This window comes from Kitasatospora sp. NPDC001309, from assembly GCF_042896295.1.
Lineage (GTDB): Bacteria > Actinomycetota > Actinomycetes > Streptomycetales > Streptomycetaceae > Kitasatospora.
Window position 1 is genome coordinate 1 of record NZ_JBIAXC010000024.1, and the last position, 56,280, is coordinate 56,280.

General features: G+C 73.7%; 49 protein-coding genes and 2 pseudogenes (1 of these 51 only partly in view). 30 read left to right on the forward strand and 21 right to left on the reverse strand.

Going from position 1 to position 56,280, the window contains the following annotated elements:
• Both ACFY2K_RS23185 and ACFY2K_RS23190 read right to left on the reverse strand, forming a co-directional pair.
• Positions 1–1,481 (reverse strand): annotated as a pseudogene (locus ACFY2K_RS23185) (hypothetical protein); the annotation flags it as partial.
• Positions 1,478–4,807, reverse strand: coding sequence for an FtsX-like permease family protein (locus ACFY2K_RS23190; protein ID WP_387713635.1), 3,330 nt, complete (start codon positions 4,805–4,807; stop codon positions 1,478–1,480). The pseudogene ACFY2K_RS23185 and the gene ACFY2K_RS23190, both read right to left, overlap by 4 nt.
• A gap of 406 nt (positions 4,808–5,213) precedes the next feature.
• Here ACFY2K_RS23190 and ACFY2K_RS23195 point away from each other — a divergent pair, with 406 nt between their 5' ends.
• The gene (locus ACFY2K_RS23195) at positions 5,214–5,948 is read left to right on the forward strand and encodes an ABC transporter ATP-binding protein (RefSeq protein ID WP_380527608.1); all 735 of its coding nucleotides are present in this window, start codon (positions 5,214–5,216) and stop codon (positions 5,946–5,948) included.
• A 408-nt stretch (positions 5,949–6,356) separates the two neighbouring features.
• Here the strand turns inward: ACFY2K_RS23195 and ACFY2K_RS23200 are convergent, their stop codons facing one another.
• Positions 6,357–7,979, reverse strand: coding sequence for an alpha/beta hydrolase (locus ACFY2K_RS23200; protein WP_380527605.1), 1,623 nt, complete (start codon positions 7,977–7,979; stop codon positions 6,357–6,359).
• A 552-nt stretch (positions 7,980–8,531) separates the two neighbouring features.
• Here ACFY2K_RS23200 and ACFY2K_RS23205 point away from each other — a divergent pair.
• Positions 8,532–10,040 carry a purine-cytosine permease family protein gene (locus ACFY2K_RS23205; protein ID WP_387713638.1) on the forward strand — a complete coding sequence of 503 codons (1,509 nt, stop codon included), beginning with the start codon at positions 8,532–8,534 and terminating at the stop codon, positions 10,038–10,040.
• Positions 10,041–10,181: 141 nt separating this feature from the next.
• Here ACFY2K_RS23205 and ACFY2K_RS23210 read toward each other — a convergent pair whose 3' ends face one another.
• From ACFY2K_RS23210 to ACFY2K_RS23240, 7 genes are all read right to left on the reverse strand, one after another.
• Positions 10,182–10,559, reverse strand: a complete 378-nt coding sequence (locus ACFY2K_RS23210; RefSeq protein WP_380527601.1) for a bleomycin resistance protein — start codon at positions 10,557–10,559, stop codon at positions 10,182–10,184.
• Between the two features lie 44 nt (positions 10,560–10,603).
• On the reverse strand, positions 10,604–11,170 hold the full coding sequence (locus ACFY2K_RS23215; RefSeq protein WP_387713641.1) for a dihydrofolate reductase family protein: 567 nt from the start codon (positions 11,168–11,170) through the stop codon (positions 10,604–10,606).
• A gap of 88 nt (positions 11,171–11,258) precedes the next feature.
• Positions 11,259–12,584 (reverse strand): MFS transporter, encoded by a 1,326-nt coding sequence (locus ACFY2K_RS23220; protein WP_387713643.1) that lies wholly within the window; start codon positions 12,582–12,584, stop codon positions 11,259–11,261.
• Positions 12,581–13,246, reverse strand: coding sequence for an ArsR/SmtB family transcription factor (locus ACFY2K_RS23225; protein ID WP_380587615.1), 666 nt, complete (start codon positions 13,244–13,246; stop codon positions 12,581–12,583). The genes ACFY2K_RS23220 and ACFY2K_RS23225 overlap by 4 nt, the downstream gene beginning before the upstream one ends.
• A 130-nt stretch (positions 13,247–13,376) precedes the next feature.
• Complete coding sequence (locus ACFY2K_RS23230) at positions 13,377–13,505, reverse strand: hypothetical protein (protein ID WP_380399460.1); 129 nt, start codon at positions 13,503–13,505, stop codon at positions 13,377–13,379.
• 65 nt (positions 13,506–13,570) lie between these two features.
• The gene (locus tag ACFY2K_RS23235) at positions 13,571–14,302 is read right to left on the reverse strand and encodes a DUF4232 domain-containing protein (RefSeq protein WP_387713647.1); all 732 of its coding nucleotides are present in this window, start codon (positions 14,300–14,302) and stop codon (positions 13,571–13,573) included.
• Positions 14,303–14,506: 204 nt separating this feature from the next.
• Positions 14,507–15,313: a pyrroline-5-carboxylate reductase family protein gene (locus tag ACFY2K_RS23240; RefSeq protein ID WP_380527587.1), complete on the reverse strand. Its 807-nt coding sequence runs from the start codon at positions 15,311–15,313 to the stop codon at positions 14,507–14,509.
• Between the two features lie 287 nt (positions 15,314–15,600).
• Between ACFY2K_RS23240 and ACFY2K_RS23245 the strand changes: the two genes are divergently transcribed.
• On the forward strand, positions 15,601–16,821 hold the full coding sequence (locus ACFY2K_RS23245) for a response regulator (protein ID WP_387713651.1): 1,221 nt from the start codon (positions 15,601–15,603) through the stop codon (positions 16,819–16,821).
• A gap of 67 nt (positions 16,822–16,888) precedes the next feature.
• Here the strand turns inward: ACFY2K_RS23245 and ACFY2K_RS23250 are convergent, their stop codons facing one another.
• Positions 16,889–17,884 carry a hypothetical protein gene (locus ACFY2K_RS23250; RefSeq protein WP_387713654.1) on the reverse strand — a complete coding sequence of 332 codons (996 nt, stop codon included), beginning with the start codon at positions 17,882–17,884 and terminating at the stop codon, positions 16,889–16,891.
• A gap of 124 nt (positions 17,885–18,008) precedes the next feature.
• Positions 18,009–18,263, reverse strand: a pseudogene (locus tag ACFY2K_RS23255) (alpha/beta hydrolase); the annotation flags it as partial.
• Positions 18,264–18,417: 154 nt separating this feature from the next.
• On the opposite strand from ACFY2K_RS23255, the gene ACFY2K_RS23260 reads away from it, so the two are divergent.
• The 10 genes from ACFY2K_RS23260 to ACFY2K_RS23305 all read left to right on the forward strand — a co-directional run bounded on the left by ACFY2K_RS23260 (position 18,418) and on the right by ACFY2K_RS23305 (position 31,740).
• Positions 18,418–18,909, forward strand: coding sequence for a YcxB family protein (locus tag ACFY2K_RS23260; protein WP_380527579.1), 492 nt, complete (start codon positions 18,418–18,420; stop codon positions 18,907–18,909).
• A 345-nt stretch (positions 18,910–19,254) separates the two neighbouring features.
• The gene (locus ACFY2K_RS23265; protein WP_387713657.1) at positions 19,255–20,244 is read left to right on the forward strand and encodes a nucleotidyl transferase AbiEii/AbiGii toxin family protein; all 990 of its coding nucleotides are present in this window, start codon (positions 19,255–19,257) and stop codon (positions 20,242–20,244) included.
• Positions 20,245–20,356: 112 nt separating this feature from the next.
• Positions 20,357–20,878, forward strand: coding sequence for a MarR family winged helix-turn-helix transcriptional regulator (locus ACFY2K_RS23270; protein WP_380527575.1), 522 nt, complete (start codon positions 20,357–20,359; stop codon positions 20,876–20,878).
• Between the two features lie 120 nt (positions 20,879–20,998).
• Complete coding sequence (locus ACFY2K_RS23275; protein ID WP_387713660.1) at positions 20,999–21,514, forward strand: hypothetical protein; 516 nt, start codon at positions 20,999–21,001, stop codon at positions 21,512–21,514.
• Positions 21,511–22,377, forward strand: coding sequence for an NmrA family NAD(P)-binding protein (locus ACFY2K_RS23280; RefSeq protein ID WP_380525521.1), 867 nt, complete (start codon positions 21,511–21,513; stop codon positions 22,375–22,377). The genes ACFY2K_RS23275 and ACFY2K_RS23280 overlap by 4 nt, the downstream gene beginning before the upstream one ends.
• Positions 22,378–22,745: 368 nt before the next feature.
• Positions 22,746–26,732: a Pls/PosA family non-ribosomal peptide synthetase gene (locus tag ACFY2K_RS23285; protein WP_380587640.1), complete on the forward strand. Its 3,987-nt coding sequence runs from the start codon at positions 22,746–22,748 to the stop codon at positions 26,730–26,732.
• A 98-nt stretch (positions 26,733–26,830) separates the two neighbouring features.
• Positions 26,831–28,156: a M1 family metallopeptidase gene (locus ACFY2K_RS23290; RefSeq protein ID WP_387713665.1), complete on the forward strand. Its 1,326-nt coding sequence runs from the start codon at positions 26,831–26,833 to the stop codon at positions 28,154–28,156.
• A gap of 123 nt (positions 28,157–28,279) precedes the next feature.
• Entirely contained in the window at positions 28,280–29,674 is a 1,395-nt protein-coding gene (locus tag ACFY2K_RS23295; RefSeq protein ID WP_387713668.1) for a serine hydrolase domain-containing protein, read from the forward strand.
• A 327-nt stretch (positions 29,675–30,001) separates the two neighbouring features.
• Positions 30,002–30,838 carry a GNAT family N-acetyltransferase gene (locus ACFY2K_RS23300; RefSeq protein WP_380525525.1) on the forward strand — a complete coding sequence of 279 codons (837 nt, stop codon included), beginning with the start codon at positions 30,002–30,004 and terminating at the stop codon, positions 30,836–30,838.
• Entirely contained in the window at positions 30,835–31,740 is a 906-nt protein-coding gene (locus ACFY2K_RS23305; protein ID WP_387713671.1) for a lysophospholipid acyltransferase family protein, read from the forward strand. Before ACFY2K_RS23300 ends, ACFY2K_RS23305 begins: the two co-directional genes overlap by 4 nt.
• A gap of 97 nt (positions 31,741–31,837) precedes the next feature.
• Here the strand turns inward: ACFY2K_RS23305 and ACFY2K_RS23310 are convergent, their stop codons facing one another.
• Entirely contained in the window at positions 31,838–33,400 is a 1,563-nt protein-coding gene (locus tag ACFY2K_RS23310; protein ID WP_387713674.1) for an MFS transporter, read from the reverse strand.
• Between the two features lie 125 nt (positions 33,401–33,525).
• Between ACFY2K_RS23310 and ACFY2K_RS23315 the strand changes: the two genes are divergently transcribed.
• From ACFY2K_RS23315 to ACFY2K_RS23330, 4 genes are all read left to right on the forward strand, one after another.
• Positions 33,526–34,224 carry a TetR/AcrR family transcriptional regulator gene (locus tag ACFY2K_RS23315; RefSeq protein WP_387713676.1) on the forward strand — a complete coding sequence of 233 codons (699 nt, stop codon included), beginning with the start codon at positions 33,526–33,528 and terminating at the stop codon, positions 34,222–34,224.
• A gap of 71 nt (positions 34,225–34,295) precedes the next feature.
• Positions 34,296–34,745: a hypothetical protein gene (locus tag ACFY2K_RS23320; protein ID WP_380639712.1), complete on the forward strand. Its 450-nt coding sequence runs from the start codon at positions 34,296–34,298 to the stop codon at positions 34,743–34,745.
• 160 nt (positions 34,746–34,905) lie between these two features.
• Positions 34,906–35,868, forward strand: a complete 963-nt coding sequence (gene pip, locus ACFY2K_RS23325; RefSeq protein ID WP_380639710.1) for a prolyl aminopeptidase — start codon at positions 34,906–34,908, stop codon at positions 35,866–35,868.
• Positions 35,869–35,903: 35 nt separating this feature from the next.
• A complete protein-coding gene (locus tag ACFY2K_RS23330; RefSeq protein WP_380587651.1) occupies positions 35,904–36,902 on the forward strand; it encodes a YdcF family protein in 999 nt (332 codons plus the stop codon).
• A gap of 20 nt (positions 36,903–36,922) precedes the next feature.
• Here ACFY2K_RS23330 and mca read toward each other — a convergent pair whose 3' ends face one another.
• Complete coding sequence (mca, locus tag ACFY2K_RS23335; protein WP_387713680.1) at positions 36,923–37,873, reverse strand: mycothiol conjugate amidase Mca; 951 nt, start codon at positions 37,871–37,873, stop codon at positions 36,923–36,925.
• A gap of 50 nt (positions 37,874–37,923) precedes the next feature.
• A complete protein-coding gene (locus ACFY2K_RS23340) occupies positions 37,924–39,372 on the reverse strand; it encodes an MDR family MFS transporter (protein WP_387713682.1) in 1,449 nt (482 codons plus the stop codon).
• 128 nt (positions 39,373–39,500) lie between these two features.
• Here ACFY2K_RS23340 and ACFY2K_RS23345 point away from each other — a divergent pair, with 128 nt between their 5' ends.
• The 3 genes from ACFY2K_RS23345 (at position 39,501) to ACFY2K_RS23355 (ending at position 41,910) form a co-directional block, all read left to right on the forward strand.
• Positions 39,501–40,190, forward strand: coding sequence for a TetR/AcrR family transcriptional regulator (locus ACFY2K_RS23345; protein WP_387713684.1), 690 nt, complete (start codon positions 39,501–39,503; stop codon positions 40,188–40,190).
• A gap of 119 nt (positions 40,191–40,309) precedes the next feature.
• Entirely contained in the window at positions 40,310–41,377 is a 1,068-nt protein-coding gene (locus ACFY2K_RS23350) for a hypothetical protein (RefSeq protein WP_387713687.1), read from the forward strand.
• 86 nt (positions 41,378–41,463) lie between these two features.
• On the forward strand, positions 41,464–41,910 hold the full coding sequence (locus ACFY2K_RS23355; protein WP_387713690.1) for a nitroreductase family deazaflavin-dependent oxidoreductase: 447 nt from the start codon (positions 41,464–41,466) through the stop codon (positions 41,908–41,910).
• A 15-nt stretch (positions 41,911–41,925) separates the two neighbouring features.
• Here ACFY2K_RS23355 and ACFY2K_RS23360 read toward each other — a convergent pair whose 3' ends face one another.
• Positions 41,926–42,696 (reverse strand): alpha/beta fold hydrolase, encoded by a 771-nt coding sequence (locus ACFY2K_RS23360; protein ID WP_387713693.1) that lies wholly within the window; start codon positions 42,694–42,696, stop codon positions 41,926–41,928.
• Between the two features lie 108 nt (positions 42,697–42,804).
• Here ACFY2K_RS23360 and ACFY2K_RS23365 point away from each other — a divergent pair, with 108 nt between their 5' ends.
• Positions 42,805–43,671: an AraC family transcriptional regulator gene (locus ACFY2K_RS23365; protein ID WP_387713695.1), complete on the forward strand. Its 867-nt coding sequence runs from the start codon at positions 42,805–42,807 to the stop codon at positions 43,669–43,671.
• A 247-nt stretch (positions 43,672–43,918) separates the two neighbouring features.
• Here ACFY2K_RS23365 and ACFY2K_RS23370 read toward each other — a convergent pair whose 3' ends face one another.
• Entirely contained in the window at positions 43,919–44,368 is a 450-nt protein-coding gene (locus ACFY2K_RS23370; RefSeq protein WP_380525575.1) for a hypothetical protein, read from the reverse strand.
• Positions 44,369–44,802: 434 nt separating this feature from the next.
• Between ACFY2K_RS23370 and ACFY2K_RS23375 the strand changes: the two genes are divergently transcribed.
• The 7 genes from ACFY2K_RS23375 (at position 44,803) to murQ (ending at position 52,013) form a co-directional block, all read left to right on the forward strand.
• A complete protein-coding gene (locus ACFY2K_RS23375) occupies positions 44,803–46,350 on the forward strand; it encodes a DUF2079 domain-containing protein (RefSeq protein ID WP_387713698.1) in 1,548 nt (515 codons plus the stop codon).
• 142 nt (positions 46,351–46,492) lie between these two features.
• Entirely contained in the window at positions 46,493–47,488 is a 996-nt protein-coding gene (locus ACFY2K_RS23380; RefSeq protein ID WP_387713701.1) for a phosphotransferase family protein, read from the forward strand.
• A gap of 116 nt (positions 47,489–47,604) precedes the next feature.
• Positions 47,605–48,012, forward strand: coding sequence for a GntR family transcriptional regulator (locus ACFY2K_RS23385; RefSeq protein WP_380587675.1), 408 nt, complete (start codon positions 47,605–47,607; stop codon positions 48,010–48,012).
• Between the two features lie 173 nt (positions 48,013–48,185).
• Positions 48,186–49,130 (forward strand): ABC transporter ATP-binding protein, encoded by a 945-nt coding sequence (locus ACFY2K_RS23390; protein ID WP_387713704.1) that lies wholly within the window; start codon positions 48,186–48,188, stop codon positions 49,128–49,130.
• Positions 49,127–50,137 carry a hypothetical protein gene (locus tag ACFY2K_RS23395; protein WP_387713707.1) on the forward strand — a complete coding sequence of 337 codons (1,011 nt, stop codon included), beginning with the start codon at positions 49,127–49,129 and terminating at the stop codon, positions 50,135–50,137. The genes ACFY2K_RS23390 and ACFY2K_RS23395 overlap by 4 nt, the downstream gene beginning before the upstream one ends.
• Before the next feature lie 138 nt (positions 50,138–50,275).
• On the forward strand, positions 50,276–50,956 hold the full coding sequence (locus ACFY2K_RS23400) for a DUF6445 family protein (protein WP_380587683.1): 681 nt from the start codon (positions 50,276–50,278) through the stop codon (positions 50,954–50,956).
• Positions 50,957–51,062: 106 nt separating this feature from the next.
• Positions 51,063–52,013 carry an N-acetylmuramic acid 6-phosphate etherase gene (murQ, locus tag ACFY2K_RS23405; RefSeq protein WP_387713710.1) on the forward strand — a complete coding sequence of 317 codons (951 nt, stop codon included), beginning with the start codon at positions 51,063–51,065 and terminating at the stop codon, positions 52,011–52,013.
• A 19-nt stretch (positions 52,014–52,032) separates the two neighbouring features.
• Here the strand turns inward: murQ and ACFY2K_RS23410 are convergent, their stop codons facing one another.
• The 3 genes from ACFY2K_RS23410 to ACFY2K_RS23420 all read right to left on the reverse strand — a co-directional run bounded on the left by ACFY2K_RS23410 (position 52,033) and on the right by ACFY2K_RS23420 (position 53,665).
• Positions 52,033–52,371: a hypothetical protein gene (locus ACFY2K_RS23410; RefSeq protein ID WP_387713712.1), complete on the reverse strand. Its 339-nt coding sequence runs from the start codon at positions 52,369–52,371 to the stop codon at positions 52,033–52,035.
• 113 nt (positions 52,372–52,484) lie between these two features.
• The gene (locus ACFY2K_RS23415) at positions 52,485–52,997 is read right to left on the reverse strand and encodes an isochorismatase family protein (protein ID WP_380525545.1); all 513 of its coding nucleotides are present in this window, start codon (positions 52,995–52,997) and stop codon (positions 52,485–52,487) included.
• A 5-nt stretch (positions 52,998–53,002) separates the two neighbouring features.
• A complete protein-coding gene (locus ACFY2K_RS23420) occupies positions 53,003–53,665 on the reverse strand; it encodes a TetR/AcrR family transcriptional regulator C-terminal domain-containing protein (RefSeq protein WP_380587685.1) in 663 nt (220 codons plus the stop codon).
• 174 nt (positions 53,666–53,839) lie between these two features.
• On the opposite strand from ACFY2K_RS23420, the gene ACFY2K_RS23425 reads away from it, so the two are divergent.
• A complete protein-coding gene (locus ACFY2K_RS23425; RefSeq protein ID WP_387713716.1) occupies positions 53,840–55,117 on the forward strand; it encodes an MFS transporter in 1,278 nt (425 codons plus the stop codon).
• Positions 55,118–55,308: 191 nt separating this feature from the next.
• On the forward strand, positions 55,309–55,884 hold the full coding sequence (locus tag ACFY2K_RS23430; protein ID WP_387713719.1) for a hypothetical protein: 576 nt from the start codon (positions 55,309–55,311) through the stop codon (positions 55,882–55,884).
• A 30-nt stretch (positions 55,885–55,914) separates the two neighbouring features.
• Here ACFY2K_RS23430 and ACFY2K_RS23435 read toward each other — a convergent pair whose 3' ends face one another.
• Positions 55,915–56,280, reverse strand: the 3' end of a protein-coding gene (locus ACFY2K_RS23435) for a glutamate synthase subunit beta (RefSeq protein ID WP_387713722.1). 1,182 nt of this gene lie beyond the right edge of the window; the window shows 366 of its 1,548 coding nt (coding positions 1,183–1,548); its start codon lies off the right edge, out of view — the gene reads right to left on this strand; the stop codon is at positions 55,915–55,917.

A 56,280-nucleotide genomic window follows, 5' to 3' on the forward strand; every position in this document is an offset into this window, starting at 1 on the left:
AGCACCAGCCCACCCGTCACCGCCAGCAGCAACGGCGCGGCCACCAGCAGCGGATCCAACCCGCCACCCGTCCCCACACCCCGACGCCGGACCTCGGCCACCGCCGCCACCGTGACCGCCAGCACCGCCAGCTCACCCACCAGCCGACGCCGTCCACCCGCGGCCCGCCCGCGCGACCACAACAGCGCCGCCCGCGCGGGGAAGGCCAGCAGCGCGATCGACGCCGCCACCACGGCGGCCAGCACCGCGCCCTCCCACCGCGGCGTCGGCAGCAGCACCACCGCGAGCGCCGCACCGGCCACCGCGGCCGGCAGCACCGTCACCGCGCCCTCACCGACCAAGCGCCCCAGCACCCCGGTCCGCGAACCGCCACGGGCCCGCAGCAACCGGATCTCCGCGGCCCGCCGGTCGGTGGTCAGCGCCGCGGCCAGGAACAGCACCACGACCGCGACACCCGCGACACCGGCCGGGCCGATCGTGCTGAGCGGCAACGACGCCCGGTAACGGTCGTCCGCCCGGCTCAGGATGTCCGTCAGGCTGGAGCCGGTCCGCAGGTCGCCGCGCAGGGTGACGCCGGACAGGTTCGTGGCGCCCGGCCCGGTCTGGAGGGAGCTGACCACGGTCCGGGTCCGGGCGAGCTGGTCGGCGCGCAGCGCGCCGGGGTCGACGGGCAGCCGCCAGAAGTTCTCGGCGCCCGAACCCCAGCGCGCCAGCGCGGCCAGGCCGGCGCCGTCGACGAACCCGCTGGTCGCCCAGTGCTCGTGCTCGGGGACCGGCTTGAGGCAGGCCCGGGCCGGGCAGCCGAGGTTGTCCCAGAACGGGTCGTGGGGGTCGTTGATCCGGTAGAAGCCGACCACCACGGTGGTCCGCTTGGCGCCCACGCCGTCCACGCCGTTGTCGATGACGTCACCGAGCTTGATGTGGATGGTGTCGGCGGCCGTCCTGCTCAGCACGATCGGCAGCGGACCGTCGCCGGTGCCGGGGGTCGGCCAGGTGCCGTCGGTGAGGGTGGCCCGGTCGGCCAGGTCCTGGAGGTAGAACAGGCCGATCTCGGGGTCGGTGCTGTCCGAGATCCGGACGTACTCCGGGTTGCGCATCGTGCGCCCGCTCAGGGCGCGGGCGCCGTGGGCCTGGCCCGCCTGGGCCAGCGTCAGCTGCCGGCCGACCGTCTCGGTCAGCTGCCGCTGCACCTGGTCGAGCACGACGGCGTTGTCGTCGAGCTGCGTCCGGGAGGTGACCTGGAGGCTGGTCGCGTTGAGGCCCTTCTGGCCGACGAAGTCGCGCAGCGCCGCGTCCGCGCCCCGGTCCGCGATCCGCGGGAAGGCCGCCGCCAGGAAGACGGTGACGAACGCGAGCACCGCCATCAGCAGCGCGGCGAGCGGGTTCGCCCGCAGCCGGGTGGGGACCCAGCGCGCGGGCCGGTGGGCCGGACGGTGGGCGGTGTCGGGGGCGGGCACGGGGGTGCCGGCCTGGGTGGTCACATCTCCTCCACGTGGCGCAGCCGGTTGGCCACGTCTCGACGGCGGCGTCCGATCAGGAAGGCCGACAGCAGCGGGGCGACGGCGATCGCGGCCGCGAACAGCAGGGCCTGGCCGACGGGCAGGTCGATCAGGGCCTCGGGCAGGGGGCGGTGGGCGGCGGGTGTCAGGACCACGAACGGGACGATCAGGTGGACCAGCAGGGCGCCGAGGGCGAGCCCGACCGTCCCGCCGAGCCCGACCAGCAGCGCCTGTTCGGCCGCGACGGTGCGGGTGACCTGCTTGCGCGGCGCGCCCAGGGCGAGCAGCAGCGCGGAGTCCCGGGCGCGCTCGTGGGCGGAGCCGGCCACGGCGGCGACGAAGCCGATCGCGGCGAGCAGAGCGGTGACGAGCGCGATGGCCATCAGCGCGTTCTGCGGGGCGGCGCCCACCGGGTCGCTGAGCATCCCCTCGGTGACCTCGTCGGAGAGCTGGACGTCCTGGGTGCCCGGGGCGGCCCGCACGGCGGCGGCCAGTTCGGCCGGAGCGCGGTCGCCGGGCCCGGTGGCCGGCAGCCACCACTCGGCGTGGCTGGGCAGCACCCGGCCCTGCGCGGCCAGCAGCCGCGCCACGGTGTCGAGGTCGACGACCAGCGCGCTGCGGCCGCCGACCGGCACGGCCTCGACCGCCTTGGTGATCTTGACCGGGACGACGCCCCCGGCGAACGGCACCCGGACGACGTCGCCGGCGGAGCCGCCGATGAGCTTGAGGTAGTCCTTGGTGGCGACGCCTGACACGGTCGTCGGAACGTCCGTCCCGGCGGTGCCGAGGACGGCCCGCAGGGAGAGGCCGGTGCCCCTCGCGAAGCGGTAGTCGACGGTGAACAGCCGCCCGGCGTCGGCGGGTTCGGGCGCGACGGCGACCAGCGGGGCCTCCCCGCTCTTGAGCGCCGGACCGTCGACCACGTCCCCCTTCCAAGAGAGGCCGGCCGGCACCGGGACCTCGGTCGCGGGGCCGTCGGCGCTGTCCGAGACGGCCAGCCGGCCGACGGTCACCTCGCCCTCGGCCCGGTCGCTGTAGGAGACGGTCGCCCCGACCAGGGTCAGCGGCGCGGCGACGGCGCCCATCGGCGCGTCGACCAGCGTGGTCAGCGGGGCCGAGGCGTGCTGCTGACCGCTGACCGGGAGGCCGACGAACGGGGCCTTGTGGACGTAGCCGTTGCGGTCCCGCAGCAGCAGGGTCACCTCCGGCGGGGAGGGGGCCATCGGGTGCATCCCGGTGAACAGGCCGGTGTTGTCGACCGTCTGTCGGATGGACAGGTCCGCGTCGATCCGTAGCGGGCGGCCGGGGAGCGGGACCCCGCCCTTGGCGCCGGTCGGGGCCGGCTGGGCGAGCGGGCCGAACACCGCCGCCCGGTCGGCCCCGTCGAGCAGGTCGGCGCGGATCGGGACGCGGTCGGCGACGGCGGCCGTGTCCAGGGCGAGCAGTTGGCCCGTGCCGGCCGGGAGCGGCTGCTGCTCGTGGTAGACCGGGATCAGCCGGTCGCCGCCGGGCAGCGCGCCGTAGCGGCCGCCCTGGCCCATCAGCGCGGTGTGCGCGGCGGATATCCGCAGGCCGCCGGCCGTGTCGAAGGCGGCCTGGTCGCGCTGGGAGTCGGTCCAGGTGGCGTGCTGGCCGAGCGCGAGCACGCCGGTGGCCACGGCCATCACCAGCAGCAGCACCGGCCCGTTGGCCCGGGCGGGCTGACGCGACAGCTGCCAGCCGACCATGGCCGGGCCGAGGCCGCTGCCCCGGGCGGCGACCCGGGCGCCCAGCCGGGCGACCAGGGGCAGCAGCCGCAGCACCACCAGGGTTCCCGCGCACAGCGCCAGGGTGGGGGTGGCGACCAGCAGCGGGTCGACGCCGAGCTGTCCGGAGGAGTCGGCGGACAGTCCGCCGCCGTACTGGTCGAGTTGCTGGTAGGCGAGCACGGCCAGGGCGAGCACCGCGAGGTCCCCGCCGTTGCGCGCGATGCCGGAGACCACCGCCTGGCGTCGGCCGGCCTTGCGGCGCAGCGCGGCGCCGGCGCCGCGCAGCAGGCCGGGCGCGCTGGCCAGCGCGATGCACAGCAGGGTGCAGAGCACGGCCACCGGCCAGAGCGTCCAGCTCAACCGGGTGTCCAGGGCGATCTGGTGGGCGCGGCCGAGGCCGGCCAGGACGCGGACCACGAACGGTGTGAGCAGCGGTGCGAACACCGCGGCCGGGAGGGCGAGCAGCACCGACTCCAGGGCGGTGAATCCGCCGAGCCGGGCACCGGAGGCACCGCGGGCGGCGAGCAGTTCGTTCTCCCGCTCCTGGCGGGTCGAGATCAGCCGGACCACCAGCAGCAGGGCCGCGGCGGCCAGCACGGCGAGTTGCAGCGCGCCGATCAGCAGGGTGGACCGGGCGACCATCAGACTGGCCGACAACTCGCGCACCAGGACGGGGAGTTCGGTGGTGGCAGTGAGACTGGAGGTCTTCCGCAGGTCGTCGGCCAGGGGCTGGGCCCGCCCGCCGATGGCCTCGGCCGTGTCCTGGTCGACGCCCGCGAAGTCGGCGTCGAGCAGCCAGCCGCGGCTGCTCTGCGGCAGGGCCCCGGCCGCGAAGGCGCTCGGGTCGACCATCATCGGGCCGTAGGTGGTGAATCCGCCGGTCTCGACCTCGTGGCCGCCGATCGGGTCGATGCGCCAGTACGCGGCGAACGGATCGGCGGCCCGGTAGACGCCGGTGACCCGGACGGTCAGCGCCGTGCCGTCGAGCCGGTCGGTGAGCGGGACGTCCACGGGCAGCGCCCGGGCGGTCAGGCCGAGCCGGGCCAGCATGGTCTGCGGCACGGCGACCTGCGGGGCCGCGGAGCGGACCGGCCCGGTGACGGCGCCCGGCCAGGCACCGGCGACCAGGCTCACCCGGGAGCGGTCGAGGTCCGCGAGGACCGTCAGGTCGACCTTGTCCGTGCCGGACTGACCACCCGCCGGGGCGCCCGGCGCCGTGCCGCTCCCGGCCGCCGGGGCGTCACCGCCCGACAGGCCGAAGGATCGGCTGCGCAGCAGGCTGTCGGTGTGGACCGGTAGGTCGCCGAAGAGCTTCTGCCGGTAGGAGGCGAGCGCCTCCTCGTCCTTCTGCCGCTGGTCGGAGCCGTGTTCCGCGGTCACCACCACAGCGGTGCGGGCATGGCCCGGTCCCTGGAGCGCCTGCCGCAGGCCGGCCTGGCCGACGCTGCTGTTGAAGGTCACCAGAGCGGTCAGTACCGCCGTGGTGATCAGTACCGTCAGCAGGACGGCAGCAGCCAGCGGCAGTCGCCCGCGCACCCTGCGCACGACGAAGCCGAGCATCAAGTTCCTCCCCCGGTCTCAGACCCGGTCGCAATCCAGCCCCCACCCGTCGATCCGTTCCGGACCCTCATCGGTCACGGACGGGCACCCCACGGGCGTACCGGCGCAGTGATCACCGGCATTCGATCGCCGGATAGCGGACGATGCTGTCAGATTCGATCCAGGAACGGAAGGGACTTGCGCGAATCAAGTAAGCAATGAGCAAATTCCTTGTATTGGCGACATCCCCGGTGGGGAGAAGCCACTGAAATGCCATGCACACTTCATGACTTCGGGTTCGCCGACCGCCTCCTGACCAGGGAACTTCTCCTTTCGAATTTCTCTGCCCGGGAGGTTGAACCCACGAAAGCACTCCATCCGTTGACCCGAACAGAACCGGGTCGTCACCACCCCAGGGGGACGCCGCATGACGCAAGACCAGGCCGCCGACACCACCCTGACGGCCACCGGCCCGATGGTGGCCGTGTCCGATCTGCGGCGCAGCTTCGGCAGCGGGGAACGGACCGTCCACGCCCTGCGCGGCATCGACTTCTCGATCGAGCGCGGTGAACTCACCGCGCTCAAGGGCCGCTCCGGCTCCGGCAAGACCACGCTGCTCAACCTGGTCGGCGGTCTGGACGCGCCGACCAGCGGCAGCATCGTCCTGGACGGCATCGATCTCGGCGGCCTGGACGAGGACGGCCGGCTCGCCCTGCGGCGGGAGCGGATCGGATTCGTCTTCCAGTCCTTCGGACTGATCCCGATGCTCACCGCCGCCGAGAACGTCGGCGTGCCGATGCGGCTGCGCAAGGTCCCGCCGGCCGAGCGCGAGGAGCGCGCGCACACCCTGCTCGCCCTGGTCGGCCTCGCCGACCACGCCAACCAGCGGCCCGGCGAACTCTCCGGCGGCCAGCAGCAGCGCGTCGCGATCGCCCGCGCACTCGCCAACGACCCCGGCCTGATCATCGCCGACGAGCCCACCGGCCAGCTGGACTCGGAGACCGGCCGCTCGATCATGGAGCTGCTGCGCGCTGTGGTCCGGAGCGAGGGCGTCACCGTCCTGGTCGCCACCCACGACCCGACGCTGATGACCCTCGCCGACCGGGTCATCGAACTCCACGACGGACGGATCCTCGACCAAGAGGCTGAGCAGGCCGCCTAGCAGCGGCGGGCCGGGGCTACGGGCCGGGGTGCGGTGGGCGGCAGGCCCACCGCACCCCACGGAGACCTGCCTCTCGAGTTTGAGCGAGCAGGGCGAGCAGGGCGAGCAGGGCGAGCAGGGCTAACAGCACACCCACGGCCGTATTCGGCTTTGTGGATTCCTTGACGAATCACTATGATTGCACGTCATTTTCGCTTCTCTACCGGCGAGCTGTCACACCGTCGAATCGGATCCCGATTTCCCGTGGCACCGATGACGGCCCCTCGCAAGCTGCCGGAATTCGCTCCACCGGGAAGTTCGACGGCGATCTCCTGCCGCATTCTCCACCGCACACGACTGTGGTGGCCGACGGGATCGTCGGCCACCACGGCCCCGGCCTCAACGGCCGGTCGTTCGAGGGGAGATCCTTCAGACCGCCGGGAAGATCTCAGCGTCCGGCTTGAGCAGCTGGCCCGGCTTCGGCGCGGTGCCGTCCACCAGGTAGCGGGTGACCAGCGCGTTCAGCGCCTTGCTGCGGCCGACGGCGCAGTGCTCGATGGAGTCGACGCTGACCAGCACGGCGTTGCCCAGCTCCTGCTGCATCCGCTGGGCGAACTTGTACTGGGTGGCCGGGTCGTAGAGGTTGCCGATCACCATCACGGTGTTGGAGGTCTTCTTGTTCCAGGGGCCGGTGAAGCGCTCGGCGTCCCGGGCCGGGGCGGGCCAGCTCGCGCACGCCGGGGCGTCGAAGGCCTGGTAGCGGCCGAAGGTCGGCGACTCCTTCTCCCACGCACGGGCGACGTTGGCGAACACCCGGTCGTTCGACGGGTACGGCTTGTCCTGGCAGTTGACGCCCATGTAGGAGTCGTCACCGGCGTACTCGGAGTCGGCCGGGGCCTCGCGCAGCGCCCGCGGGACGTTCACCGTGAGCTGGTTGGCCGCCTCGTCGGAGACGTCCGCCTTCGGCGCCAGCAGGGCGGCCGCGGCCGGCTTCTGCATCACCTGGTAGGTGGCCTGCAGCGACTTCGCCAGCGGAGCCAGCTTGGCCTGCGAGTACAGCGCGCTCGCCACCTCGCTGGTGAAGCTGCTCAGCGTCACCTTGGAGCCGTTCGACAGCGTGATCGGGCTGGTCCGCAGGTGGTCGCGGAGCTCGTCGAACTTGGCGCGGGTGTCGCCGTCACCGAAGGCGCAGCGCGGGGCGCCGGCGGTCTGGCAGCGCTTGAGGAACTCGTCCAGGGCGATCTCGAAGCCGCCCGCCCGCTGGCGGTCGTACTCCAGGCCGTTGTGCAGGCGCAGGTCGGGGTCGACGTTGCCGTCGACGATGACCGCGCGCACCTTGTTCGGGTACATGGCGGCGTAGGTGGACCCGATCAGCGTGCCGTAGGAGAACCCGGCGAAGGTCAGCTGGGAGTCGCCGACGGCGCGGCGCATCCGGTCGAGGTCACGGACCACGTTGATGGTCGACATGTGCTCGATCAGCGGGCCGGCGTTCTTGCTGCAGGCGTCGGTGTAGTCCTGGTCGGCGTCCAGGGTCTCGTCGACCTCGGCCTTGGTGACGGGGACGCCCACCATGCGGTTGTTGACCGCGTCGGCCTCTTCCTGGGTCTTGAAGCACTTGAGCGGGTTGCTCCGGGCCACCCCGCGCGGGTCGAAGCCGACCAGGTCGAACTTGGCCTGCACCTCGGCGCCGAAGCGGGTGGTGGTCGCCCACATGTAACCGCTGCCGCCGGGGCCGCCCGGGTTCATGAACAGCGAACCGATCCGCTTGGCCGGGTCACTGGCACGGTGCCGCATCATGGCGATGCCGACCTTCTGGCCCGACGGGTCGTCGTAGTCCAGCGGCACGGGGTAGACGGCGCAGTCGAAGCCGCCCGGGTCCGGCTTGGTCGGGTCGGGGTTACAAGGCTTCCAGTCGACGGGGTCGACCTTCGCTTCGGCGGCCGCCGCACCCGGGGCCTGGTCGATCGGCGCGGCCGACGCGGCCACAGCGGTTCCGGTGACAAGGGCGAGCGCGCAAGTGACCGCTCCGGCCAACGTGGATATGCGGGACAAGGAACCTCCTCCGTGCTGAAAGGGCGGCCCCAGCCTGTCAGTCTGAGATCTCCCTGTGAAGACCTCGTAGCGGCGGAATTGTTTCGGACTTCCGGCCGCTCTCCCCGGAAACATTCTGTGAATGAACCAACTTGACGGTTGATTGACCTGACGGTGGTTCAACCACACCCGATCGGACGACGGGCGAGCGCCGACCGAGCCGTGGGTCGGCGGGCCGACCAGGTCCTTGATCCACTCGACGCGGCGCTCCTCGACCGAGCCCGGGCGCCGCATCCACTCCCCCGTGGACTCCGGCCCGTGCCCGGGACGCCCGCCGGGTCGGCCGGACGGGCCGGCCGGACGGGCCCAGGAGGCTCCGGGGCGGCAGGACGGCGGGGCGGCGGCGGGATGGCGGCGGGGCGGCGGCGGGCCTGCGGCGGGCGGCAGGGTAGCGCAATCAGGATGCATCCGGAACAAAGTAGGATGACTCAACTCCCGCGCTACGCGCGAAGAGTTCCATAAATGTTCCATTTGCCCGATTTACCACCGCTTCACACGCCCGGAGCCCCCCTCATGGACAACACGTCCACCGCCGACACCGCCGCCGGCGCGATAGAGACGCGCGGAATCGAACCCGTCCCCGACCACGAGCGTCAGGGCAGAGTCCGCGAGCTCTTCCCGACCTGGGTCGCGGCGAACATCAGCGTCCTGCTGCTCACCATGGGTGCCGCCCTGGTGGTGCTGAACCAGCTCAACTTCTGGCAGGTCCTGATCGTCGCCGCGTGCGCCGCGGTCGTGTCGTTCGGCCTGGTCGGCGTGCTGTCGGTCTCCGGCAAGTGGGGCGGGGCCCCGGGCGCGACCCTCTCGCGGGCCACCTTCGGGGTGCGCGGGAACCTCTTCCCCGGCGCGATCCTCTGGATCGCCCGGTTCGGCTGGGAGACGATCAACGCCGTCACCGGCGCCTACGCCGTGCTGACCGTGCTCGACCTGGTCTTCGGTGTCAAGAGCAACACCGCGCTGATCGTGATCACCCTGTTCGCCTTCGTCGCCTGCACCTTCCTGGTCTCCGGCATGGGCCGGAAGGCGCTCAACGTCTGCAACACCTGGTCGACGTACCTCTTCGGCGTGTTCAGCGTGCTGGTGCTGGGCTACCTGATCGCGACCATGCACTGGAGCGAGGTCTTCTCCAAGCCCGCGGGCACCACCGCGATGGTGGTCGCCGGCATCGGGACCATCGCCGCCGGCGGCATCAGCTGGGTCCCCACCGGCCCGGACTTCGCCCGCTACCTGCCGCACTCCGCCTCCGGCAGGAAGATCGTCGGCGTGACGGTCTCCGGCGCCGGCCTGGTCATGGTGCCGATGGTGCTGATGGGCGCCGTGATGGCGGTGGCCTCCCCCGGCCTGGCCCAGGCCGCGGACCCGGTCTCCTTCCTCGGCGACCTGCTGCCGACCTGGCTGGCCGTGCCCTACCTGCTGACCGCGATCGTGGGCATGCTGCTGATCAACAGCCTGTCCATGTACTCGGCCGGCTTCACCGCGCAGACCATGGGCGTCAAGCTGCCGCGCGCCCTGGCCGTCAGCATCAACGCCGTGATCTCGCTGGTCGGCGGCCTGCTGCTGATGCTGGTCGCGAAGAGCTTCCTGGGCTCCTTCATCACCTTCCTGATCCTGCTCGCCGTCTCCTTCTCCGCCTGGATCGGCGTCTACGCGGTGGACATGTTCCGGCGCCGGACGCGCGCGGTGCGCTACGACGCCGCCGCCCTGATGGACACCACCCGGAACAGCCGCTACTGGTACGCGGGCGGTTTCTGCTGGCAGGCGATGGTCTCCTGGGTGCTCGCGCTGCTGTTCGGGCTCGCCTTCACCAAGTGCGACTGGTTCGCCGGCCCGCTCTCCGACACCCCCGTCGGCAAGTACGGCCTGGCCTGGGCCGCCACCATCGTGATCTCCGGCGCGATCATGGCCGCGCTCCCCACGCCCCGGGAGAACACCCCGGCCACCCCGGCCACCCCCGGCCGGTCGGCCGCCGAGCAGGCCGAGCGGACCGAGCGGACCGAGCGGACCGACCAGGTCACCGTCTGACCCCGGCCGCACCCCGGGCCCGACCCCCGGGCCCAGACTCCGGACCGCCCGGTCGCAGCGACTCAGCCGAGTCGGGGCGACCGGGCGGTCCCGTTTCCCTCTGCTCTTGACGCACTCCCCGTGGAACGACGACCGCGGGTCTCAGCCGGCCACCGGGCTGCCGACCCGCAGCAGGTTGCCGCTGCGGTCGACGAGGGCGAACTCCCGCATCCGGTAGTCGGTGCCGCCCACCGGCGTCAGCCGGCTGCCGGTGGCCGGGTCGGCCTCGACACCGATCCGCTCCCACTCCCGGTGCCACGCGTCCGCGTCCCGGACCTGGAGGTAGCAGCTGCTCGCCGTCGTCAGCGGATCCACCCCCGGTTCATGGCGGAAGTGCAGCTCGACCGTGCCCCGGACGACGATCAGGTAGCCGTCCGGCCCGTCCCAGCGGCCCCGGGGCTCGAAGCCGAGCCGGCCGTAGAACTCCTGGGTCTCGTCCAGGTCCCGGCTCGGCAGGACCGGAACCGCGTACTCGTCCATGCCGCCACCCTATCCGCCGCCCCGGAGCGGGGTGCTCGGACTGCTCAGCGCCTCCTCTCGTACCTGGTCAGGAGGACACCGTCGGGAAACGTCCGCGTCTCCACCAGGTTCAGGTCCACCCAGCCGTCCAGCGCGGTGAAGAACGGCGTGCCGCCGCCCACCAGGACCGGGTGGGTGGCGATCACGTACTCGTCGATCAGCCCGGCGCGCATGGCCGCCCCGGCGAGCGTCGCGCCGCCGATGGTCATCGGGCCGCCGTCCTCGGCCTTGAGTCGGGTGATCTCGCTGAGCGCGTCGCCGGTGACCAGGCGGGCGTTCCAGTCGACCGTGTCGATCGTCGAGGAGAACACCACCTTCGGCGTGTCCCGCCAGTTCCGCGCGAACTCGACCTCCGCCGGGGTGGCGTCGGGCCGCTGGTCGCCGGTCGGCCAGTAGGAGCTCATCGTCTCCCACAGCTTGCGCCCGTACAGCGACAGGCCGCTCGCCAGCTCGTGGTCGAGCCAGTACCGGAAGAGCTCGGGGCTCGGCGGTCCGCTCCAGCCGATGTCGTCGCCGGCCGCGGCGACGTAACCGTCCAGGGTCAGATTCATGCCGTAGATCAGTTTCCGCATGGCCCGGCCTTCCGTCCGTGGGTGTCCGGCGTCCAGACCAGCGTGAGGACCGTTGTCGTCCCCCGCCACCTGCCGCTGCGCGACGACGTCATGTCGCTACCTTCGCACTGCCTCGGGGGACGTCCTCCTCGGAGTCGCCCTGCCCGCGCGTACGGTCCAGCTCGCGCCATTCCGCCCGCAGTCCGGCCAGATTCGTGGTGAGGAAGTACGCGGCGCCGCAGGTGAGCAGCACCGGAAGGAGTCCGACGGCGGCCACCGCCGCCCCGGCCAGCAGCCCGCCGAGAGGGATCCCGGCCCAGGCCAGCGAGTCACCGAGGGCGTTGACCCGGCCCAGCATCCGGCGCGGCACCCGCTCGACGAGGACGGCCCCCAGCACCGGGTTGACGAAGCCGGCACCGAACCCGCTGACCGCGAAGACGGTCAGTACCACCCCCACCGGGGCGCCGGAGGCGAGGACCAGGAACCTCGGCGCCCCGGCGAGCAGGAATCCGGTGAGAAGCACCGCCCGCCGCCGCAGCCGGTGCGCGACGGCCGCGGCGATCAGGCTCCCGCCGACCGCCGCGGCTCCCATCACGCTGCCCATCAGGCCGATCGCGGTCGGCCCGTTGCCCGACTCCCTGGCCCAGACGGGGACGAGCACCGAGCCGAACGCCGCGTCCAGCAGGTTGGTGATGCCGACCATGACGATGACGGTGAGCAGCAGCGGCTCGCCGCGCAGGAAGGTGAAGCCCTCGCCGAACCGCCGCCAGTAGCCCGGTCCCGTCTCCCCGGCCGGCGAGGAGGCTTCCTCGGCCGCGTGTCCCATGCCGCGGGGCAGCGCGAGTTTGATGATCACTGATCCGAGGGCGAAGCAGCCCGCGTTGACGGCGAGCCCGGTCAAGGGGCCGAGCAGGGCCACCAGGGATCCGCCGACCGCCAGGCCGACGGTGGAGGCGAGCCGCTCGATCACACCGGCCAGACCGGTGGCCCGTTCCAGCGGCACCCGGCCGCGCTCGGCCGCCTCCGGGACCATCACCTCCTTGGCCAGGTCGCCGGGGCCCCGGGCCGCGCCGATCAGTGCGACGAGAACCAGCAGAAGGGGAAAGGAGAGCAGGTCCAGGGCGTGGAGCAGGGGAACCGCGGCGGCGGCGGTCGCGCTGGCCAGATCGGTGGTCCAGGAGACGGCCCGCGGGCCGATCCGGTCCACCAGCGGTCCGGTGAACGCCTTGACCACCACGTAGGGAGCCATCTCGCAGAAGGCGACCAGTCCGGTCCGGGTGGCGCTGCCGGTGGTGACGAGGACGAACCAGGGCAGTGCCACGACGGAGATCCGCGTGCCGGTCAGCGACACGACCATGGCCGCCAGCACCCCGCCCAGCGGCCGTAAGGACCTCTTGCCGGGTATGCCGCCGGCCTCCGGGGCGTCGTCGGTCATGACCTCGGACTTCCTTCCGCTTCCTGGGGGCCGGAGGGGAGCGACGACGTGGCCGGCGCGTCCGGTTCGGGCAGGATCTGCGTGATCACGGCGACCCGTTCGGCCCCCTCGGGGGCACCGGCCGCGGTCTCCGGTGTGTCCCGCCGGTAGCGCGCGATGACCTCCGCCAGCTCCCGGTACAGGGCGGCGGCTTCCTCGGGCGTGAGCCGCAAGGCCCAGTCGCTCATGTCGAAGGTGTTCCGCCAGGCGCGGGGCATCGTCTGGAGCCCGTTGAGGGCTTGCTGGGTGCGCAGGGTGTAGATCGCGGCGACGGACTGCTGGTAGGCCAGTGCGGCCTCGGGCTCCCGCTCGGCCAGCTCCGGTTCGTTGAACCAGGTGGTCCGGTGCACCGAACGCCACCAGCGTTCGCGCGCGTTGCCGCGTTCGGTGTCCTCCTCGACGAAACCGGCCGCGCCGAGCTGCCGGAGGTGGTAGCTGGCCGTACCGGAATTCACGCCCAGCCGCTCGGCGAGGCGGGTGGCCGTCGACGGGCCGTGCTTCCGCAGCAGCCCGACCAACTGCACGCGCACCGGATGCGCCAGGGCGCGCAGCCCCTTGGCATCCAGGACGACCGAGTCCTCATCACCCTGCGGGCCGTCCGGCCCCTCCACTGCATCAGCCATGCGACACACGGTAGTCCGCAAAGAGTTCTTTGCGAAGAGTTATTCGCGAAGAACTCTTCGCGGTTCGGTTCGCCTGCGAGGTGCCGCCGCTCACCCGTCGACCGTCGCGCAGCACCGTCAGTGCCGGGCATCAGTGCCGGGCGAGGCCGGCCTCGCGGGAGAGGTCGGGGTCCTCCGGGGCGCCGAGGACGAGGATCTGGAGGGCCGCGCCGACGTAGACGACCAGGAGCCGGGCGATCCTGCGGGGCGTGCTGGGCATGGTGGTTGTCCCTTTCTCTCGTTCGCTCGTTCACTCGTTCGCTCACCGGAGGGTGCTGCCGGGGGTCACCAGGAGGTGGCGTCGTCCATCGACTGCTGCCAGTAGGTGACCTTGAGGGAGTCGTCCACGTAGACGCCCTTCGCGGGCAGCGAGGGCTGGGACCCGGCACCGACGCTCTCGTTGCCGGACGGGCCGTGGAAGTAGACGACCAGGGAGTTCACCGTGTGGCCGTTGGCACTGTCGGTGCCGTCGGTGGAGGACAGGTTCACGGAGGCGTAGCCGGACTCGCCGGGCTTGAGCGTGACGACGGCCTGCGGCTTGGAGTCGGTGATCACCGGGGGCACGGACTGGGCCTCCCCGAACCGGACCGCCGGGTAGCCGTACAGGTAGCAGGTGCCGCTACCGGTGTTGGTGACCGTGAGCAGCATGTGGTTCACGGGGCGGTTCAGCGGGGCGGCCGTCGTCCGGGTGTTGTCGCCGGTGCAGGTGACCGGCTTGGCCGCCTCCGGCGCCGGCCCGCCGGACGACTTGGACGCGGGGGCGCTCGCCCCGGGCTTCGCACCGGTGGACGCCGCTGCGGCGGCCGAGGGCTTCCCGGTGGTACCGGCGCTGCCCGCCGGAGCGGCGGGCGAGGGCGAGGCGGAACCGGCGGCCCGGAGGGTCGGGCCGGTCGTCGTCGCGATGTCCCCGGTGTCCCCGTTGCCGGTGCAGGCGGAGACCGACAGGGCGGCGAGCACGACACCCACGGCGGCGGTGGCCAGCCGGGTGCGGGAGGTACGGGAGGTACGGACGGACATGGGCTCGGGCCCCTTCGGCAAGCGGTCGAACCGTACGTCGACCGGATGACCGAAGCCTGCGGAACGGTCCGTCCCGGCCGCCAGAGCCAACGCCCCGTTGGGGACACTGGAACGGCGAAAGGGCCTCTGAGCTGCGGGAACGATGCGCCCCTGGAACGCCGAAACGGGACGCCGAGGGGCCTGGCGGGCCCGCGCGCCCCGCCGTCAGTGCGGGTGCCGGTCGGACCGTTCGTTGTCCTGCGTCGCCCGGAAGGCAGCGCGCCACGCCGCGTCGAGGCCCTCGCGGGCCGCCTCGATCCCGGCGGCGGTGTTGCCGCCGGGAACCGCGACCCGCTCGATCACCTCGGCCGGCGTGGCGCCGCCGCCGACCAGGCGGCCCGCCGCCTCCAGGCTGCAGCTGACCAGCCGCTCCGCCAGCTCCCTCGGCAGCGGGGCGCCCCGCTCGCACTGGGCCCGGGCCATCGACACCGCGGCCTCGGCCAGCAGGGCCGGGCCGCAGGACGCCAGGTCGGTCGCGGCGCGGCCCTGCTCCTCGCCGATGACGAACGGGGTGGAGAACGACCGCAGCAACGCCAGGAGGTTCTCGGTCGCCGCCTCCGTCATCCCGGGCCCGGGCACCAGGAGCGTCGCGCCGGCGCCGATCTCGTTGCCCGCACTGGGGATCAGCTTGGCCACCGGGCCCGGCACCGCCCCGGCCAGCACCGACAGCGGCTGCCGGTTGCTGATGGTGACCACGACGTGGTCAGCGGTCAGCCCGGGTCGCAGGTCGCCCAGGACGGCGGACAGGGCCGACTGCGGCGTGCACAGGACGAGCAGCGCCGCGGCGCCGGGCAGCTCCCGCAGGGGCGTGATCCGCACGCCGGGGACGGCCCGCCGGAGCTGCTCGACGCTCGCGGCGGAGCGCCCGCTGGCGTGGAGGCCGCCCGGCCCGACGGCCCGGCCGAAAGCCGCCGCCAAGGTCCGGCCCATGCGGCCCAGGCCGACGATTCCCACCGTTCGAAGCTCGCTCATGGCGGCAAGCATCGCAGATGTCGATCACCGGTCTCCGGCCGCCGAATCACCGGCAGCGACACCACCGGCGGCACCGCCGGGGGCACCGCCGGCGGCACCGCGGGCCCGAACGCTTCACCCGGGCCACCGCCCCGTGTTGCCGATCGGTGTTGCCACCCCGGAAACGGCGGCGCAACGGGGCCCGGACCGTCCATGCTGTGACGCACCGTCAGCGCGACCAGAACAACCCACCGATACTGCGAGGATGGTGCCGTTGTGCAGCCCGTAGAACGCCGGGGGGTGACCGGGTGGGGAACCTGCAACCGCTGAGCCCCGATCTGAACGAGGAGTGCCGCGCCTTCGCCGAGGCCCTGCGCAGCCTGTTCGCGGGGTTGTGGCCCACGGTGTCGGTGCGCCGCTACAGCTCGCGCCGGCACCTGAGCCCGGGTGCGCTGTCCCGCTACCTGTCCGGGCAGCGGATCCCGTCCTGGCAGTTCGTCCAGGACCTGCTCACCGACGTGGGCGCCGACCGGGGCACCGTCGCCACCCTGGAGACCGTCGAACTCCTCCGCTCGCTCCACGCGGCCGCGCTGAGGACCAGTGCCTCGGTGGGCCACGCCGTCCAGCAGCTGCAGTTCCAACTGGCCGAGGCCGACCGGCTGTCACGGCGCTCGGCCGCCCACAGCGACGTCCTGGGCGACGCCCTGCTCGACAAGAACCACCGCATCGCCGACCTGGAACTGCGCCTCAACCAGCTGGAGAGCGACTGGGCGCGGGAGCGCGCCCGTGCGGACGAGGTCGCCGTCTACGCCGACGACCGCGCGGACCTGCTCCTGGAGAAGCAGGACCTGGAGAAGGAGGTCGCCCGGCTGGAGACCGAGTTGGGCGAGGCGCTCCGGCGCCGGCTGGCCGCCGAGGCCCGCTGCGAACTGCTGGAACGCCAGCTGATCGCGGCGGAGCAGCAGGCCGGCGAGGACCCGCTGCGGATCGAGGCTGCCGCCACGGCCGACACCGCCGACACCGCGGCCCCCACCGCCACCGGCCGGCCCCGGGTTCTGGTGGTCGACGACCAGCCCTCGAACCTGGTGGCCCTGGAGGCCGTCCTCGCGGCCGCCGACTGGGACGTGCTGGCCGTCACCTCCGGTCCGGACGCGCTCAAAGCGCTGCTCCAGCACAACGACATCGCCGTCATCGTCCTGGACGTGCAGATGCCCGGCATGGACGGCTACGCGACCGCGGCCCAGATCAAGGGCCGCGCCCAGACCCGCGACATCCCGATCATCTTCGTCACCGCGATCGGCTCCGACCCGGAGAACGTCCTGCGCGGCTACGACGCGGGGGCGGTCGACTTCATCGTCAAGCCCTTCGACCCCTGGCTGCTGCGCGCCAAGGTCACCGCCCTGACCGGCATGTACCTGAACTACCGCGGCACCCCCCGCCCCGCCCCCGCGAACCGCCCCCCGCACACCACCACCGACTGGCTCCTGCCCTCCCCCGCCACCCCCGCTCCCCCGCACCAGCCACCCTGACCACACCCCCGCCCCGGCTCCCCCCGCCCGGGCGGAGCCCTCATGGCCGGGCCGTCAGTCCGGACGATCAGCAGGGCACAGTGGGACTACGGGTGACGTGCGCTGTCGTCCAGTCCGGCGTTCCCCTGCCAGGGCTGAATTCGAGCCGCTGGGAGTCGCCGCCCAACAGTTCGGCGCACACCGTGCCCTCGGCGTTCACGGAGCCGTCCACGTTCAGCAGCGTGACGACGAGTCCGAACTGCCTGGCGAGCCCGGTGTTCGGATCGTGCGAGGTCACATCGAGGAGGAGGTCGACGGTCGTGGTGTTGACGGGGTTCGCCGCGCTCATCCTGACGCTGTAGTCGCCGACCGTGTAGGCCTGGGCGAACGCCTTCCGCTGCGCTGCCGCCGTCCTGGCGGCAGCAGCCGAGGCTTCTGCCGCAGCCGAGGCTGACGCCGAGACAGCGGCCGACGCCGCGGCCGAAGCGGAGGCAGCCGCGGACGCCGATGCCGCGGCAGGGTCCCCGGCCCGCGCGGCGGCCGACGCCCCGCCGGCCGCCGCCGACGACGCCCCCGCACCGACCTGGCCGGGACCACCGCCGGTTCCCTGCCGCGCCAGCGCGGCCGCCAGCACGCCGTCGGGGGACTCCGCCGGCTCCGGCCTGCCGTCCTCCGGAGTCAGCTCCTGGGCGCTCGCCGAACCGATGTGACAGGCCAGATCACGGTCGGTGACGCTGTCCAGAATCCCGGCACCGGCGATGGTGTGCCGGCCGGGCGGCACGTAGTAGAGCATGCGGCCGGCGTCGAAGGCGTGGCGCTCGGTGCTGGTGCAGGCGAGGTCGATCGTGTACGCCAGCATGCGGGGAGAACGGTTGTCGACCGATATCGCGCACCGCTCCGTTCGCATCCGACCGCCCAGGGCGGGATCGGCGCCTTCGGATGCACACAGGACGAGTCCGACGTCCGCGCTGCGGTCCCGATCCACCACCGACGAGGAGCAGCCGGACAACGTCGGGACGGCCGCCAGAGCCGCAGCGACGCAAGCGGAGGTGACGGCGGAGGCGGCCATGGAAGCACGGCGCATGGAGGGGCGCTCCTGAGCTCGGGGCGGGACGACGCCGACATCCTGCCGCAGAACGCGCCCCGCGGGTGGGGTGATCCCGACTACGGGGCACCGACCCGGTTCCGCAGCCGGAGCGCGTGCAGGGTCAGCCCCGGGGCGTCATGTCGTCGAGGAGGTGAACGAGTTCGGCGGGCCTGGTGACCATGGGCCAGTGGCCAGTGGCCAGTGGCCTGTGGCCGGAGTCGATGTCGACGAAGTCGACGTGCTCGGCCCGGGCGAGTCCCGGGGCCTCACCCGCGGCGATCCGCACCCGGGCCTGCCACGGGGTGAACTCCGGGCAGACCACCACGACCGGGACCAGGTAGCGGCGTCGGTCCGTCAGCCGGACCACGCCTCTGGCCGCCCGCTTCGCCGCCGCCGTGTCCGACCCCGGGGATCCCGCCCGTCCTTGAGCGCCGAACGCCCCTGCGGACCGCAGCACTTGGCGGCCGCCGCCGCTCCTGGCAGGATGCCGGGACGACGGGGCAGTGGACGAACCACCGGGGGGGCGGACTGTGAGCATCCACGTCAGCTACGAGCTGACGGCCGAGGAGGAGTACCGCGGGGTGCGGCGGGCGTACCGGCGCCGCTTCGCGGTGGTCCGGGCCTGCTGCGCGGTGCTCGTGGCCTGCGGCATCGTCCTGTTGGTGACAGGTGGCCAGCCGGCGCTCGGCGTGGTGCTGGTGGTGGTCGCGCCGCTGCTCGCCTTCTGGCAGTCGTTCGTCACCAGGCTCGGCGTCGCCCGCCACCGGGCGGAGTACCCCGGCCCGCTGACCATCACCTTCAAGGACAGCGGCTGCGCCTTCACGACGGGGAACTTCCGGCAGCCGTTCTCCTGGTCGCGCTTCACCCGGATCACGGACGACCGGGACCACCTGTACCTCTACGCCCGCGGTGAACTCCCGGTGGCCGTACCGAAGAGCGAGTTCCACCCCTACGAACTCGGCGAACTGCTGAGGGTGTTGCGGTCCAGGCCCAACTACCGCCCGCCGCGGCGCTCTTCCTGACCCTGGCCGCACGGCGGTCGAGCGCCCCAGCGCTCGGCGTGGTCGGCCTCGCACCGGCGGCGAACCACCGACCCGCTGGCATGTCCGCGGCCGAAAGTTCGCAGGTCAAAGGTCTGTTCACGGAGCCCGGGCCGGTCTAGCATTCCGGGTCACAGCAGCCCCACCACCCCCTTGCGGAGCTGCTGGGCAGACCGGCCCACGCCCCCACGTCGGCCGGTGCCTCCCACGGCCGGGACCGCGGGCCTCCCCGTCCCCGCGGTCCCGGCCGGCCCGCACGCTGTCGGTGCCCGCCGCTACAGTCGGCCACCGACGACCGGACGGACGAGCAGGCGCGGAGCGGCGGAAATGAAGGGTTTCACGGGGGACTTCGAGCACCACGCCGGGCACCGTCGAGCCCACCGGGCCGCCCTCGACCACCTCCTCGCCCTGGTCGCCGCCTCCCCCCTGGGGGAAACCCTGGTGCTGCGCGGAAGCATGGTGATGCCGGCCTGGGTGGGGGACGACGCACGGGAGCCCGCCGACCTCGACTGGATCGTCCCGCCGCCGCCGCTGATCCCCGTCGATCCCGGGCACCCGTACCCGTACGTAGCGGAACCGGCAACCGTCCAGCAGTGGCCGGAAGCCGCCGACGGTGCCGCCCGGTACGAGATCTGGGCCTTCGAGGAGTTCGACACACCCGGCCTGCGACCCGTGGTCGCACCCGAAGGACTGCACTGGATCGACGCGGCGGAGCCGGAGGCCGACCCACCCCACCGGGCCCTGCTCGACCTGGTACGCGAGCAGCCGACGGCCGCCCCGGGGCTGACCCTCGACCCGGCCGCCGCCCGGCTCGACGGCGACTGGACCTACTCGGAGTACGACACCCCGGGCATCCGCCTGGTCATCCCCTGGCGGGCCGACGGCCTCCCGCCCGGCGAGGTGCGACTGGACTTCGCCCGCGACGAGCAGTTGCCCGAGGCCCCCGTGTGGACGGCCGTCCCCCGGGGCGACGGCGCTGCGCCGACGCCCGTGCGGACCGCGAGCCGCGAGCTGTCGCTCGCCTGGAAGTTGTTGTGGCTGCACGCCGACTCCGCTGCGGAGGGCCGCGCCAAGCCCAAGGACCTCTACGACGCCGTCCTGCTCGCGGAGGCCGCCGGCTCCGGCCCCTCCCCCCAGCTGCTGCACCGGGTGTTCCGCCACGGACCCGGCACCTCGGCGAGCGCGACCACCCCGCACCTGGACACCCTCTCCCTCCCACCCGGGGCCTGGGACGACTTCCGGGCACAGCACCCCTGGGTCCGGGGCGCGGCCCAGGACTGGCTGACCCGCCTGCGCCGAGCCCTGACCGGGCCTTGACCGGGCACCGACCGCCCGGAGGGGCCGTAGCGTGCCGTCGCCCGGCCTGCCTCCCGGGCACGGGTGACCGGGGCGGCTTGACCAGGAACTGATGAGGCGCCATATTACTTTCATGACGCAGCACCCCGAGACCGGTCCCGCCGCCCCCAGCATCGAGCAGGCCCGTCGGCAGATCGCCCGCTACGGCCTGTCGGCCGATCCGCAGGCGATCCTGGTCGCGGCCCGGCTGATGGCGGCGGGGGCACGGATCGGGCAGGCCGGGGAGGTCCACTTCGGGCGGTTCGGCCTCTCGACCGGCCGGTACCGGCTGCTGGCGGACCTGGAGGACCACGGCGGCGAGAAGTCGCCGTCCCAGCTCGCGGCGACCCTCGGGGTCTCCCGGGCGACCGTGACCGGCCTGGTCGACGGGCTGGAGCGGGAGGGGCTGGTGGTCCGCCGGCCGTCGACCGAGGACGGCCGCGGCAACGTGGTGATCCTGACCGCGCGCGGCGCCGACCGGCTGCGCGAACTCGCTCCCGAGCACTTCGCCCGGATGCAGTCGCTGGTCGGCGGCCTCAGCGTCGAGGAGCGCGCGACCTTCCTGGACCTGCTGGCCCGGGTCGTCTCGGGCATCGACGCCCTCACCGAGGACTGACGCCCCGCACCACCCGAGCCCGAGGCGGGCCGCCGAGCGGCCCGCCTTCTCTTCACCGTAATAGTTAGGCACCTAAGTACAAATACTTAGGCACCTCACCACATTCATCGAGGAGCAACCGTGAGCAAGAAGGCCCCCGGGGCACCCCCGCCCTTCGTCCTGTGGCGGGAGGTGCTGACCTCCTACGCGATGCCCGCCGTCAGCGCCGCGATCGGTGGGGCCGTCACCCGGCAGCCCCAGCTGGTCGTCGCCGCCTTCACCACCATCGGCGGCACCTCCGCCCTGGTGGCCGCCGCGCTCGGCGCCGCGCTCCGCCGCCGTCCGGCCCGGCCCGCGCCACCCCGGACACCCCGGGCACTCGCGGCCGCCGCCTCCGGGCTGTTCGCCGCCGCACTCGGCCTCGCCGCCGGCCTGGCCGCCGCGCGCTGGCTCCCACACCTGCCGCACCTCCCGCACCTGCCGGCGCTCGCCGACAGCCCCTGGCCGCGGCGGCTTCCGGTCGACCTGCCGGTCTCCTCGGCGATCGCCGGGACCATCACCACCTGGCGCTGGCGCGGCAGCCGGCCCACCCGGGAACCGCAGCACCGACTCTCCGGCAACACGACCACCCCCCGACCCGAAAGGCAGACATCATGATCGTCATCATGGGCGCCGGAGGCGCCACCGGCGGTGCCACCCTGCGCAGCCTGGCCGCCCTGGGCGCACCGACCCGCGCCCTCAGCCGCGACCCCGCCCGGCTGGCCGCCACGCTGGACGACCACACCCTCGCCCGGACCACCACCCTCCCGGCCGACGCCGCCGACCCGGCCTCGCTGCGCCGGGCGTTCCAGGGCGCGCACCAGCTGTTCCTCACCATGGCCAACGGCCCGCGCCAGGTGCAGTACGAACTGGCCGCGATCGAGGCGGCCGTCGACTGCGGCGTGGAGCACATCGTCAAGGTGTCCGCCCCCGCCGCCGAACCGGACTCCCCGGTCGCCGTCTCCCGGGGCCACCACCTGGTCGAGGAGCACCTGCGGTCGCTGCGCGTCACCACGACCGTCCTGCGGCCGTACGCCTTCCTGCAGAAGCTGCTGCTGCTGGCACCCGGCGTGGCGGCCGGCGGGGTGCTGCACGGCGCGATGGGGCAGGCCCGGTGCAACTACGTGGACGTCCGGGACATCGGCGACGCCGCGGCGGAGGTCCTGACCCGCCCGGAGCTGGCCGGCGGCAGCTACCCGCTCACCGGCGGGCGCGCCTACAGCTACCCGGAACTCGCCGCACTGCTGGGCGAGCTGCTGGGCCGGCCGGTCCGCTACCTCGACCTGGCGCCCGGCGAGCTGCACGCCCACCTGGTCGGCCGGGCCGGGATGCCGGACTGGCTGGCCGCCCACGTGGTGGAGATCCAGCAGCTCGCGGTGGTCCGCAAGGAGGTGCCGGACGACACCTTCATCCGCCTGACCGGACGCTCCCCGCGCAGCCTGGCGGCCTTCCTCAGCGAGCACCTGCACCTCTTCCGCTGACCGTCCGACCCCCTGGCGGGCCGGATCCGGCCCGCCGGGCCCGGCCCGCCACCCGAACGGAGCAGCATTTCCTGTGGCATGGGTCACGATCGGAAAATCGACCTGACGATCCGTCAATTCGACTGACGAATCGTCACATCGACACGAACGGGCATCAGTTGTCAGCTGATGGAACGTCAGATTCGGCCGTTCAAGGCGAAGTTGACCCTTCTGCTGCCCACTGCCGGTTCGCCGCCCCGGGGCTACCATCGGTCGGGTTGTCCGTTCCGGCCCCGGAGCGGGGTCACCCGTCGAACAGGTGATCCCGCCGCCCCAGGGGCCGGACATCGGTAGGAACGGGGCGAGGACAGAGGAGCGCACGGGCTGCCATGACCGCTGAACCGAGCCACCCGAAGCAGAACGCCACGCCGCCGCGGCCCGCGCCGCAGCCCGCGCCAGGGCCCAGGACGGGGCCGGGGACGGAGCCGGGGACGGACTCCGCCCCGACCCCCGCCGCGCCGCCCAGGGCCCTGTTCCCCGGCCGCCCGGCCGCCGCCCCGCGCACCCTGGTCGACGTCCTGGACGCCACCGTGCGCGCCCACCCCGACGAGCCGGCCCTCGACGACGGGCGCACCGTGCTCAGCTACCGGGCCCTGGCCGCCGAGGTGGAGCAGCTGCGCCGCCGCCTGGCCGCCGCCGGGATCGGCCCGGGCGACCGGGTCGGCGTCCGGGTGCCCTCCGGCACCAACGACCTGTACGTCTCGATCCTCGCCGTGCTCGCGGCCGGCGCCGCCTACGTCCCGGTGGACGCCGAGGACCCGGACGAGCGCGCCCAGCTGGTCTTCGGCGAGGCCGCCGTCGCCGCCGTGCTCGGCGCCGAGCGCGCCCTGACCGGCACCGCCGAGCGCGCCCTGAGCAGCAGCGCGGAGCGCCCGCCCGCCCCGGGGCGCCGCCCCTCCCCCGCCGACGACGCCTGGATCATCTTCACCTCCGGCTCGACCGGCAGGCCCAAGGGCGTCGCGGTCACCCACCGCAACGCCGCCGCCTTCGTCGACGCCGAGGCCGCGCTCTTCCTCCAGGAGGAGCCGATCGGCCCCGGCGACCGGGTGATGGCCGGCCTGTCGGTCGCCTTCGACGCCTCCTGCGAGGAGATGTGGCTGGCCTGGCGGCACGGCGCCTGCCTGGTGCCCGTCCCGCGCTCCCAGGTGCGCAGCGGCGCCGACCTGGGCCCGTGGCTGGCCGAGCAGGAGATCACCGTGGTCTCCACCGTCCCGACCCTGGCGGCGCTGTGGCCCGCGGAGGCGCTCAACGAGGTCCGGCTGCTGATCTTCGGCGGCGAGGCCTGCCCGCCCGAGCTGGTGCAGCGCCTGGTCACCGAGGGCCGCGAGGTGTGGAACACCTACGGCCCGACCGAGGCCACCGTGGTCGCCTGCGCCGCCCTGCTGACCGGTGACGGCCCGGTCCGGATCGGCCTGCCGCTGGACGGCTGGGACCTCGCCGTGGTCGACGAGGCCGGGGAGCCGGTCGCGCCCGGCGGCACCGGGCAGCTGGTGATCGGCGGGGTCGGCCTGGCCCGCTACCTCGACCCGGAGAAGGACGCCGAGAAGTACGCCCCGCTGCCCTCGCTGGGCTGGGAACGCGCCTACCGCAGCGGCGACCTGGTCCAGGCCGACCCGGCCGGCCTGCTGTTCCTCGGCCGCACCGACGAGCAGATCAAGCTCGGCGGGCGCCGGATCGAGCTCGGCGAGGTGGACGCCGCGCTGCAGGCACTGCCCGGCGTGGCCGGCGCGGCCGCGGCCGTACGGACCGCGCGCGGCGGCAACCAGCTGCTGGTCGGCTACCTGGTGGTCCAGGACGGCTTCGACCGCGAGCAGGCCGTGGAGCGGCTGCGCGCCGAACTGCCCGCCGCCCTGGTGCCGCTGCTCGCCCCGGTGGAGACCCTGCCCACCCGCACCTCCGGCAAGGTCGACCGCAACGCCCTGCCCTGGCCGCTGCCCGAGCTGGAGGCCGCCGGGCCGGGCGAGCGGCTGTACGGCACCGAGGCCTGGCTGGCCGAGCAGTGGTCGGAGATCCTCGGCGTGCAGGTGGCCGGGGCCCGGGACGACTTCTTCGCCATCGGCGGCGGCAGCCTGGCCGCCGCCCGGCTGACCACCCTGCTGCGCACCCGCTACCCGAACGCCGCGGTGCTGGACATCTACCAGCACCCGACGCTGCGCAAGCTCGCCCGCCACCTGGAGCGCACGGCCACCGCCGACGGCGAGACCCGTACCGTCACCCTGGTGCCGACCAGGGCCAAGCTGCTCCAGCTGCTCCTGCTGGTCCCGCTGTTCACCGTGGTCGGCCTGCGCTGGACGGTCGCCCTGCTGGCCGCCGGGAACCTGCTCGCGCACGTCGGCGACTACCCGTGGGCGCCCACCGCCTCCTGGTGGGCGGTCGGTGCGGGCGCGCTGCTGCTGTACAGCTCGCCGGGCCGGCTGGCGATCGGGGCCGGCGGAGCCCGGCTGCTGCTGCGCGGGCTGCGTCCCGGCAGCTACCCGCGCGGCGGCGCCGTGCACCTGCGGCTGTGGGCGGCCGAGCGGCTCGTCGAGCTGAGCGGCGCGAGCGCGCTGTCCGGCGCCTGGCTGGTCCCCTACGCCCGGGTGCTGGGTGCCAAGGTCGCGAAGGAGGTGGACCTCCACTCGCTGCCGCCGGTGACCGGGATGCTCAAGCTGGGCCGGGGCTGCGCCGTCGAGGCCGAGGTCGACCTGTCCGGTCACTGGCTGGACGGCGACCGGCTGGAGGTCGGCCAGATCAAGGTCGGCGCCGACGCGGTGGTCGGCACCCGTTCGACGCTGCTGCCCGGTGCCCGGGTCGGCAAGCGCGCCCAGGTGCTGCCCGGTTCCAGCGTCACCGGCCAGGTGCCGACCGGCCAGCGCTGGGGCGGCGCGCCCGCCGTCAAGCTGGGCCGGGCCGAGTGGTCCTGGCCGGCGGGGACTCCCGTGCGCCGGCCCGTCTGGGCCGCGCTGTACGGCGCCGGCGACGCCCTGCTCGGCCTTCTGCCGGTCCTGCCCGCCGCGGCCGCCCTCGCCGTGCTCTCCCGGTTCGTCGAGCAGGGCGCGGGCCTCGGCCCGGCGCTCGGCGGCGCCCTGCTCGGCCTGCTGCCCGCCACCCTGGCGTACGGCGCGCTGTACGCGGCGCAGCTGGTGGTGCTGGTCCGGGTGCTGAGCACCGGCCTGGTGCCCGGGGTGCACCCGCTGCACGGCCGGGTCAGCTGGCAGGCGTGGACGGTCAGCCAGCTGATGGACCGGGCCCGCGAGGTGCTCTTCCCGCTGTACGCCGGACTGGTCACCCCGCTGTGGCTGCGGGCGCTGGGGATGCGGGTCGGCCGGGGTGCCGAGGTGTCCACGGTGCTGGCGCTGCCCAGCCTGACCACGGTCGGGGACGGCGCGTTCCTGGCCGACGACACCCTGATCGCCCCGTACGAGCTGGGCGGCGGCTGGATGCGCCTGGGCGAGGCGAAGGTCGGCGACCGGGCCTTCCTCGGCAACTCGGGGATGACCGCGCCGGGCCGCTCGGTGCCCAAGCGGGGCCTGGTGGGCGTGCTGTCGGCGACGCCGGCGAAGGCGAAGAAGGGCAGCTCCTACCTGGGCATGCCGCCGGTGCGGCTGCCGCGCGCGGCCGACCGGGCGGACCAGAGCCTGACCTACGAGCCGCCGGCCCGGCTGCGCTGGGCGCGCGGGCTGGTCGAGCTGGCCCGGCTGCTGCCGGTGCTCGCCTCGGGGGCGCTGGGCCTGCTGACCGTGGCGGCGCTGTCCTGGCTGGCGGACGGCTCCCCGCTGACGGCGGCGCTGCTGTCCGGCCTGCTGCTGCTGGCGGCGGGCGGGGTGGCCTGCCTGGTGGCGGTGGCCGCGAAGTGGCTGCTGGTCGGCCGGTTCCGGGCGGTGGAGCACCCGCTGTGGAGCGGCTTCGTGTGGCGCAACGAGCTCGCCGACACCTTCGTCGAGGTGCTGGCGGTGCCCTGGCTGGTCGGCGCGGTGCCGGGCACCCCGGTGCTGAACCTGTGGCTGCGCGCGCTCGGCGCCAAGGTCGGGCACGGCGTGTGGTGCGAGAGCTACTGGCTGCCGGAGGCGGACCTGGTCACCCTCGGCGACGGGGTCAGCGTGAACCGGGGCTGCGTGGTGCAGACCCACCTCTTCCACGACCGGATCATGCGGATGGATACTGTGGTCCTCCGCGAGGGCGCCACCCTGGGCCCGGGCGGGATCGTGCTGCCCGGCAGCACGGTGGGCGAGCGCAGCACGCTGGGCCCGGCCTCGCTGGTGATGCGGGCCGAGTCCGTCCCCGCGGACACGCGGTGGCTGGGCAACCCCATCGAGGCGTGGCAGACCACGTCGTGACCACCCCTCCCCCTGGTACGACCGCTGGTACCACCGCCGGTACGACCGCTGGTACGACCACCCCCACCCGTCCCGGCCCGCAGGAAGCGCCCGCCCCCGTGAAGCCCAAGCACGCCCCGCCGGCCGCCGCCGGTCCGGACCCGTACTTCCCCGCCAGCGGCGACCACCGCTACCGGGTGCACCGCTACGAACTCGCGCTGGACTACCGGCCCGGGCCCAACCGGCTGGCCGCCTCGGCCCGGCTGAGCGCGGTCGCGGACGCGGCCCTGGCCGAGTTCGCGCTCGACCTGGCCGAGTTCCGGATCGGCCGGGTGCTGGTGGACGGCAAGGCCGCCCGCTACACCCACCGCGGCGGCAAGCTGCGGATCCGCCCGGCGAAGGCGCTCACGGCGGGTGCGGCGTTCACCGTCGAGGTGCACTACACCGGCAACCCCCGCCCGGTGCGCAGCCCGTGGGGCGGCCTGGGCTGGGAGGAGCTGACCGAGGGTGCGCTGGTGGCCAGCCAGCCGGTCGGCGCGCCGTCCTGGTTCCCGTGCAACGACCGGCCCGCGGACAAGGCGACGTACCAGGTGGCGGTCACCACGCCGTCCCCGTTCACGGTGCTGAGCGGCGGACGGCTGCTCACCCGGACCACCCGGGCGTCCAGCACCACCTGGGTGTACGAGCAGAGCGCGCCGACCTCGCCGTACCTGGTGACGGTCTCGATCGGCCACTACCGGGCGGTGCCGCTGGCCGCCCGGCCGTCGGTGCCGCAGACCGGGTACGTGCCGGAACGGCTGGTCGGGGACTTCACCCGGGACTTCGCCCGGCAGCCCGCGATGATGGCCCACTTCGCCGAGGTCTTCGGGCCGTACCCGTTCGGCGAGTACGCGGTGGTGGTCGCGGACGAGGAACTGGACGTCCCGGTGGAGGCGCAGGGCGTGGCCACCTTCGGCACCAACCACCTCGGCGGCGGCTGGGAGCGGGAGCGCCTGATCGCCCACGAGCTGGCCCACCAGTGGTTCGGCAACAGCGTCACGATCGCCGACTGGCGGTACATCTGGCTGAACGAGGGCTTCGCCAAGTACGCGGAGTGGCTCTGGTCCGAGCACGCCGGGGGCCCGGCCGCGGCCGTGCACGCCGCCGCCGCGCACCGGCTGCTGGCCGGGCTGCCGCAGGACCTCCGGCTCGGCGACCCGGGCCGCCGGCTGATGTTCGACGACCGGCTGTACCAGCGCGGCGGCCTGGTGGTGCACGCGCTGCGGCGGGCGCTCGGCGAGGACGCGTTCTTCGCGATGCTGCGGGACTGGGCCGGCGTCAACCGGCACGGCGTGGTCACCACCGGCGACCTCCTCGCGCACGCCTCCCGGTACACCACGGCCCCGCTCGGCCCGCTGTTCGAGGCGTGGCTGGAGCGGCCGGAGCTGCCGCCGCTGCCGGGCTGAGCGGGTAGTCGGCCTGGCCGAGCGGGTAGGCCGGGCCGAGCAGGTAGGCCTGGCTGAGCGGGTAGGGCCGGACCGAGCGGATATTCAACAGGGTTCCCGGGCCGGCTGGGCTACTGTCCGGGCATGCCGAACAGTGATCATCTCCCCGACCTGCCCGACCCGCTGCTGCCCACCACCGCCCGCGCCCTGCTGCACCGCACCGCCGTCGCCCAGGCCGAGGGCCGCACGCCCTCGATGGTGGCGGGCGTGGTGCGGGACGGCCGACTGGTGTGGACCGGTGCCCGCAGCATGATCGAGGGGCACGCCCCGGACCTGGACGTCCAGTACCGGATCGGCTCGCTCACCAAGACCTTCGCCGCGGTACTGGTGCTGCGGCTGCGCGACGAGGGCCTACTCGACCTCGCCGACCCGCTCGGCCGCCACCTGCCCGGCACCCCGGCCGACGACCTCACCGTCGCCCAGTTGCTCGCCCACTCCGGCGGGCTCGCCGCCGAGACGCCCGGGCCGTGGTGGGAGCGGACCGACGGCGGCCTGCGGCCCGAACTCGGCGGCCTGCTGGAGGAGTCCGGCCCGCTCAAGCACCCGGCCGGGCGCCGCCACCACTACTCCAACCCCGGCTACGCGCTGCTCGGCGCCCTGGTCGAGCGGCTGCGCGGCGAGCCCTGGGGCGAGGTGCTGCGCCGCGAGGTGCTGAACCCGCTCGGCATGGACCGCACCACCCTGCTGCCCGAGCACCCGCACGCCGGGGGCTTCGCCGTCCACCCGTGGGCCGACGTCATGCTCCCCGAACCCCTCACCGACACCGGGCTGATGGCGCCCGCCGGTCAACTCTGGTCCACCGGTGCCGACCTGGCCCGCTGGGCCGCCTTCCTCGCGGCCGGCGACGACGAGGTGCTCAAGGCCGACACCCTCGCCGAGATGCGCCGCCCCGAGGTCGGCCCGGAGGACGCCGAGTGGACCTCCGCCTACGGCCTCGGCGTGCAACTGTCCCGCCACGAGGGCCGGGTGCTGTACGGGCACACCGGCTCGATGCCCGGCTTCACGGCCTGCCTGTGGATCAGCCCCGAGGACGGCCTGGCCGCCTTCGCGCTGTCCAACGCCACCGGTGCCGGCACCGGCCGGCTGACCGCCGAGCTGATCGGCATCACGGCCGCCCACGAACCCCGGCTGCCCGAGGCCTGGCGTCCGCTGCGCGAGGTCGACGAGGAGCTGCTGGCCCTCACCGGGCCCTGGTACTGGGGCGCCGCGCCCAACGCCCTGCGGCTGCGCGCCGGGGGCGTCCTGGAACTGACCCCGCTGACCGGCGCGGGCCGGGGCTCCCGCTTCCGGCCGCAGCCGGACGGCACCTGGCTGGGCCTCGACCGCTACTACGCGGGCGAGACCCTGCGGGTGGTCCGGCACCCCGACGGCACGGTCAGCCACCTGGACGTCGGCTCCTTCGTCTACACCCGCGAACCGTACGGGCCGGCCGACGCCGTCCCGGGCGGCGTCGACCCGGCGGGCTGGCGGGCCTTCTGACCCTCGGGGCGGCCCTGGGGCCGACCCCCGGCGCACCGGCTGGGAGCGCCGCCTGGGGGCGCGTACGCATCAGGTGCGCGCCCCCGTTGTCCACCCCGGACGAACGACCGCCCGGTGCCGGGCAGATGACCGACAGGCCAAGGCCCGCCCTGGGTGGTCCCATTCAACAGGTGCACATCTGCGCTCCTCCGGCCCGCAACGTGAATGCCAACCGGCTTGGAGACACATACGGGGACCGGTCCGCGCCCGATGCACGACCCCAGCGGGCCGGGACGGTGCCCTGGCGATCCACGGCACCGCCGATCGTGCTGCCCTGGAGGGTCCGCCATGACCACCGTCCCCACGTACGCTCCGTCCGCAGTCGCCCCCACCCACGACACCACGGCGGTCCCCGCGCCCCGCACCCGGCCGGCCCCGGCGCCGACCGCCTACACCGTCTCCCTCGCCCGCGACGAGGACGACGTGCGCGCCGCCCAGCGGCTGCGCCACCAGGTCTTCGCCGCCGAGCTCGGCGCCGTCCTGCACAGCCCCGTCGCCGGACTCGACGTCGACCCCTTCGACGAGTACTGCGACCACCTGCTGGTCCGCGAGGGCGAGGACGGGCCCGTCGTCGGCACCTACCGGCTGCTCCGCCCCGAAGCCGCCCGCCGGGCCGGACGGCTGTACTCCGACGGCGAGTTCGACCTCTCCGCGCTGGCCCCCGTCCGGCCCGGCCTGGTCGAGCTCGGCCGCTCCTGCATCAGCCCCGAGCACCGGGGCAACGGCGCCGTCATCAACCTGATGTGGGGCGGCATCGCCCGCTACCTCGCCGACACCGGCAACACCTGGGTCGGCGGCTGCTGCTCCATCGACCTGGCGGACGGCGGCGCCACCGCGGCCCGGGTCTGGGACACCGTCAGCGCCAAGTACCTGGCCCCGGCGGAGTACCGGGTCACCCCGCACCGCCGCTGGGACGCCACCGGCGTGCCGCGCGCCGAGCGCGGCGCCCTGCCCGCCCTGCTCCGCGGCTACCTGCGGCTCGGCGCCTGGGTCTGCGGCGAGCCCGCCCACGACCCGGACTTCGACTGCGCCGACCTGTACGTCCTGCTGTCGCTGGAGCGCACCGACCCGCGCTACCTGCGGCACTTCCTGTCCGGAACGACCGCCCCGGGCAGGTCGTCATGAGCGTCTGGCTGCCGACCGCGCCCTGCCGGCCGGAGACCTGCCTGGGCGAGCGCGCACCGGAGGTCTCGCACCCCCGGCGCGTGCTGCGGCTGACCGCATGTCTGGTGGCGGTGGCGGTCGGCGTGCTGCTCACCCTGCCGGTGCGGCTGCTGCCGTACGGCGCCCGGGACCGGCTGATCCGGCTCTGGGCGCGGGTGGTGCTGCGCTCCCTCGGGGTGACCGTGCACCTCGGCACGGCCCGGGCGCCCGGGGCAGCCGGGCGGAGCGGGACGGACGGGCGGACCGGAGCGGGCGGCTTCCTCCGGAGCGGCTCCGCCCGGAGCCGGGACGGCCGGGCGGTCGGCGCCGACGGGGCGCTGGTGGTCGCCAACCACGTCTCCTGGCTGGACATCCCGCTGCTCGCGGCCGGTCGACCGGGGCGGTCGCTGGCCAAGACCGAGGTCCGGCGGTGGCCGGTGCTCGGGCCCCTGGTCGCCTGGGGCGGCACCGTGTTCCTGGACCGCGACCGGCTGCGCACGCTCCCGGACACCGTGGCGGCGGTGACCGAGGTGCTGCGCTCCGGACACCCGGTGATCGTCTTCCCGGAGGGGTCGACCTGGTGCGGGCGGGAGAGCGGGCGCTTCCGGCCCGCACTGTTCCAGGCCGCGGTGGAGGCCGGCGCCTTCGTCCAGCCGGTGACGATCCGCTACCGGCTCGCGGACGGGCGGCCGACCAGCGCGCCCGCCTTCATCGGCGACGACGGGCTGCTCACCTCACTCGCCCGGGTGGTCGCGGTGCGCGGGCTGGTCGCCGAGGTCACCTTCCTGCCGCCGATCCCGCCGCCCGGACCGCAGCCCACCCGGGCGGGGGCCCGGCGGGAGCTGGCCCGGGCGGCCCAGGCCGCGGTGGAGGGGATCCGCTGAACCGGTGGGGCCCGGGCGCGTCAGAACTGTCCGGCAGCACCCGACCGAGGCACCGCTCGACCAGGGCGCTGCTCGGCCGGGGCCCGGCCGACCGGGGCTACCGGTTCGCCCCGGCCAGCTCCTCAGCCTGCGCTGCGCCGGGGTCGGCCTGGGCGATCGGGCGGGCCCGCCCCAGCAGCACCGCGACCAGCACGGCGGTGACGGCCAGTGCGGCCGATCCGCAGCGCAGTGCGAGGTGGATGCCGTCGACGAAGGCGCCGTCCACCGCCTGCTGGACCGGCGCGGGCAGCGCTCCGGCCGGGCCGCCACCGCCGTGCGCGGCACCGGTGGGCGCGTCCGCGATCGGCCCCACCGCCCCCGGCGGGACACCGAGCTGGTGCAGGGCCGAGGTCAGCTCGTCCGTCATCCGGTTGGTCAGGACGGCGCCGAGCACCGCGATCCCGAGCACTCCGCCGAGTTCACGCAGGGTGTTGACGGTCGCCGAGGCCATCCCGGTCCGGGCCGGAGCGACCCGCCGGAGCACCGCGATCGAGATCGGGGTGAAGGTCAGGCCCATCCCGAAGCCCAGCGTGAACAGCGTCCAGAGGTACTCGACGTAGTGGGCGTGGTCGCCGTACAGCGACAGCCCGCCGAGGCCGACCGCGCAGAGCGCGAGCCCGAGCACCATCGGCAGCCGGGGGCCGTACCGGGCCGCCAGCCGGCCGGACAGCGGGCCCGCCACCACCAGCATGGCGGTCATCGGCAGCCCGCCGTAGGCCGCGCCGGAGGGGGACCAGCCGAGCACGCCCTGCATCATCAGCGGCAGGAAGAACAGCGCCCCGAACATCCCGAAGCTGACCATGAAGCCGCTCAGCAGCGCTCCGTTCAGCGCACTGTCCCGGAACAGCCGAAGCTCCAGCATCGGCTCGGCCAGGCGCAGTTCGAGCAGCAGGAAGGCGACCAGCAGGGCGAGCGCGGCGGCACCGCAGCCGACCACGAGAGAGTCGCTCCAACCCCGTGACGGTCCCTCGATCAGGGCGTACACCAGCAGCCCGAGGCCCGCCGCGGAGAGCGCGAAGCCCCCGAAGTCGATCCGCCGGGCCCGTGGCGGGATGCCCGGGAGGACCTTGGCGGCGAGCACCACGCCGACCACGCCGATCGGCACGTTGATCCAGAACACGCTGGCCCAGCCGAGGTGTTCGACCATGGGGCCGCCGATCACCGGGCCGATCGACAGGCCCAGTGCGGACACCCCCGACCAGAGGCCGATGGCCCTGGTGCGCTCGCGCTCGTCGGTGAACACGTGGCCCAGCAGGGTGAGGCTGCCCGGGGTGAGCAGCGCGGCGCCCACGCCCTGGACCATCCGGCCGCCGACCAGCACCTCGATCGTCCCGGCGAGCGCGGCCAGCGCGGAGCCCGCCGTGAACAGGCCCAGCCCCAGCACGAACATCCGGGTGCGGCCGTAGCGGTCGCCCACGGCGCCGCCGGTCAGCACGAGGGCGGCGTAGACCAGGCTGTAGCCCTCGGCGACCCACTGGAGGCCGCTGATCCCGGCGTCCAGGTCCTGCCCGATGCGGGGCAGGGCGACGTTGACGACGACGTTGTCCAGCATGGCCATGAACATGGCCACGCAGAGCGTCAGTAGCGCGAGCCGCTTGCGGCGGGCGCTCGTTCCTTCCATGGGTTCCCTCCCACACCTGAGCCCCTAACACCGTTAGGGGCGAGTCCGGTGCCCACAGAGTGCCCCTAACGGTGTTAGATTGCAAACGGGATTCCGCAGCCGCACCCGGAGGTGTCCGCACAGCCGTGCCGGAGAACGACAGCGCCACACCGGCGCACCACGCCACGCCCCCCGCCCTGACCAGGGAAGCCCTCGCCCAGGCGGCGCTCCGCGTGCTGGAACGGGACGGCCTGGCCGGACTGTCCATGCGCAAGGTCGCCGCCGAGGTCGGCGTCAAGGCCGCCTCGCTGTACTGGCACGTCCGCAACAAGGACGAGCTGCTCGACCTGCTCAACGACGCGATCATCGCCTCGGCCGAGCCTCCGCCCCGCGAAGGCGGCTGGCGGGTCCAGATGCGCGGATACTGCTGGAACTACCGTCGGCTGCTGCACGAGAACCGCGACGCCGCCAAGGTCATGGCCGGACGCCTCGCACCGGGACCGCACATGCTCGGCCTGCTGGACGACCAGCTGGACCGCCTGCGCGAGGCCGGGTTCTACGACACCCACGCCGCCCTGACCACCTACCTGCTGAGCTCCTTCGTCCAGGGCTTCGTCCTCCAGGAGCAGTCGCCGCTGTCGGCCGCCGAGGCCCAGGGCGCCAGCCGGCTGGACGTCGTCACCGAGGTCCGGGAACGCTTCCGCGCACTGCCCGTCGAGGACTTCCCCAACCTGGTCGCACTCGCCACCGACCTCACCGAGCCGAACCTCGACGTCCGGTTCGAGTTCTGCGTCGAGCGCATCCTCGACGGACTGGCCGCCCTGCTGCCGCCGGACCACCGCTGACCTGCGGCGCCGCCACGAGGATCCGCTACGCTACCCACCAGGTAAAGGGTGGGCAAAGGAGCGGGCGGGGCATGACCGGGGAGCAGGCAGCACAGGAGCCGGGGGCGGAGCCGGGCGGGCACCAGCCCGGGGACCCGACCCCCGTCCCCGGCGGTCAGGTCGGGCTGGCCACCGGCCTCGCGACCGGCCTGGCCCGCGACTCGGCCGGCTGCCTCGGCGAGTTCGTCCTCGAAACCGTCGGCGGCGTGCTGCTCCTCGCACTCACCACGGGTTCCCTGGCGGGCGCGTTCTTCCTCGCCCAGACGCTCCACCGGACCAGCCCGGCCGCCGCCTACGCGCTCGCCGCGGCGGGCCTGTGCGGTCTCGTCCACGGCATCCGCCACCGGCGCCGGCCGAAGGAACAGCGCACCCGGCTCGGCCGGATCACCACCGGGATCGCGGGCGCGCTCGGCCTCTGGCTGATCCTCTGCGTCGGCTACGCCTCCTTCGACACCGCCTTCGGACTGAACATCGGACTCTGAACGCCGGACGCTGGATTCCGGACGCTGAACACCGGACGCCGGACACCGGGCCCCGAGTACCGGGTTCCGAATCCCGGGCTCCGAATTTCGGACTCCGCCCCGCCCGACAGCGGGTAGGCTCGCCCGGCGCCCCGTCCGAACGTCCACGGAGGAGTCCCCGGTGTCCGAGCCGTACCAGCACGACGAACCCCACGCACAGGGCCTGTTGGACGTCGGCGACGGGCAGCGGATCCACTGGAACACCTCCGGCGCCCCGGGCGGGAAGCCCGCCGTGGTGGTGCACGGTGGGCCAGGGTCGGGCCACAGCCCGGGCAGCCGACGGTACTTCGACCCGCAGCGCTACCGCGTCGTCCAGTACGACCAGCGCGGCTGCGGACGCAGCCTGCCGCACGCCGCCGACCCGTCGACCGGGCTGGAGCACAACACCACCGCCCACCTGGTCGCCGACCTGGAGCAGCTGCGCGAGCACCTGGGCATCGACAAGTGGCTCCTGTACGGCGGCTCCTGGGGCTCCACCCTGATCCTGGCGTACGCGCAGGCCCACCCGGAGCGGGTCTCCGCGATCGTGCTCTGCGGGGTGACCACGACCCGCCCGGCCGAGACCGAGTGGCTGTACCAGGGCGTCGGCCGCTTCCTGCCGGGCCCGTGGGCGGAGTTCCGCGACTTCCTGCCCGCCGCCGACCAGGACGGCGACGTGTTCGACCTCCTCTCCGCCTACAGCCGACTGCTCAACAGCCCGGAGGAGGGCACCCGTCGGGCCGCCGCCCGCGCCTGGGCCGCCTGGGAGGACGCGGTGATCTCGCACGAGGTGCTCGGCAAGCCGAACGCCTACTCGGACCGCCCCTCCGACGCCCTGATGGCCTTCACCCGGATCGCGGCGCACTACTTCTCGCACCGGGCCTTCCTCCCGGACGACCAACTGCTGCGCGACGCCGGCCGGCTGGCCGGGATCCCGGGCGAACTGATCCACGGACGGCTCGACCTCGGCGGCCCTCTCGACACCGCCTGGCACCTGGCCGAGGCCTGGCCGGAGGCGAAGCTGACGGTGATCGACGAGGCCGGACACACCGGCAGTCCGAAGATGGCCGAGGCCCTCCGCGCGGCGGTCGACCGCTTCGCCTGATCCACCTCTCCAACCCTCCCCCTACGATACGAACCATGCTCGCCTACGCTCCAGCCGCGCTGTTCTTCCTCCTGTTCGGAATCGGGGTACTGCGCGACCGACGCCAGTTCAGCAACGCCGTGCTGCTCGGCATCGCCGTCTCGCTCCTCTCGCTCGCCCTGCTCGCCGAACTCCGCAAAGCACCCACACTGGTGGCGGAGCTCGCGGCCGTGGCGATCGTCCTGCTGCCCACCGTCGGAACGGTGGCCCTGGTCTGGTTCCTGCTCTCCAACGGCGTGACGATGATCCGCAAGGAGGGCACCCGTCCGGCCAACCTGCTGTCCCTGCTGGCCGGGCTCGGCATCATCGCCGTGATCGCGCTGCTGGGCGCCGCCATCGTCACCCACTCACCGCGGCTCGCGATCCTGGCGGGGACCGCCGTCCTGGTGGTCGGCTACATCTCCTTCCTCTTCGTCTGCTTCGTCGGCTACGCCTTCCTGTACGGCCGCCACCGGCCCCGCCGGGACGTCGACTTCGTGGTCGTCCTCGGCTCCGGGCTGATCGGCGGCGAACGCGTGCCGCCGCTGCTCGCCAGCCGGCTCAACCGGGGCCGCGAGGTGTACGAGGCCCAGGCAGCGCGCGGCAACCCGCCGGTGCTGATCACCTCCGGTGGCCAGGGCCCGGACGAGAAGCTGCCGGAGTCCCACGCCATGGCCGACTACCTGGTCGAACGCGGCTTCCCCGCCGAGCACATCGAGCGGGAGGACCGCTCGCGCACCACCGAGGAGAACCTGCTGTTCAGCCGGGCCATCATGGAGCAGGCCAAGCCCGACTACCGCTGCGTCGTGGTGACCAACAACTTCCACGCCTTCCGGGCCGCGTTGACCGCCCGCAGGACCGGCGTGAACGGGCACGTCTTCGGCTCGCCCACCGCCCGGTACTACTGGCCGAGCGCGACCATCCGCGAGTTCGCGGCGGTCTTCCTCTCGCACAAGCTGGTCAACTTCGGCATCTGCGGCCTCCTCGCGCTCTGCGGGGTGCTGGCAGCGCTCTGAGCGGCCCTTGCCCGGCTTCCCTACTCCCCCTCCCCGTCGTTCCGACCGACCCGCAACCCGGCGAACAGGTCGGTCTCGACCGCACCCGTCCCGCCCTCGGCGCCTGCCTGGCCAGCCCCGCCCACCCCGACGGCACCTTCGGGACCGGCCGCGAAGCTGCGCGCCAGGTGGTAGTCCTCGGTCGGCCAGACCTCGCGTTCGACGTCCCGCGAGTGGGCCATGAAGGCCACCCCGGGCTGGACCTGGGTGGCGTGCGCCAGCATCGCCGCGTCCCGGACGGCGAACTGCTCGGCACAGGCGATCCGGGTGGTGGTCGCGAGGGCGGGCGGGGTATCGGGCCACCCGGCGAGCAGTTCGCCCATCGCCGAGGGGATGCCACGCTCCGTCATGGCGTCGTGGATCGTCTGGAACCAGGGCCGGGAGAGCGCCAGGTGGTAGTAGAGCTTCGCCGTCTGCCAGGGTTCGCCGCCCTCCGGGTGGCGCTTCGGATCGGCGGCGGCCTCGAAGGCCTCCACGGCGGCCCGGTGGGTCATCACGTGGTCCGGGTGCGGGTACCCGCCGGTCTCGTCGTAGGTGATCAGGACGTGCGGACGGAACTCCCGGATCAGCCCGACCAGCGGCGCCGCCGCGACCTCCACCGGCTGGGCGGCGAAGCAGCCCTCCGGCAGCGGTTCGTCCGGGCCCGGCATCCCGGAGTCGACGAAGCCGAGGAACCGCTGCCGCACGCCGAGGATGTCGCGCGCGGCCGCCATCTCCTCGCGCCGGATCCGGGTGAGGTCGGCGCGGACCTCCGGGCGGTCCAGCTCCGGATTGAGCACCGACCCGCGCTCGCCTCCGGTGAAGGTGGCGACCAGGACGTCCACGCCCTCCGCGGCGTACCGGGCGAGGGTGGCCGCCCCCTTGCTGGACTCGTCGTCGGGGTGGGCGTGCACGGTGAGCAGACGCAGGCCGCCGGGGTGCTTGGTGAACACGGGTACCTCCAAGGTCGTGGTTCGGAAGGGAACTGCGGAATGATCTTCGGTCAGGCCGCCCTGCGGGCGGCGCCCGGGTAGAGCAGGGCCGGCGCGATCGAGAGCGCGGACAGGGCCAGCACCCACCAGAAGGTCGTGCCGAAGGCCGCGCCGGGAAGGCCCGGCTGCCCCGCCTGTGCGCGCTGGAGGACCAGCGTCAGCACCGCCGTACCGAGCGCTCCGCCGAGCCGGTTGAGCACGTTCACCGCGCCGGCGGCAGCGGGCACCTGGGCCTTGTCGACGCTCCCGTACACCGCCGCCATGCCGGGGATCACGGTGATGCCCATGCCCACCCCGCGCAGCGCCAGCGAGCCGACGACCAGCCAGTCCGCCAGGCCGGAGCCACGCCCCAGCTGGGTGAAGGCGAGGGTGCCGAGCAGCGAGCAGCCGATGCCGAGCAGGATCAGCGGGCGCGGCGCGACCCGGTCGGCTATTCGGCCGGAGAGCAGCGAGGTGACCGCCGTGCCGAGCGCCTGCGGCGCGAGCAGCAGCCCGGCCGCGACGGCGCCGGTGTGCTCCACCTGCTGGTAGTAGAGCGGCACCAGGAACATCGAGCTGTACAGCACGGCCCCTTGCAGGAAGCTGTTCGCCGTCGCCACCGCGAAGCCCCGCCGGGCGAACAGCCGCAGGTCGATCAGCGGGGCCCGGCCCGCACCGCGCCCGACCCGCAGCGCGTGCCACCCGTAGGCCACCAGCAGCACCGCCCCCGCCGCGGCCGCCACCCGGCCGGCCGCGCCGCCCCCGCCGATCGTGGCGAGCCCGTAGACCAGGGCGGCCAGACCGGGCGACAGCAGCGCCAGGCCCGTCACGTCCAGCCTGGGCGCCGGGAGTTCGGACCGCTCCGCGGCCGGGAGCCACCGGGCCGCCAGCAGCACTGTCACCAGCCCGACCGGCACGTTGAGCAGGAACATCCAGCGCCAGTCCAGCTGCTCCAGCACCAACCCGCCGAGGATCGGCCCCAGGACTGGGGCGAGACTGATCGGAAGCAGCAGCGTGCCCATCACCCGGCCGATCCGGGACGGCCCGGCCGCCTGCACCATGATCGCCTGCCCGAGCGGCTGGATCATCCCACCGCCGACGCCCTGCAGCACCCGGAAGGCGATCAGGCTCCCCGTCGACCAGGCGAGGCCGCACAGTGCGGACCCGAGCACGAACAGCACCACCGAGGCCAGCCAGGCCCGGCGGGCGCCGAACCGGCTGGCGGCCCAGCCCGAGAGCGGCATGGTCAGCGATATCGCCAGCAGGTAGCCCGTCGCCACCCACTGCACCGCCGCCACCGAGCTGTGCAGCTCACGGGTGACGGCATCGATGCCGACGTTCACGATCGTGGTGTCCAGCAGCGCCAGGACCGGGCCCAGCGCGAGCACCACCCCCGTCCTCATCAGGCCCGGCGGCAACGGCTCCGGCCTCGTCGACCGGGCCGCCCCCAACCCGCTCTTCCTCGCGACCGAGACGGTCATGCGCCCTCCCCAGGCTCGTTCCTCGGCAGCCGCTCCGGCCGCCCGAGGAAGAACTTAGGACGGACCCATCCATTAGGTCAAGCCTAATTACTGTGACGGACCCAGCGAACTGCGCTAGGCTCACCGCCATGACCGACACCGGGACCGCCCCGAACCTCCGCGAGCTCAACAAGCGCCGCACCCGCGAGGCGATCTCGCACGCCGCGACCAGGCTCTTCATCGAGCGCGGCTTCGACCGCACGACCATCGCCGAGGTGGCGACCGCGGCCGGGGTCGCCAAGATGACTGTCACCAACCACTTCCCGCGCAAGGAGGACCTCTTCTTCGACCTGCACGAGGAGCTCGCCGGCCGGCTCGCCCGGACCGTCGCCGAGCGCGCCCCCGGCGAGTCCGCCCTCTCCGCGCTGCGCCGCGACTGCCTGGCCGGGCTCGACCGCCACGACCCCCGACTCGGCTTCTCCGGCCCGGACTTCGCCCGGACCGTCGCTGAGAGCCCCGCCCTCGGCGCACGACTGCGCGAACTGCACGAACTGAGCGAGACCGCACTCGCCGAGGCGCTCGCCGAGGCCGTGCACGCCATACCCGTCGACTTCGAGAGCCGGGTCGCCGCCGCCCTGCTCGCCGCCGTCGACCGGGCCGTGCTCGCCGAGGTCTTCCGCCGCACACTGGCCGGCGAGGACCACGCCGCCATCGCCGCCGCCGTCCGCCCCTCGGCCGTCCGGGCCTTTGACCGACTGGAGGGCACCCTCGGCTCGTACGCCGTCCGCGAGACGCGGGAGGGCCAGGTCGGCGGGAGCGCCGCGGAGAAGCGGGGGTGAGCCGGGAGAGGACGGCCAGAGCTGCGACGGGTCATCGGCCCCGGCAGCGCTGAGCACCGGCAGCGGAGATGACGGACGCTCTTATCCTTCCCTTAGAACGTCCCCCTAGCGTCGCGTTCATGACGACGCCACACAGTGCATTCGGAGCCGTGGTCCTCACGGCCGTGACCCTGACGGCCACCCTCGGGGCGGCCGCCCCCGGCGAGGGCTCCACAACTCCCGACCCCGGCAAGGCCGCCACCACCGCCGCCAGCACCGCGCCCCACAGCCACGACCACGGCAAGGTGACGGACAACCTGTACATGTCGCTCGGCGCCTTCGAGGACGCCACGTCCGGCGCGGACCCGAAGGTCAAGGCCCTGATCGACCGTGCGGACATCGGCGGCGTCCAGGTGGTAGCCCCCTGGAAGGCCCTGGAGGGAAGGAAGGGGGAGTACAAGTGGTCACGACTGGAGAGCGCGCTGGACTACCTCCAGCAACGCCACAAGAAGTTGTTCGTCCAGATCCAGGACCGGTTCTTCGACGTGGCCGTGCAGGACGCCAACCTCCCCCAGTACGTGAAGGACGAGGGCGGCGTCACCCCGACGGTCGACGAGAACCCCGACAACCCGACCACCCACGGGGCCATGGCCGCACAGTGGAACACGGAGGTGCGAGCGGACTTCCAGGCCATGCTCAAGGCGATGGCGGAGAAGTTCGACGGCAGGCTCGCCGGGGTGAACCTTCCGGAGACCGCCGTCGAGGTGGACACCGAGAACGACCGGACCGGCTACACCTCGGCGTCCTACATCGATGCCGAGATCGACAACATGCGCTACGGCAGGAAGGTCTTCACCAGGACGCAGTTCATCCAGTACGTCAACTTCCTTCCGGACGACGACGACCACAAGCGCATGAAGGAGATGTTCGACCTCGCCAGGGAGAAGAGGATCGGCATCGGCGGCCCGGACACCCTGCCGGACCGGCCGTACCAGATGGAGAACTCCTACAAGTTCCTCCACGAATACCGGAACTCCCTCCCCCTCGTCGCGATGGCCGTCCAGGAACCCGACATCAACGCCAAGGACCCCAGGACCGGAAAGCCGTACACCCGCGAACGGTTCACGGACTTCGCACACGACTACCTCGGTGCACGCCAGATGTTCTGGACCGTCGAAGCGGACTGGCTGCAGCGGCCCCCGGCCTGACACCCGCACGAGTGCGGCCACCGGCCGGACGGCACCCGATATGCTTCGCCGACCACATTCAGCGACGTGACGATGGGGTGAATGCGATGCCTCTTGAGGGCGAGTACGAGCCGAGTCCGGCACAGTGGGTACGCGATCAGGTCGAGTTGTACGAGAGTTCGGGCGGCACACAGGGGACGACGCTCTGGGAGACGGGCCTGCCCGTCATCATCCTCACGACGCGCGGCGCGAAGAGCGGCAAGATCCGCAAGACCCCCCTGATGCGCGTGGAACACGAGGGTCGGTACGCGGCCGTGGCCTCGAAGGGCGGCTCCCCGCACCACCCGGTCTGGTACTTCAACGTCACCTCGGACCCGCACGTGGAGCTCCAGGACGGCGCCGTGCGGCAGGACATGACGGCCCGTGAGGTCACGGGGGCCGAGAAGGCCGAGTGGTGGGAACGCGCGGTCGCCGCGTACCCGCCGTACGCCGAGTACCAGGAGAAGACCGACCGCGAGATCCCCGTCTTCGTACTGGAACCCGCGCAGGGCTAGACCGCCGAGGCCGCGTCACACGCCCGACCGCGCCATCCGGACCGCGGCCGGGACGATCCCTCCCCCGAGCCCGCCCGGCCCGGCGGGTGCGTCCGGCCCTGCCGGTGCGTCCGCGCCGTCGAGCAGGAGCGCGGCGACCGCCCCCGGGGCCTCGCGCATCGCGTTGTGGCCGGTCGGCAGGTCGTGGACGGTCCAGCCCGGGTCGGCGAGCAGCCGGCTGCGCTGCCCGGCGAAGGGCGTACGGTCCTCCCACGCCGAGCAGTAGACGAACTCGCGGCGGGGGACCGCCGCGTGGGCGCCCGTCAGGTGGACCGTCTGCAGGAAGGCGGCGAGCGGGTGCGGGCGGCGACGCGGCTCGCCGTCCGGCCGCCACGGGGGGCGGACGGCGTAGCCGGTGACGGCGGCACCGGCGACGAACGACTGCCGGTAGCCCTCGTTCATGAGGGACCAGCAGGAGTCGCCGTCGCGCGGCACGCAGGCGTCCAGGTACACCAGGCGGGAGACCCGGCCGTCGGCGCGGTCAGCGGCAGCCGTGATCACCATTCCGCCGTAGCTGTGACCGACCAGCGTGACGTCCTCCAGGTCGGCCCGCTCCAGCAGGCGGAGCACGTCGGCGGCATGGGTGTCCAGGTTGGCGGCGGCGATCGCGGCGGGATCGTCGTGGGGGTGCAGGCCGGTCAGGGTCAGGGCGTGGACGCCGTGACCGGCCCGCTCCAGCAGCGGAACCACCGCCTCGAACGCCCAGGCGCCGTGCCAACCACCGGGGACCAGAACGAACGTCGCCATGGGACTTCTCCTTCTCACACTGCTCGGCCGTGGCACCGGAGGCCACCGCTCACGACCAGAAGTCTGGTCGGGGCGCGTCATGGCGTGCTACCGGTAGAGTGCCAATCGATGCCCGTTCCCCGCCAAGCCCGCCCGGAAGCCGGCGCCACGTCCCTGACCTGGCCCTCCGGCGGTCGCCACCTGTGGTCTTCCGGTGGCAGCAGCGAGGAACGGGTGCACGCGCGCGGGCATCTGGTGTACGCAGCCAGCGGCGTGTTGGTGCTGCACACCGAGGGCGGGACGTCGATCGTCCCGGCCAACCGGGTCGCCTGGACGCCGGCCGGATTCGCCCACCGCCACCGCGCCCACGGGGACACGGACATGCGGATCGTCTTCCTGCCGCCCTCCCTGGCCACGCTGGTGCCCGGGCGTCCAGCGGTGTTCTGCGTCTCCGGTCTGGCGCGGGAGGTCCTGCTCGCCCTGACCGGCCCACGCGGTGACGGAAGCCGAAGCGGGGGCCACAGCGGAGGCCAAGCCGGGGACAACGGCAAGGACGAAGAGGGCGGCATCGAGGGCGGAGCGGTGCCCGGTTACGGACGCGCCGCGCGTCAGCGCCTGCTGCGGGTCCTGGTCGAGGAACTGCGCGAGGCGGACGAAGAACCCCTGCACCTGCCGCACCCGCGCGACGACCGGCTGCGGGCGGTCGAGCAGATCCTGTCCGGAACGCCGGCCGACGCCACCACGCTGGCCGGGCTCGGCCGACAGGTCGGCGCCAGCTCCCGCACCCTGAGCCGGCTGCTGCGCGACGAACTCGGCATGACCTTCTACGAGTGGCGGACGCAGCTGCGCGTGCACCACGCGCTCGTCCTCCTCGCCGAGGGCCACGACATCACCCACACCGCCCATGCCTGCGGCTGGGCCAACCCGAGCGGCTTCATCGCCGCGTTCACCGACCTCGTCGGCACGACCCCGGGCCGCTACCGGTCCGGTCACTGACCCGAGCCGAGGTCGGGCCCACCGCTCCACACGACAAATTGACGAACCATCAGATCGATGCATGACGACGGCCCGCCGCGCGCAAGGAAGTTGCACGCAACGGGCCGCCGACAACGCGCCGTACGGGCGGGCTGCCCCCGCCCCGCGCGTCATCCACTCACACCTGCCACCGCAGAACCGGCCGACTCGGGGCGGAAGGCCCGGGCCGTCAACACGTCCTCCGGTGGGGAAGGTTGGCCAGTGCGGGTCAGCGCACGGTCACGGTGAACACGGGCGAGGCGGTGTTCCCACTGACGATGCGCAGCTCGTTCAGGCCCTTGATGCCGAGCTTGACGCCGAGCGAGTAGGCGCCGTTGCGGTTGGTCTGCACGGAGGCGGGCAGGGAGACCCACTTGCCGTGCTGCTTCTGCTGGAGGGTGACCGTGCTGCCGGCCTTGAGGCCGCTGGTGGTGCCGGTGACCCGGAACAGCTCCCAGGCGTTCACCGAACTGACCGACGACTTGGCGGTGATGGAGGCGGACGCGGACACGGCGGCGGACGCCGGCGCGGCGTCGGAGGCGGAGGTGGAGACGACAACCGCGGTCGCGGTCGCGGGGAGGGCCGGCGTGGCCGCCATGGCGGTGCCCGCCGTTCCGACGAGCAGCGCGCCCAGGGTGACGACGGCGGCCAGGCGCAGGGAGTTCCGCTTGGAGACGATCACTGGTGGACCCCTTTCAGGGGAGGTGGTCGTTCGACCCGAAGCACGGTCGGTGCGATCGGGTGCTGTCATCAAGGAGGACGTCCCACCCGGCGCCACCGGTTGTGTGCGGAACGTCACTGTCATGTAACAGTCGCCTCGCCCGCCCGAACTCCCCAACCGGCAGTGCCGGTAGGCCCGTTCCAGCTCTCCCAAGGCCCCCTCCCGACCCCCAGGGCCCCAGGTTCCTCAGCCCTGCGCCTGGACCGACTCCTCCCGCCGCCGACCGCCTGACACCCCCGCCTGACACCCCGCCTGACACCCCCGCCGGGCGCCTCCGCCGGGCGCCTCCGGGCAGCACGAAGGCCCGGTCGGCGCTGCCGGACCGGGAGTTGACGCCTGTGCGCCCTTCCACCACCCTTCCACTAATCGAATAGTGAAAGGGTACTTTCTCGATGCCCGTCGCCTTCGCCCCGCTCGACCCATCGAGCCCATCGAGCCCATCGAGCCCACCGGGCCTGCAGAGCCCGCCCCGCCCGCGCCAACGCCTTCGCCCCACCCGCCTCCTGCACGTTGTCCGGCTCCCCCACCACCCCGCCGTCCTGGCCTGGGGCCTGGCCGCCGTCTTCGCCGCGCTCTACACCTGCGTCGGCGTCAACCGCCACCGGCGAGGCCTCACCAAGGCCTACGACCTGGGGATCTTCGAGCAGGCCGTCCGGGCGTACGCCGACGGCCAGGCGCCGATCGTGCCGCTCAAGGCCCCCGGCTACGACCTCCTGGGCGATCACTTCCACCCGCTGCTCGCCGTCCTCGCCCCCGCCTACCGCGCGTTCCCGAGCCCGCTCACCCTGGTGGTCGCCCAGGCCCTGCTGATGGCGCTGGCCGTCGTCCCGCTCACCCGCTGGGCGCACCAGGTGGCCGGGCCTCGGGTGGCGCTGCTGGTCGGCTGCGCCACCGGGGCCTCCTGGGGGATCGTCCGGGCCGCGGCGGACGACTTCCACGAGATCGCGTTCGCCGTCCCGCTGCTCGCCTTCGCCGCCACCGCGCTCGGCCGGCGCCGACCACGCGCCGCCGCACTCTGGTCACTGCCGCTGCTGCTGGTGAAGGAGGACCTGGGGCTGACGGTGGCCGCCGTCGGCCTGCTGATCGCCCACCAGGCCCGGCAGGACCGACGCACTCCGCTGCCCGGACTCGCCCTCGCCCTCATCGGTGTCGCCGCGACCGCCCTCACCCTGCTCGTCGTCCTGCCCGCGTTCAACCCCAACGGGGGCTTCGACTACTGGCAGCAACTGGACGCCGGCGGCGGGCAGGCGGCCCCGCTCTGGACGCTCCCGCTCCGCCTCTGCTGGCCGCCGATCAAGTGGCTGCTGCTGTTCCTGCTGGCCGCGACCACCGGCTTCCTCGGCCTGCGCTCACCGCTCGCCCTGCTCTGCGCACCCACCCTGGCCTGGCGGCTGCTCTCGACCAACCCGCACTACTGGGGCGTCAGTTACCACTACAGCGCGGTACTGATGCCGATCGCGTTCGCCGCCCTGGTCGACGCCGTCCAGCGCGCCCACGCCAGCGACCGTGCCACCGGCACGGACACGGGCCCGGCACCCGCCACCCCCCGCCCGGTCCGGCGCGCCCTCGCCGTGACCGCCCTGGTGACGGTCGTGACGCTGCCGCTCTACCCGCTGCACGAGGTGGTGATGCCCGAGGCCTGGAGCACCTCACCCCGGCTCACCGAGACCCGGGCGATGCTCCGCCTGATACCCGACGACACCACCGTCGCCGCCTCCAACCGGCTCGCCGCCCAGCTCACCGGCCGGGCGGAGGTCACCCTGGTGTGCCAGGACCCGGTCGGCCCCGGCCCGGACTGGGTGGCCGTCGACCTGCGCGATCCGAGCGTGCAGTCCCCGTGCGCCACCGCCGCCACCGCCCGCATGCTGGCCGCCTACCAGAGCCAGGGCTACCACCGACTGATCGACCGGGACGGCCTGCTGCTCCTCAAACACCCCTGAGCGACCCGCCGCCCGCTCGCCCGCGGGTCGGTCGGTCGGTCGGGCGGTCGGTCGGTCAGCATCACGATGGTCCATGGAAAGGTGCCGTCATGCCGCTGAAAGCCCTTGCCCGCTACCGTCCGGATGATGAGGTGGACCCGTGATGAACCACCATGACGTCCAAGCTGTCAGCCCGTTGACACTCGCCTGGGTTCACCGGCAACTGGCGGCGGGCGAACGGATCGTCGGTACCGAAGTGCTGCACGGCGGCATCACCGCCGACGTCCGGAGGCTGACCGTCGCCACCCGGGACGGGGGCACCCGCGATCTGGTGCTGCGGTCGTTCGTCGACCCGTTCTCCGTGGAGCGCGCCGAGGACTGGCTGCGCAGGGAGGCCGGCGCCCTGACACTGCTGGTGGGGACCGGTGTGACGGCTCCCGGACTGGTCGCGGTCGATCCGACCGCCGCGTACTGCGAGTACCCGTCGCTCCTCATGACACATCTGGCGGGCCGAACGGTCCTTGAGGACGAGGGACTGGAGACGCGCGTCCCGCTGCTGGCCCGGCAGCTCGTGGCGATCCACGCCGTGCGACCCTCCGAGCGGCCCCGGGAGTACGAGGCGTTGACGACCGCCGACACCGTCGTGGTGCCGAAGGGCGCCGACGCGGCGGCATGGGCCGCGGCGATCGACGTGATCCGCAGGCCCGCGCCGCGCTACGAAGGGCGGTTCCTGCACCGGGACTTCCAACCCGGCAACGTGCTGTTCCACGTGCCGTCCGACACCCCGTCCAACGTGCCCGTCGACGCGCCGCCCGCAAGCACAGCAGGTGCGCGGATCACCGGCGTCGTCGACTGGGCCGCCGCCTCCTGGGGTCCGGCGGACCTCGATGTGGCGCACTGCTCCACCAATCTCGCGCTGCTGCACGGCGCGGCCTGGGGGCAGCGGTTCACCGAGGCGTACGAGGAGGCCGGCGGGGTGCTGGCCGCGGCCGCGAGCGAACGACTGTACTGGCAGGTACGGGACCCCCTCGCCTGCTCGGAGGAAGTGCGGCCGGTGGCGCGGGCATGGCGGGATGTGGGGAGGGCGGAACTGACGACGCGAGCCGTGGAGGAACGGCTGGACGCCTACGTCACCGCCCTGATGGCCGCGTTGGGCTGAGCCGAGGCGGTCCGGGGCCCGACGGTCCCGCACGGACGTACCCCCGCCCCGGCTTGACCCGCGGGCCACCGTGGTCCACCATTCCACTATTGAACTAGTGAAAGGCCGCAACGGGTGTGATCGAGTACCGCATCGATCGGCGCAGCGGGGTCTCCACGTACCAGCAGATCGTGCAGCAGACCAAGCAGGCCCTGCGACTGGGGATGCTGGAGCCCGGGGACAAGCTGCCGACCGCCCGCGAGGTGGTCGAACTGACCGCCATCAACCCCAACACCGTGCTCAAGGCCTACCGCGAACTCGAACGCGAGGGACTGGTCGAGCCCCGCCCGGGGCTCGGCACCTTCGTCCGGCGTTCGCTCGCCCGGCCGGAGGCGGCGGCGGACGGACCGCTTCGCGCGGACCTCGTCAGCTGGGTGGACCGGGCCCGCGAGGCCGGGCTGGAACGCGAGGACATCGCCGCACTGATGGCGTCCGCGCTGGAGCAACGCTTCGACGCCGGGGTTCCGCCGACGCCACCGAACTGACCCGCGCCGGACCACACGCCGGACAGCACGCCCGACATGCACGCCCGAACCGGACACCGGAAACGGGCACCGGAAACGGGCGGCCGGCCGGCCGGCCGCACCGAACAGCCACACACCACAGCCGTACGCCGGGCCGCCCGGCAGCACCGAACCGAGAACAGTGGGGGGACCGGGTGAACGACCCGACAACCGTGACTCCGGCGTTGGAGGCCGTCGGGCTGGGCAGGCGGTACCGGGGTGAATGGGCCCTGAACGCCTGCGACTTCACCGTCCCGACCGGACGGATCTGCGGGGTGGTCGGCCCCAACGGCGCGGGCAAGAGCACCCTGCTCTCCCTCGCCGCCCGCCAACTCATTCCCACCGAGGGTGAGTTGCGAGTGTTCGGCACGACCGCCGACACCCGCGAGGAACGCGCCCGGGTCGCCTACGTGGCACAGGACAAGCCGCTCTACCCGGGACTCACCGTGGCCGAGACCCTCCGGATGGGCCGCGAGCTCAATCCGGTCTGGGACGAGGAGACCGTCGAACAGATCGTCGACCAGGGCGAGTTGCGCCTCAGGGCCCGGATCGGCTCGCTGTCCGGCGGCCAGCGCACCCGGGTCTCGCTGGCGCTCGCCCTCGGCAAGCGCCCCGACCTGCTGCTGCTCGACGAGCCGATGGCCGACCTCGACCCGCTCGCCCGGCACCAGCTCATGGGCACCCTGATGTCGGCCGCCGCCGAGCGCGGCACGACCATCGTGGTGTCCTCGCACATCCTCCCGGAGCTGGACGGCGTGATCGACCACCTGCTGCTGGTCCAGCGCGGACGGATCCGGCTCTCCGGCGACCTGGACGACATCCTCGCGGGGCACCAGCTGCTCACCGGCCCCGCCGACGGCGCCGACCTCCCGCCCGGCCTGGTGGTCGAGCAGCGGTCCGCCGGCCGCCGGCTGACCGCACTGGTGCGCACCGGCGAGCCACTGGACGGTCCCTGGGAGACCGAACGGCCCAGCCTGGACGAGCTGCTGCTCGGCTACCTCCGCGCCCCGGCCGAACCGACCCCGACCAGGCCCGCACCTGCCGAGCCCGCCCCGGACACCACCGGCACCGCCCCGGCGAACGACGAGAAGGCAGCATGAGCACGGACGTCCTGACCGACCCCGCGAAGCCCGCTCCCGCCCCCGGGTCCGCCACCCCGGACCGGTCCGGAACCCCCCGACTGCGCGGCCTGCTCTGGCTGACGTGGCGTCAGAATCGGCTTCTGCTCTGGGTCCTGGCGGCACTGCTGGTCCTGCTGGCGGCCGACCTCCTGTGGATCCACGTCGTCGCCCAGCACATCACGGGCGCGCTGCGGCGGACGGGCTGCTACAGCCCCGAGAGCTGGGACAGCAACAAGTGCTGGATCCTCCTCTCGCCGATCAACCGACCGAACTTCTGGTTCGCCTCCGTGCTCCAGCCGGTGGTCACCGCCGTCCCGCTGTTGATCGGCGTGTTCGTCGGCGCTCCGCTGCTGGCCCAGGAGCACGAGCGCGGCACGATCCGCCTGATCCGTGCCCAGTCCGTCGGTCCTGTGCGCTGGCTGGCCGCCCGCCTCGCGGTGCCGGGACTCGCGGTGCTGGCCGTCACCGGCGTGCTCGCCTCGCTGATGACCTGGGTGTGGTGGACGGACATCGTGCACGGTCCGGTGGCCTTCGACCCGCCGTTCCAGTTCTTCACCTACCCGGCCCTCGGCATCGCACCGGTCGCCTGGTCCCTGTTCGCGCTGGCCCTGGGCGTCCTGGTCGGCCAGGTGCTGCGCCGGACGCTGCCCGCGATGTTCCTCACCGGCGCCCTGGTCGCGGTGACCCACGGCCTGGTCCGCTGGGCGCGCCCGTCCTTCTACCCCACCGTCGACGTCGTGGCCCCCCTCCGGGCCATGCAGCCCACCAACGCGTGGCTGGTCGACACGAAGACCGTCCTGCCCGACGGCAGCCGGGTCGACTCCGTCGCGTGCATCGAGACGCACCGGTGCGACGGGGCCACCGGCACCTGGCTGAGCTACCACCCCTCCTCCCACCTCGTCCCGGTCCAACTCGTCGAGGCCGGAATCCTGTTGGTGCTCACCGCCCTCGCCCTGGCGGCCGCCTTCCGCCTCGTCCGCCGGTAGCCCTCCCGCAGCCCGGCGACACCACTCCGACAGCGCCCGGCGCCGGGCATCACCCCCCTCCCCACCTGCGGCGCACTTGACGAAAGGTTGACCTGTTCACGGCAGATAGTTGACGACCGGCGCCCCTATGGTCGGCCCATGCCCTCACAGCCCATCAGGCCGACCGCCCTGCCGGTCCTCCCCTACCGCAAGCCCACCCGCGGCCGGGACTACTGGGTCCTGGACAACGTCCTGCCCGACCCGGACGCCGTCCGCGAGCGCGTCCTGGCCCGCGGCGACTGGACCGAGGGCTACCCGTACCGCCCCGAGACCTGGCCCGGCCTGCGCACCATGCCCGGCCTGGAACCGGACGAGCTGGCCCGGGTCGAGGCCCAGGTCCGCAAGGCCACCGGCGCCTCCCGGCTCTGGGTGCAGAGCACCCCCGGCGGCGGCACGCTCAACCACAACTGCGTCCAGGTCGTCGGCGCCGGGGAGTCGGAGTCCCGCCCGCACACCGACTCCCGCGCGCTCTGCCGCTACGCCGCCGTGCTCTACCTGAGCCCCGGCGCCCCCAAGGACGCCGGCACCAGCTTCTACCGCCAGCAGTTCCCCGGCGGCCGCCTCGGGGGCAACCTGGTCAACGCCCCGCACAACAACCTGGTCGAGGCGCTCGGCACCCGGCACGTCCCCGCCGACCACTTCACCGAGGACGTCCGGGTCCCCAACCGCTACAACCAACTGCTCCTCTATCACGCCAACCTGATCCACAGCGCCACCGACTACTACGGCGCGGAGCTGGCGGACCGCCGGATGACCGCCGTGTTCTTCTGGATGGCCTGACGGATGGCCTGATGGCTGGCCTGATGGCTGGCCCGACCGGCTGACCACGCCGGGCCGGGACCCCGCGGACCGGTTCGAGCGGCGCCCGCCCGGGGACGCTCCCCGCATGAACCCCGACGCCGTACCCCCCACCGAGACGGTCCGCCCCGACTGGGCCGCCATCGACCGGCTGCCCACCGCCGACCTGCTCCGCCTGATGAACGCCGAGGACCGCGCCGTCCCCGTGACCGTCGCCGGGCAGCTGGCGCGGATCGCCGCCGTGGTCGACGCGGCGGCGGCGAGGATGGCGCGCGGCGGGCGGCTGGTCTACGCCGGTGCGGGCACGGCCGGGCGGCTCGGGGTGCTGGACGCCGCCGAGTGCCCGCCGACCTTCGGCACCGACCCCGGGCTGGTGGTGGGCCTGATCGCGGGCGGCCGGAGCGCCGTGACGGAGGCCGCCGAGGGCGCCGAGGACCGCACCGACCTCGCCGAGGCCGACGTGGCGGCGCTCGCCCTGACCCCGGACGACACCCTGGTGGGCGTCTCCGCCTCGGGTCGCACCCCGTACGCGCTCGCCGCCGTGGGCGCCGCCCGGGCGGCCGGGGCGCTGACCGTCGGGCTGGCCTGCAACCGCGGCTCGACGCTGGTGGCGGCGGCGGAGCTGGGGATCGAGGTGGAGGTCGGCCCCGAGGTGCTGGCCGGCTCCACCCGGTTGAAGGCGGGCACCGCGCAGAAGCTGGTGCTCAACATGCTGTCCACGTCGGTGATGATCCGCCTCGGCCGGACGTACGGAAACCTGATGGTCGATCTGCGGGCCACCAACGTCAAACTCCGCGAGCGCGCCCGCCGGATCGTCGCGGAGGCCACCGGTGCCGACGCCCCGACGGTCGACCGCGCCCTCACCGCCACCGACGGCCGGACGAAGGACGCCGTCCTGCTGCTGCTCGCCGACGTGGACGCACCCACCGCCGCCCGGCTCCTCACGGCCTCGGCCGGACGGCTCCGCGACGCCCTCGAACTCGCCCGCCGCCAGCGCCCGTTGCCCGGCCCGGACCCGCTGGAACCCGGCAGGGTCTGACCGGGCGGCCACGACCACCTCACGCGGGGAACACGGGGTCCCCGTCCTCGCCGGTCCACGGCCACCGGTCCGGCTCCCGGCCGAGGGCCCGCCAGACGGCGTGTGCGGCGGCGAACTTCACGTCACCGGGGCCGGTGTCCGCCGGGGCCGTGACGATCTCCACGACCGAGACGAGGACGCCACGGGCCTCCTCGGGCAGCCGCATCAGCGCGTACCAGGCGCCGTCCCGCGCCTCCTCCCGGAACCGTTCCGCCTCTGCGCAGCCGGCGCCCACCGCGATCCCGAAGGACGCTCCGCGCCCGCCGGACACCTCGGCGACGACCCGCACCGCCGGTCCGGCGGCCACAGCGACGTGCACGGTCACCTGGGCGTAGCGCGACCATCGAGCGGTCTGGCGCGACAACCGGTGGGTACCCTCCACCGCTCACCCCCCGATCAGCACAGGAACCGGGCCGGGAACCCGAATCCGCACTACCCCAGCCGCAGGTCCGCGGCCGCCACGACCTCTCCCAGGCGCGGGAAGTCCAGCTCCACCGAGGCCCGGTGCTCCGCCTCCGTCAGCCCGGCCATCGCGTCCTCGACGAACACCAGCCGGTAGCCGTGGTCGGCGGCCGCGCGGGCGGTCGACTCCACACCGAGGTTGGTCGCGATCCCGGCGAGGACGAGCGTCTCCACTCCCCGGGCCCGGAGCAGTTCGTGCAGTCCGGTGCCCTGGAAGGCGCCGATGGTGCGCTTCACCACGACCTCGTCGGCCGCCGCCTCGACCTCGGCCACCAGCCCGCTGCCGGGCGGCTGTTCGGCGACGCCTGGCCGCTCGACCCGCACCGCGACGACCGGGGCGCCGGCCGCACGGAAGTCCTCGGCGAGGCGCAGCGAGGCCGCCACGACCTCCGGACCGGAGTGCGGCGCGAGCTGGTTGGCGACGATCCGGTCCATCAGGTCGATCAGGACCAGGGCCGTACTACGGGGATCAAGGGTGGTCATGGCGCTCACGCTAGCCCATCGCCCACGGCACCCGAACCCTCCGCCGCCTCCCGGGCGATCTCCGCCCGGAACCCCTCCACCAGCACCCGCAGCCCGTAGTCGAAGTCGGCGTCGTGGTCGGTCATCCGCAGCACGTCGGCGGCCTCGCTCAGCAGCGGCAGCTCGCGCAGCGCCTCGTCGGGGAACGGCGGCCGGGTGCGCTGCGCGGCGTCCTGTCGCCAGGCCTGTTCCTCGGTGACCCAGCCCATGATGTAGCGGTCGACGGTCAGCAGCAGTCGCAGTGCGGTGCGCGGGCGCAGCCCGGCCCGGCACAGCGCGCTCAACTGGGCCTCGATGGCCGGGAGTTCGTCCTCGGTCGGCAGGGTGCCGGCGTGCACCCGGGCGCCGTCACGGTAGGCCAGCAGGGCGTTGCGCTTGGCCCGGGCGTCGGCGGTGATCCAGTCGGGCCAGTGCTCCGGGTCCGGCTCGCGGTCGGGCGGGAGGGCCTCGGCGAGCATCGCCTCGGCCATCAGGTCGAGCAGTTCCCGCTTGTTCTTGAAGTGCCAGTACAGCGCCGGTGACTGCACGCCCAGCTCGCGGGCGAGCCGGCGGGTGCTGAGCCCGTCGATGCCCTCCTCGTTGAGCACCCGCAGCGCGGTGCGCACCACTTCGTCGCGTTGCAGCGCCATCCGATCGGCCTCCCGGTAATCCGCTTGCGGGGCCACCTTATCGCCGCTAAGTTCCGACCCGGACTTTATCAGTGATAAGGAGGCAATGCCCGCCACGACAACCACTGCCGCGACAACCACTGCTACGACGACCACTGCCGCGACGCCCACCCACCCGACACCCAAGGACCCCGCATGACCCCAGGAACGGACCGCCGACGGTCCCGACTGCTCCCCGACACCACCCCCTGGCGCACCTCCCGGGACTTCCGCCTCACCTGGACCTCCGGCACGGTCACCCTGCTCGGCTCGGTCTTCACCATGACCGCGATCCCGCTCCAGATCGCCGACCTCACCGGCTCACCGCTCGCCGTCGGAGCCGTCGGAGCGGTCGAACTCGTGCCCACCGTCCTGTTCGGCCTCTACGGAGGCGTGCTCGCCGACCGCGCCGACCGCCGTACCGTCGCCCTGGCCTGCGAAGTCGCCCTGGCCGTCCTGAGCGCCCTGCTACTGGCCAACGCGCTGCTCGGAGCACCCGCGGTCTGGCCGCTCTACCTGGCCGCCGGCCTGGCGGCGGCCGTCCAGGGCATCCAGCAGCCCTCGGTGGAGGCGATGGTCCCGCGGCTGGTCCCGCCGGAGCAGCTGGTGGCGGCCGGGGCGCTGCTCTCGCTGCGCTGGAGCATCGGCGGCGTGGCCGCGCCGGCCGCCGCGGGACTGCTCATCGCGACCAGCGGGGCCCCGGCCGCATACCTGGTCGACCTGGCCACCTTCCTGCTGTCCATCGCCCTGCTCGCCCGGGTGCGGCCCGTCCCCTCGGAGCGGGACGCCGAGGCGCCGCCGCTGCGCGACCTCACCGAGGGCATCCGGTACGCGGCCCGCCGACCCGACCTGCTGGGTACCTACCTGGCCGACCTGGCCGCCACCGTCTTCGCCCTGCCCACCGCCCTGTTCCCCTTCCTCGCCGGGGAGCTGGACGCGACCTGGGCGCTCGGCCTGCTCTACTCGGCGTCCGCCGCGGGCAGCCTGCTCGCCGCCACCACCGGCGGGTGGACGGAACGGGTGCACCGGTACGGACGGCCGGTCCTGCTCTCCGCCGCCCTGGTGGGCGCGGCCACCGCCGCGGCCGCCGTCGCCCCGGGCCTGTGGGCCGTGCTGCTCTGCCTGGCCGTCGCGGGCGCCGCCCACTGGATCGGCGACACCTTCCGCAGCGCCCTGTGGAACCGGTCCATCCCGGACGAGCTGCGCGGCCGCGCCGCCGGCCTGGAGCTGCTGATCGGCTCCGCCGGACCGGCCCTCGGCGACCTGCGGGCCGGCGGCCTCGCCGCCCGGCAGGGCATCCGGGCCGCGCTGGGCACCGGCGGCCTGCTCTGCCTGGGCAGCAGCGCCCTGCTCGCCGCGGCGCTTCCGGCGCTCTGGCGCTACGACCAGCGCACGCCTGCCACGGCGGAGGCCGGGGCCCGCCCCGCGCCGTGAGGGTGCCGGGCACGCCGGCCCGCCCGCCGACTCCACCAGGTCCACGTCAAGCGAACTCTTGCCCCGCCCGCATTGACTGACGCTTTGTCAACAATTCACCATCCCCTGTCTACCCGCATAGATCCGCCACTGCTGACATGGACACACACCGCCCGGCAGCCCGTGCCGGGCCCGTGACAGGGAGCTCCCCCATGCTTCGTGCCCAACGACTCGCCCCCGCCGTCGCCACCGCGGTGCTCGCCGCGGCCGCCCTCGCGACCGCCGGCACCGCGCACGCCGCCCCCGCCTCCACCTCCGCCGCGCACGCCCGCGCCGCCCTCGACGCCACCTGTTCGCAGGCCTACCTCCCGCTGCCCGACCCCGCCTGCACCCCGGGCGCCACCAACCCGGACGTCACCCAGGACACCATCGACTCCACCATCTGCGTCCCGGGCTACAGCACCTCGATCCGCCCCTCCACCAGCTACACCAACCGCTTGAAGGTCCAGCAGATCGCCCAGTACGGCTACGAGGACACCAGCACGGCCGACTACGAGGAGGACCACTTCATCCCGCTGTCCCTCGGCGGCCACCCCACCGACCCGAACAACCTCTGGCCGGAGCCCCACTACGCCACCGACTCCAGCGGCCTGACCTCCACCGACAAGGACACCGTGGAGTACAAGCTCTACCGCGCGGTCTGCAACCACCAGGTCGCCCTGGTGCCCGCCCAGCAGGCCATCGCCACCAACTGGACCACCGCGCTGTCCGTCCTCGGCCTGGGCTGACGCCCGGCCGTCCGGCGCGGGCCCCGCGTCTCACAGCGTGAGGGCCCGCGCCGACGCCCGTACCGGGGAGGGGAGTTCGGTCCGTCCGCGCAGGTAGCGGTCCACCGCCGCGGCCACCGCCCGGCCCTCCGCGATCGCCCAGACGATCAGCGACTGGCCCCGCCCGGCGTCCCCCGCGACGAACACCCCGTCGGCGGCGGTGCCGAACCCGTCGTCCCGCTCCAGCGTCCCCTCCGGCCCGATGCCCAGCCCGAGTTGGGCGTACAGCGGCTGGTCCGGCTCCGGCCCGACGAAGCCCAGCGCGAGCAGCGCCAGTTGCGCCGGGAGCACCCGCTCGGTGCCCGCCCGGGGGCCACGGTCGCCCGGCTCGGCCTCGGCGTAGCGGACGGCCGCCAG

Excerpts from the sequence above, each read along its gene's own strand:
- ACFY2K_RS23295 (WP_387713668.1), top strand. The coding sequence starts at position 28,280 with ATGCCGAACAGTGATCATCTCCCCGACCTGCCCGACCCGCTGCTGCCC.
- ACFY2K_RS23230 (WP_380399460.1), bottom strand. The coding sequence starts at position 13,505 with ATGCCCAGCACGCCCCGCAGGATCGCCCGGCTCCTGGTCGTCTACGTC.
- ACFY2K_RS23330 (WP_380587651.1), top strand. The coding sequence starts at position 35,904 with ATGCTCGCCTACGCTCCAGCCGCGCTGTTCTTCCTCCTGTTCGGAATC.
- ACFY2K_RS23285 (WP_380587640.1), top strand. The coding sequence starts at position 22,746 with ATGACCGCTGAACCGAGCCACCCGAAGCAGAACGCCACGCCGCCGCGG.
- ACFY2K_RS23205 (WP_387713638.1), top strand. The coding sequence starts at position 8,532 with ATGGACAACACGTCCACCGCCGACACCGCCGCCGGCGCGATAGAGACG.
- ACFY2K_RS23395 (WP_387713707.1), top strand. The coding sequence starts at position 49,127 with ATGAGCACGGACGTCCTGACCGACCCCGCGAAGCCCGCTCCCGCCCCC.
- ACFY2K_RS23310 (WP_387713674.1), bottom strand. The coding sequence starts at position 33,400 with ATGGAAGGAACGAGCGCCCGCCGCAAGCGGCTCGCGCTACTGACGCTC.
- murQ (WP_387713710.1), top strand. The coding sequence starts at position 51,063 with ATGAACCCCGACGCCGTACCCCCCACCGAGACGGTCCGCCCCGACTGG.
- ACFY2K_RS23210 (WP_380527601.1), bottom strand. The coding sequence starts at position 10,559 with ATGGACGAGTACGCGGTTCCGGTCCTGCCGAGCCGGGACCTGGACGAG.
- ACFY2K_RS23320 (WP_380639712.1), top strand. The coding sequence starts at position 34,296 with ATGACCGGGGAGCAGGCAGCACAGGAGCCGGGGGCGGAGCCGGGCGGG.
- ACFY2K_RS23215 (WP_387713641.1), bottom strand. The coding sequence starts at position 11,170 with ATGCGGAAACTGATCTACGGCATGAATCTGACCCTGGACGGTTACGTC.
- ACFY2K_RS23360 (WP_387713693.1), bottom strand. The coding sequence starts at position 42,696 with ATGGCGACGTTCGTTCTGGTCCCCGGTGGTTGGCACGGCGCCTGGGCG.
- ACFY2K_RS23345 (WP_387713684.1), top strand. The coding sequence starts at position 39,501 with ATGACCGACACCGGGACCGCCCCGAACCTCCGCGAGCTCAACAAGCGC.
- ACFY2K_RS23425 (WP_387713716.1), top strand. The coding sequence starts at position 53,840 with ATGACCCCAGGAACGGACCGCCGACGGTCCCGACTGCTCCCCGACACC.
- ACFY2K_RS23355 (WP_387713690.1), top strand. The coding sequence starts at position 41,464 with ATGCCTCTTGAGGGCGAGTACGAGCCGAGTCCGGCACAGTGGGTACGC.
- ACFY2K_RS23415 (WP_380525545.1), bottom strand. The coding sequence starts at position 52,997 with ATGACCACCCTTGATCCCCGTAGTACGGCCCTGGTCCTGATCGACCTG.
- ACFY2K_RS23340 (WP_387713682.1), bottom strand. The coding sequence starts at position 39,372 with ATGACCGTCTCGGTCGCGAGGAAGAGCGGGTTGGGGGCGGCCCGGTCG.
- ACFY2K_RS23195 (WP_380527608.1), top strand. The coding sequence starts at position 5,214 with ATGACGCAAGACCAGGCCGCCGACACCACCCTGACGGCCACCGGCCCG.
- ACFY2K_RS23305 (WP_387713671.1), top strand. The coding sequence starts at position 30,835 with ATGAGCGTCTGGCTGCCGACCGCGCCCTGCCGGCCGGAGACCTGCCTG.
- ACFY2K_RS23350 (WP_387713687.1), top strand. The coding sequence starts at position 40,310 with ATGACGACGCCACACAGTGCATTCGGAGCCGTGGTCCTCACGGCCGTG.
- ACFY2K_RS23300 (WP_380525525.1), top strand. The coding sequence starts at position 30,002 with ATGACCACCGTCCCCACGTACGCTCCGTCCGCAGTCGCCCCCACCCAC.
- ACFY2K_RS23380 (WP_387713701.1), top strand. The coding sequence starts at position 46,493 with ATGAACCACCATGACGTCCAAGCTGTCAGCCCGTTGACACTCGCCTGG.
- ACFY2K_RS23280 (WP_380525521.1), top strand. The coding sequence starts at position 21,511 with ATGATCGTCATCATGGGCGCCGGAGGCGCCACCGGCGGTGCCACCCTG.
- ACFY2K_RS23220 (WP_387713643.1), bottom strand. The coding sequence starts at position 12,584 with ATGACCGACGACGCCCCGGAGGCCGGCGGCATACCCGGCAAGAGGTCC.
- ACFY2K_RS23225 (WP_380587615.1), bottom strand. The coding sequence starts at position 13,246 with ATGGCTGATGCAGTGGAGGGGCCGGACGGCCCGCAGGGTGATGAGGAC.
- ACFY2K_RS23420 (WP_380587685.1), bottom strand. The coding sequence starts at position 53,665 with ATGGCGCTGCAACGCGACGAAGTGGTGCGCACCGCGCTGCGGGTGCTC.
- ACFY2K_RS23265 (WP_387713657.1), top strand. The coding sequence starts at position 19,255 with ATGAAGGGTTTCACGGGGGACTTCGAGCACCACGCCGGGCACCGTCGA.
- ACFY2K_RS23235 (WP_387713647.1), bottom strand. The coding sequence starts at position 14,302 with ATGTCCGTCCGTACCTCCCGTACCTCCCGCACCCGGCTGGCCACCGCC.
- ACFY2K_RS23240 (WP_380527587.1), bottom strand. The coding sequence starts at position 15,313 with ATGAGCGAGCTTCGAACGGTGGGAATCGTCGGCCTGGGCCGCATGGGC.
- ACFY2K_RS23270 (WP_380527575.1), top strand. The coding sequence starts at position 20,357 with ATGACGCAGCACCCCGAGACCGGTCCCGCCGCCCCCAGCATCGAGCAG.
- ACFY2K_RS23190 (WP_387713635.1), bottom strand. The coding sequence starts at position 4,807 with ATGCTCGGCTTCGTCGTGCGCAGGGTGCGCGGGCGACTGCCGCTGGCT.
- ACFY2K_RS23365 (WP_387713695.1), top strand. The coding sequence starts at position 42,805 with ATGCCCGTTCCCCGCCAAGCCCGCCCGGAAGCCGGCGCCACGTCCCTG.
- ACFY2K_RS23400 (WP_380587683.1), top strand. The coding sequence starts at position 50,276 with ATGCCCTCACAGCCCATCAGGCCGACCGCCCTGCCGGTCCTCCCCTAC.
- ACFY2K_RS23375 (WP_387713698.1), top strand. The coding sequence starts at position 44,803 with ATGCCCGTCGCCTTCGCCCCGCTCGACCCATCGAGCCCATCGAGCCCA.
- ACFY2K_RS23250 (WP_387713654.1), bottom strand. The coding sequence starts at position 17,884 with ATGCGCCGTGCTTCCATGGCCGCCTCCGCCGTCACCTCCGCTTGCGTC.
- ACFY2K_RS23430 (WP_387713719.1), top strand. The coding sequence starts at position 55,309 with ATGCTTCGTGCCCAACGACTCGCCCCCGCCGTCGCCACCGCGGTGCTC.